The organism is Halorubrum rutilum, assembly GCF_024494565.1.
In genome coordinates this window covers 55,882-109,984 of sequence record NZ_JANHDN010000005.1, presented here as the reverse complement: position 1 = coordinate 109,984, position 54,103 = coordinate 55,882, and the positions used below count along the sequence as shown (strand labels likewise).

The window sequence follows — 54,103 nt, the reverse complement described above, 5'->3', positions numbered from 1 at the left end:
CCCGTCGGCGCCGAGATCGCGGCCGCCGACCACTGATCGCGAGCGACCGTTCCAATGACATCCACTACCGACGACCACGACCACGACGAGACCGCCGAACCGATCACCGACCGGGTCCACGACAACTCCTGGTCGGCGAACTTGGAGGAGCCGAAGTACGCCGACGACCCGGAGCTGGCGGTCCGCGACGCGCTGGCGGCGGTCGACCACACGGCCTCCGGGAACCACGTCAACCTCGTCACCCACGGCGACCTCGGTCACCCAAAGGAGTTCCTCTACGACGCGCTCCGCGAGGAGCGCGACGGCCTCGACCCGGAGTACGTCGAGCGGTGCGGGTGCGGCGGTCACGTTACCCGCGTGGACGTGCCCTGAGAGGGTGGCACCCGGCGTCCGCCGCCACTCTTAATCCGCCCGCCGCGTAGGTGCGCGTGTGCCTCCCGAACCGACCCTGCCGTTCGCGGACGGTCGGGGGGCGATCGGGGACCTCGCCGACCCGGTGCTCGCGGACCCGTCGCCGCCGCTGTTGACGGCGGTGATCGAGGCGTACCGCGAGGCGGCGCCGGCGGTCGTCGAGCCGGACCTCTCGACGCTGCGCGGGCTGACGTCGACCGAGGGCGCTCCGGGACCGTCGCCGGACTCGCCCGTCTCGGAGCTCCCGACGCTCACCGTCCTCGCGACCGACCGCGCGATCGACGCCGTCGTCGACGAGTTCCGCCGCGCGAGCCGGCTCGCGGCGCTCGCGGAGGCGGGCGTTCTCGACCTCCGAACGCTGTCGGAGCCGCAGCCGAACCCGGCGCTCGTCGGCCGAGAGACGGGTCACGTGCTCGTCGCGGTCGGGGGCCGGGAAGACGGCGACGCGACCGCGACGTGGTGCCGCGTCGGCGACGACCCCGCGCTCCGAGAGCGCTACGTCCCGCTCGTCGAGGCGGCCGAGGGGCGCCGCCCGCGGGCGCCGAGCCGCCGCCGCGTGTACGAGTCGGTCCGGGAGCGCTGCGGCGTCGCCGTCGCGGACGACGTCGTGCGGGCCTTCGACGCCGGAGTCGTCGAGGGTCCCGGCGGCGACGCGGTCGGGGGCGACCCCCTCGACCTGGCCGGGGCGCGGCGTCGGGCGTACGTCGCCGGCGCCCGCCGCGGCGCGCTCGACCGCGACCTGCGCCGCGCCTTCGAGGACGCGGGGCTCGGGAGCTCGGCGACGTTCACGCGGGTGAAGCGGAAGCTCCGAGAGTCGGGGCTGCTCGGCACGGAGTCGGTCCCCCAGCCGGTCGGGCGGCCGCGGGAGCGGCTCGTCGCCCGCGGCGCGCTCGCCGAGGCGGACGGGCCGGGAGAAGCGGTCGCGGCGGCCGCGACCGCGGTCGAGCGATAGACGATCGAGCGATAGACGGTCGAACGGCGGGACGGTCGGAGCGCCCCGACGCCGACCGCCCTCAGTCGTCCCTCGTCTTGATGTCGGCCGAGAGCCCCTGCGCCATCTCGATCTCCGTCGAGTTGTTCAGGGTCCACGCGGTGCGGTCGGTGACGGCCTCGATGGCCTCCCGGGCCGAGGGGTAGCCGTTGCCGGACTTCTTCACGCCGCCGAAGGGGAGCTGGACCTCGGCGCCGATACAGGGGAGGTTCCCGTACGCCAGCCCGAGCTCCGCGCGGTCGCGGTAGTAGTTGATCTGCCGGTAGTCCTCGGAGATGACCGCGCCGGCGAGGCCGTACTCGGTGTCGTTCTGGATCTCGACCGCGCGCTCGATGCCGCCCTCGTACTCCAAGAGCGCGACGTGCGGCCCGAACACCTCCTCGTGGGTGCACCGCAGGTCCGCGTCGGGGTCGGCCTCGTAGACGAACGGGCCGATCCAGTGGCCGTCCGCGTGGCCGTCGGGGACCTCGTCGGCGTCGAGGTCGGTGCGGTCGACGAGGACGTTCACGCCCTCCTCGCGGGCGAGCGCGTTGTACTCGGCGACCTTCTCGTGGTGCTCCGCCTCGATGAGCGGGCCCATGAACGTCTCCTCGTCGAGCGGGTCGCCGACCGCGACGGACTCCGCGATCTCCACGAACCGCTCTTTGAACTCGTCGTACACGTCGGCGTGGACGATCAGGCGCTCGGACGAGACGCAGCGCTGGCCGGTCGTCTTGAACGAGGACATGACGGCCGAGTGGACCGCGACGTCGAGATCCGCCTCTTCCGTGATCACGATCGCGTTCTTGCCGCCCATCTCGCAGGCGGCGCGCTTGCCGGCGACGCCGCCGAGCTTGTCCTGAATGTGGTGGCCGACCTCGGCCGAGCCGGTGAACAGGACCGTCTCGACGTCGTCGTGCTCGACGATCGCGTTGCCGGCGTCGCCGAACCCCTGTACCATGTTGAAGACGCCGTCGGGGATCCCGGCGTCGTCGAACATCTCCGCGATGATCTGCGCGCACCACGGCGTCTGCTCGGCCGGCTTGAACACGACGGTGTTGCCCTCGACCAGCGCGATGGCCATGTGCCAGTACGGGATGGCGACCGGGAAGTTCCACGGGGTGATACAGCCGGTGACGCCGCGGGGCTTCCGGCGCATGTACGCGTCCTTCGACGGGATCTCCGAGGGGACGATGTCGCCCTTCGGGTGTCGGGCGTCGCCCGCGGCCCACTCGACCATGTGCGCGGCCTCGACCACGTCGGCCTTCCCCTCGCTGATCTCCTTCCCGCACTCCTTCGTGACGACCTCCCCGAGCTCGTCGGTGCGCTCGCGGAGCTCGTGGTACACGTCCCAGAGGTACTCCGCGCGCTGGATCCGGGAGAGCTCGCGCCACTCGTCGAACGCCTCGTCGGCGGCGTCGACCGCGCGCTCGACGTCCGCGGGGGTCCCCCGACGGAACTCGCCGAGCGACTCCCCGGTCGCCGGGTTCTCGCTCTCGAAGGTCTCGGAGCCCGCGCCCGAGACCCACTCGCCGTCGACGTAGTGTTGGTACGGCTGCGACATAGGCGGTGCTTGCCCTCGCTCCGTCCAAATATCCCACCCGACCATGGTCGGCAGAGTCTTTGTGATCCGCTGCCAAGGAGGCGACAACGATGGCAACGACCGACGCGGCCGGGGCGGGCGAGTGGTCCGGGACCCGGCTCACTCTCGACCTGTGGCACCCGAACTGCTGGGCGATCGAGGCGACGAGCAGGACCGACGGCGGCGTGCTCGCGCACGCCATCTACAACTCGCCGCGGACCGACGCCGACGCGCCGAACTCGGTGAACGGCCTGTTCACGGCGTTCGCCGACACCAACGAGGAGGTCGAGGCGCTGCTCGACGCGATCCGCGACTCCGACCGCGCGGGGAACCTGCTCGAACTGCAGGAGCGGTTCGGACGCGCGAGGGACGCCCCGGGCAACGTCGTCCGCGAGTTCTTCCTGGAGTACGACCCGGCCGACATGGTGTGTCCGACGCTGCTGGAGCACGGGTTCGTCCACAGCGCGCCGGTCCGGATCGAGGACGGGCGCGAGGAGTGGCAGGTGTGCTTCGTCGGCGAGCGCACCGACATCCGGGAGGCGCTCGACGCGGTGCAGGCGGACTCTGGCGCCGAGGTGACCGTGGAGTCGATGTCGTCGTCGGGCCACGCGGGCCGGACCCCGCGCGAGCAACGGCTCGACACGCTGACGCCCACGCAGCGGGACGTGTACGAGCACGCCCGCGAGGCGGGGTACTACGAGTGGCCGCGTCAGGCGTCGACGCGCGAGCTCGCCGACGACATGGGCGTCTCGAAGACGACGCTGCTCGAACACCTCCGGAAGGCGGAGTCGAAGCTGCTGGACCCGTAGTTCGAAGTCGACGATTCCCTACCCCGTCGCGACCTCTGATAGGCGATATCCTTCGAATCCCGTGCGGCCAGTAGAGACAGAGCGGCGATCGATACAGACAGAGCGGCGATCGATAGCGGGAGTAGGTGTCGTAGGTCGTGAGCGAGGCCGTTTATCAGTCGAATCGCGGTGTTGCTGTCGGTTGTTTATAACTGATCGGCGCTACCGCGGTGGGCACCTCCAAAGCCCCAGCCGCTCGGTTATAATCGATCGCGAGGAGATCTGCGGTGAACTCCTCCAAAGCCCCAGCCGTGAGGACAGCGCACGCTCGCTGTCGTTCGAAAGGCGCTCCGCGCCTTTCGTGATGACGAGAGAGCGAAGCTCTCTCGAACCACGCGCTTCGGTCGCTCACTTCGTTCGCTCCCTCCAGTGCTTGCGTCGCCTGCGCTGTCCTCGCGGCTGCCCCTTTGAGTCCCGCCTCGCCCCGCACAGCACCACGCCTCCCCAGCCTCGTCGCTCACGCCCTGCGGGCGTTCGCGACTCCCTCGCGCGGCGCACCTCGCGGCCGCCACCGGCGGCCGCTCGGAGGCGCGCGCCACCGCATCCGTCATTCATAAGCGATCGTCACCGTCGCTCACGGCTATTTAAATACGGTTACGCAGACACCGATCTGCAGTACTCACTCCCGCGTTCAATCGCAAGTACGGTTCGACGGAGTCCGACGATCGACGCCCGAGCGCGATTCTCGGTCGAACCCGCTCAGCTCCCGACGACCGCCCGCAGCGCGAACAGCGCGTTCGACTTGCGCTCCCGGATCCGCCGGTAGAAGTAGGAGAACCACTTGGAGCCGTACGGGATGTACTGGTACACCGCCACGTCGTCCTCGGCCGCGAGCTCGAACTGCGCCGACTCCCGGACGCCGGTCAGCATCTGCACCTCGTAGGGGGTGCCGTGCTCGGCGTGCAGCTCCTTCGCGTAATCGATCATCGCCGGGTCGTGACTCCCGACCGCGACCCCGTCGTCGAACGCCTCGAACATGTACGCGAGGCAGTCGCGGTAGGACTCGTCGACGCGGGCCTTCTTTTTATACGACAGCTCGGCGGGTTCGTCGTAGGCGCCCTTGACGAGCCGGACCTTCCCCGGGAGGTCGGCGAGCCGTTCGAGGTCGTCGCGGGTCCGCTTCAGGTTCGCCTGGACGCAGACGCCGACGTTGCCGTCGGTCGCGACCGCGTGGCGCTCGAACGCGTCGAGCGTCACGTCGGTGGTCTCGTGGTCCTCCATGTCGATCCAGACGAACGTGCCGCGGCCGTCGGATCCGGTCGCCGCGGGCGAGTTGGCCGCCTCGACGATCCGCGCGAGGTTCTCCTCGAAGACGGCGTCGCCGACGTCGAGCCCGATCTGGCTGGACTTCACGGAGACGCAGGCGTCGACGCCGCGCTCCGCGATCGCCTCGACGAGGTCGACGTACGCGTCGGCGTCGGCGTCGGCGGGCGGACGCTCCTCGTAGTGCTCGCCGAGCAGGTTCAGGATGCCGGCCACGCCGCGGTCGTTGAGCCCCTCGACGTGGGCGAGCGCCGCCTCCGGCGTCTCCCCGGCGACGAAGTTGCTCGCGATGGGCGGGATCATACGATCACCGCGGATCCCCATCGGTATATATGGGCACCCGACCAATTATTTCATTACAGTTTGAAGTGAATAAATACTCGTCACGACCGTCGCGCCGGACGAAAAGAACATATGGGATCGACCCGACCATGGACGGGCCGGGGTTGAGATACCCGGCTGTCCACGGAGATATCAGGTCACATATGTCACGAGATACCACGGATGTGGCGGACCGGCGAACCCTGCTGAAACTGACCGGCGGTGCGGGACTCGTCGCCCTGTCGGGCTGTCTGAGCACGACGGACGACGGCGACGGAAGCGACGGGGACGGCGGCGACGGCGGCGACGACGGAACGGACGGTGAGGACGGCGGCGACGGCTCCGACGGCGACGACGGGGGGTCGGCCGGCCCGTACGAGATCGGGATGGTCGACTCGCAGACCGGGTCGCTGTCGGCGTTCGGCGAGCGGAATCAGCGCGGCGTCAACCTCGCCTTACAGCGCGTCAACGAGGTCGGCATCGACGGCCGGGAGCTCGACCTGATCGTCGAGGACTCCGAGAGCGAGAACCAGGGCGGGATCGCGGCCGCCCAGAAGCTCGTCAACCAGGACGGCGTGCCGTTCCTCATCGGCGCTGTCGGCTCCGGCGTCTCGCTGGCCATCTACGAGAGCGTCGTCGAGGGGACCGACGTCGTCCAGCTGAGCCAGAACTCCACCGGGCTCAACCTCACCGACTTCCCGGGGCTGCTCCGGATGTCGCCGTCGGGCCGCAGCCAGTCGCTCGCGCTCTCGAACCTCATCGCCGACGACGGCTACGACGAGGTGGCGGTCACCTACGTCAACAACGACTACGGCCAGAGCCTCACCGACGCGTTCGTCGACGCGTACGACGGCGAGGTCGTCTACAACACGCCCCACGACCAGGAGCAGCAGTCCTACTCCAGCGTCGTCTCGGAGATGAACGGCTCCGGCGCGGACGCGTGGCTGTTCATCACCTACCAGGCGGAGTTCACGACGATGGTCAACGAGGTGTTCTCGTCGGGGTACGAGGCGCAGTTCTACGGCGCCGACTCCGTCTCGGGCGACAACGTGCTGGAGAACACCCCCGAGGGGAGCATCGACGGGATGAAGATCGTCGTCCCCTCCGCGCCGATCGAGGAGGAGAACTACCAGTCGTTCGCCGACGCCTTCGAGTCGGAGTACGACCGGCAGCCGACCTCGTGGGCGGCGTACGCGTACGACTGCGTGATCAACGCCGCGCTCGCGATCCAGGCCGCCGACGAGTTCACCGGCGCGGCGCTTCAGGAGACGGTGCGACGGGTCTCCGGCCCGGAAGGCGAGGAGGTGACGTCGTTCGAGGCCGCGAGCGAGATCCTCGCCGACGGCGGCGGCCCGGACGACGTCGACTACCAGGGGGTCAGCGGTCCCATCGACTTCGACGAGAACGGGGATCCGGTCGGCTTCCTCCAGGTCCTGGAGGTCCAGGACCACGCGTACGAGGGCATCGACTTCATCGAAGGCTGATAGCACCGATGACCGTCCTCGGATACCTGGCCAACGGGCTGGTCTTCAGCAGCATCATCGTCCTCGGGAGCATCGGGCTGTCGCTCGTGTACAGCATCGCGGACTTCGCGAACTTCGCGCACGGCGACACGATGACGATCGGCGCGTACGCGGCGCTCGTGACCTTCGGCGCCGTCGGCGGGCTCGGGGGGGCCGTGCTGGGGCTCCCGTACGGCTTCTTCGTCGCCCTGGTCGCCGGCATCGCCGTCGCGGCGGTCGTCGCGGTCGGCACCGAGAAGCTCATCTACGAGCCGCTCGACGTCGACTCGATCGGCCTGCTGATCACGTCGATCGGGATCGCGTTCATCTACCGGGCGCTGATCCAGATCCGGTTCGGCTCCGACTTCACCCGGTTCGACCTGCGGCCGCTGCGACCGATCGAGTCGCTGGTGCCGTACGGCGTCCGGATAACGCTCCACGACGTCGCGATCGTCGGCTCCGCGGTGGTGCTCGTCGTCGGGCTCCACGTCCTGTTACAGTACACCGACCTGGGCCGGAAGATGCGCGCGATGGCGGACAACCCGGACCTCGCCCGCGTCAGCGGTATCCGAACGAAGCGCGTGAAGCTGTGGACGTGGGTCATCGGCGCCGGGCTCGCGGGCGCGGGCGGCGTCTTCCTCGGCCTGTTCAACCAGCTCTCGCCGCGGATGGGGTTCAACCTCCTGCTGGTGATCTTCGCGGCGGTGATCCTCGGCGGGATCGGCTCCGTCTACGGCGCGATGGCGGGCGGCTTCCTCATCGGCATGATAAACCAGCTCACACCGTTCTTCTCCGACGTGATCGAGGCGTTACCGATCTGGCCGGGGTGGCTCGCGACCGCCCTGGAGAACCTGGTCACCATCGAGTACGCGAACGCGATCGCGTTCCTGATCATGGTCGCGGTGCTGCTCGTCCGGCCGAACGGGATCGCCGGGGAGGGGGCGACGTGAGCCTCCTCGACGGTCCGCGGGGGGCGGTCGACGACCTGACCCGCCCGGAGGGGTGGGTGCTCGGCGTCAGCGCCGCGTTCCTGCTGTTCCTGCTCGCCGCGCTGCTCACCGGCGCGCTCGGCCCGACGTACTTCCTGTTCCTCGTCGGACTGGCGGGGATGTACGCCCTGCTGTCGCTCGGGCTGAACGCCCAGTGGGGGTTCACCGGCCTGATCAACTTCAGCGTCGCCGCCTTCTTCGGGATCGGCGCGTACGGCTCCGCGCTGATGACCGCGAGCGGGTCGCCGGTCGCGGGCGGGTTCAACCCCCTCGTCGGGCTCGTCGTCGCGCTCGCCGCCGCGTTCGCGCTGGCGCTTTTGATCGGAGTCCCGACGCTCCGGCTCCGGGCGGACTACCTCGCCATCGCGTCGCTCGGGCTCGCGGAGGTCGTGCGGCTGGTCGTGCTCAACGAGCGCTGGCTCACGAACGGCAGCGCTGGGGTCCGCGGTATCCCCGGCTTCTTCGCCGGGTGGCCGGTGCTCTCGACGTTCCCGGAGGTGATGCCCGGGCTCCGGGTGGAGGTGATCCCCGGGTCGCCGGTGATCCTGGAGACCGCGTTCTGGCAGGCGTCGCTGAACGTCCTGCTGGTGCTCGCGTTCGCGGGGGGCGCGTACTTCGTCCTCCGGCGCGCGCACCGGTCGCCGTGGGGGCGGGTGCTGCGCACGATCCGCTCCGACGAGGACCTCGCCCGGGCGCTCGGCAAGGACACCTACTCGTTCAAGATGCAGTCGTTCGTCATCGGGAGCCTGATCATGGCGCTTGCCGGCGTCTTCTACACGCACCTGAACCTCTACGTCGGGCCGGGCGACCTCGACCCGATCACGACGTTCTACGCGTGGGTCGCCGTGATCTTGGGCGGCAGCGGCTCCAACCGCGGGGCGCTGTTCGGCGGCATCGTCATCGTCACCATCCGCGAGGGGACCCGATTCTTGAACGACGTGGCGCTGCCGATCGACCCCGCGCCGCTGCGGCTGCTGCTGATTGGGGTCGTGATCGTCGCCGTGATGCGCTACCGGCCGCAGGGAATCCTCCCGCCGCAGCGCGAGCTGATCTGGCCGAGCGCGGTCGACGGTCGGGGGGCGCCCGAGACGCCCGACACCGGCGTCCGCGACCGGAAGGGAGGTGAGGGCGGTGAGTGAGGGCGCCCTCCCGAAGGACGACGCCGTCCTGCGCGTCGACGACCTCCAGAAGTCGTTCGGCGGGCTCGCGGCGACCGACCACGCGACGTTCGCGGTCGAGCGCGGCACCATCACCGGGCTCATCGGCCCGAACGGCGCCGGGAAGTCGACGCTGTTCAACCTCATCTCCGGCTTCTACGAGCCCGACGGGGGGACCGTGGAGGTGAACGGGACCGACGTGACGGGGATGGAGCCGTACGAGGTCGCCGAGCACGGGCTCGTTCGGACGTTCCAGACCCCGCGCAAGCTGGAGGGGATGACGGTCCGGGAGGCGATGCTGGTCGGGCCGCGGAACCAGCCCGGCGAGTCGTTCCTCAGGCTGTTCGCGTCGCCCGGGTCGGTCGGCGAGAGCGAGTCGGCGAACCTCGCCGAGGCGGAGCGGATCCTGGCGGAGTTCGAGATCGACCACCTCGCGACGCAGCCGGCGACCGACATCTCCGGCGGCCAGATGAAGCTCGTCGAGCTCGCGCGGGCGATGCTCGCCGAGCCGGAGATCCTCCTGCTCGACGAGCCGGTGGCGGGGGTGAACCCGACGCTCGCGAAGAAGCTGAAAGAACAGATCCGGCGGCTCAACGAGCAGGGGACGACGTTCCTGCTCATCGAGCACGACATGGAGTTCGTGATGGACGTAGCGGACCCGATCGTCGTCCTCGATCAGGGGCACGTCCTGACCGAGGGGACGCCGGAGGGGGTCCGCAGCGACGACCGCGTCGTCGACGCGTACCTCGGAGGCGGCACATGAGCGACGAGGCGACCGGCCCCGCGAACGGGGGTCACGACGGGACCGATCCCGTGCTCTCGCTGTCGAACGTCGACGGCGGGTACGGCGAGGTACAGGTGCTCGACGACTGCTCGATCCGGCTCGATCCGGGCGAGATCGTCTGTCTCGTGGGCCCGAACGGCGCCGGGAAGTCGACGGTGCTCAAGACGGCGTTCGGGATGTTGACCCCGTGGACGGGGACCGTCGAGTACCACGGCCGCGAGATCGGCGGGATGCCGCCCGAGGAGATCGTCCGCGAGGGGATCGGCTACGTCCCCCAGACCGACAACGTGTTCGGCTCGCTGACGATCGACGAGAACCTGCGGATGGGGGGCGTGGCCCGCGAGGGCGGCCTCGACGAGGTGATCGAGACCCTCTACGACCGGTTCCCGATCATCGACGAGAAGCGCGGCTCGAAGGCGCGGACGCTCTCCGGCGGTCAGCGCCAGGTGCTGGCGTTCGCGCGGGCCCTGGTGATGGAGCCCGACGTGCTCCTCATCGACGAGCCGTCCGCGGGGCTCGCGCCCAACACCGCGGACGACGTGTTCGAGGACGTTCAGGAGGTCAACGACATGGACACGGCGATCCTCATGGTCGAGCAGAACGTGACGAAGGGGCTCGGCATCTCCGACCGCGGCTACGTCCTCGACCAGGGGACCGTCCGGTTCGAGGGCACCCCGGAGGAGCTGTTGAACGACGAGGAGGTCTCCCAGCTGTACCTGGGCGGCTGAGCCTCCGTCCGCGGCGATCGACTCCTCGCCGGCTCCGATCCGTATCGCCGTCTTCAACACCCGACGCCGACCTTCCGCGAACGGACCGCGACTCGGCCGCTCGCCCCACGCCATGACGACCACGCTCGGACGGTACGCGTTCGCGCTCGCCCCGCTCGCAGCCGCGGCGCTGTGGGGCGGGATGTACGTCGTCAGCAAGTGGGGGTTCGCGCTGATCCCGCCCGTGACGCTCGGGTTCCTCCGGGTCGCGCTGGGTGCCGCGGCGCTCTGGCTCGTCGTCGCCGGCCGGGGCGGGGTCGCGCCGCCGCGCGACGAGTGGGCGACGTTCGCGGCGCTCGGCGGGTGGGTGACCCTGACGGTCGCGACCCAGTTCGTCGGCACCGAGCTGACGAACGCCAGCCAGGGGTCGCTGCTGACGGTGTTGACGCCCGTGTTCACCGTCGCGCTCGGCGCGCTCGTGCTCGGCGAGCGCGTCACGGCGACGAAGGCGGCCGGGATGGCGCTCGCGGGCGTCGGCACCGCGGTCGTCCTCGCCGGGCGGTACGAGCTCGCGTCGGTCGCCGCCGGCAACCTCCTCGGGGTGGGGCTGCTGCTCGTCGCGAGCGCGGCGTGGGCCGGCTACACCGTCTGGGGGCTCCGGGCGGTCAGGCGCCACGGGGCGCTCCGCGCGGCGACGTACTCCTCGCTGGCGAGCGTCCCGATGCTGGGGGTTCTCGCCGGCGGCGAGCTGTGGTACCTCGGCCGTTCGCCCGCCGACCTCCCGCTGACCGTCGAGTCGGCCGGCGCCGTGCTGTACCTCGGCGTCGCGTCGACGGCGGCGGCGTGGTTCCTCTGGTACAAGGGCCTGGAGTACGTCTCCGCCGGGACCGTCGCCGCGTTCTTCTTCGCGCAGCCCGTCGTCGGGGCGGCGCTCGGCGCGGCGCTGCTGGGCGAGGCGCTCGGTCCGGGGTTCCTCGCCGGCGGCGCGCTGATGGCCGTCGGCATCTGGATCGTCAGCCGGGAGCGCGCCGAGCCGCCCGACGAGTCGCCGGACCCGACCGCGGGGTGAGCCGGGAGTCGCGGCCGCGGGACCCCCGACTGCGGACGCCGACGGGTCCCCGACCCCTACGCCGTCCGCTTCTCCAACTCCCCCTTCAGCTCCGCGGCCTCGAAGTCGTGGTCGGGGCGGATCGCGACGAAGTCGAGGAACCGCCGGGCCGCGAGCAGCTCGTCGGTCGAGTAGCCGCCGAGCGCGGCGCCGATCGCGTCGGGCGCGCCGATCAGGGGTTCCAGCGCCGCGAGCGCGCTCGCGAGGTCGTACGACCGCGCCGACTCGCGGCCCGCCTCGCTCACGCTCGTCGCGTCGATGACGTACAGCTCGCCGTCCCGCACGAGGACGTTCTCCGCCCGGAGGTCGCCGTGGGCGAGCCCGGCGTCGTGGATGGTCCGGAGCGTCGCGAACAGCGCGGGCGCCAGCTCGGCGACCGCCGCCCGGTCGAGCTCGTCGAGCGTCCGGAACTCGGGGAGGTACTCCAAGACGACGACGCCGAGGTCGCCGACCTCCAGCGCCTCGATCGGCTCCGGCGCGTTGACGCCGAGCCCCCTCACCCTGCGAGTCGCCTCCAGCTCGTGGCGGGCCATCTCGTAGGGCGTCTCGTAGCGCTCGAAGAAGCCCTCGGTGCCGGCGGAGACGGCCCCGAGGTTCCGCCCGGTGGTGAACAGCGTGTGGACGAGCGTGTTCTGTCTCGTGATCACCTTCACGAACAGGTCGTCGTCGACGACCATCGGCGTCGACAGCCAGTTGTCGGCGTCGAGGAACCGCACCCGCATCCCGTCGCGGTCGTACCGGTCCGCCAGCTCCCGGACGACCCGCTCGATGTCGGGCCAGTCCACGCGACCGCGCACGAGCCGGCGGAGCTCCATGTGGAGACCGAACGCGGCGACGGGACATAAGTGGCGTCCCCGGTCGGCGCCCGGAGGCGCGGTTGGGGGCCGAGACGGGCTCGCGACCGAGAGGTGAGGCGGGCGCGCGACCGGGAGGCGGGGGCGAGCGCGTAGAATCGATCACGGTCGTTCGCATCGTTTATGCCGGCGGGTCGCAATTCTTGCCCATGGACTTCGAGCTACCCGCGGAACACCGGATGATACGCGACACCGTCCGGGAGTTCTGCGAGGAGGAGATCCGGCCGATCGCTCAGGAGATCGAGGACGAGCACCGGTTCCCCGACGAGGTCTTCGCCGACCTGAACGACCTCGATATGATGGGCGTCCCCGTGAGCGAGGAGTACGGCGGGCTCGGCGGCGACCAGCTCATGTACGCCCTCGTCACCGAGGAGCTCGGCCGCGTCTCGGGCGGGATCGGCCTCTCGTACGCCGCCCACACCTCCCTCGGCGCGAAGCCGATCGAGCTGTTCGGGACCCACGAGCAGAAGGAGGAATGGCTCCGACCCCTCGCCGAGGGCGGCGAGATCGGCGCGTGGGCGCTCACCGAGCCCGGCAGCGGCTCCGACGCCTCCGACATGGACACGACCGCCGAGTTCGACGCCGACGCCGGCGAGTACGTGCTGAACGGGACGAAGCAGTTCATCACGAACGCGAACGTCGCCAACAGCGTGCTGGTGAAGGCCGTCACCGACCCGGACGCCGGCTACGACGGGATCTCGACGTTCATCGTCGACCCCGACGACGACGGGTTCGAGATCGCGACCGTCTGGGACAAGATGGGGCTCAACTCCTCGCCGACCTGCGAGATCAGGCTGGACGACGTGCGGATCCCGGCGGACCGGCTGCTCGGCGAGGAGGGCGAGGGGTGGACGCAGACGATGAAGACGCTGGACGGCGGCCGGATCTCCATCGCGGCGCTGTCGGTCGGGCTCGCGCAGGGGGCGTACGAAGCGGCCAAGGAGTACGCCGGCGAGCGCGAGCAGTTCGGGAAGCCGATCGCGAAGTTCGACACGATCCGCGACAAGGTCGTCCACATGCACCGGCAGACGGAGCGCGCGCGGCTGCTCACGCATAAGGCGGCGACGAGGTACGACGCCGGCGAGTCGGTGACGAGGGAGTCGTCGCTGGCGAAGCTCGACGCCAGCGAGGCGGCCCGCGAGGTGGCCGAGGAGGCGGTCCAGACGCTCGGCGGCTACGGCTACACCACGGACTTCGCGCCGCAGCGCTTCTACCGCGACGCGAAGCTGATGGAGATCGGCGAGGGGACGAGCGAGATCCAGCACGTGGTGCTCGGCCGGGAGCTCGGGCTGTAGCCTCCGAGCCGCTTCCGCGACCGCCGAGCGGTCGCGCCCTCACTTCCGCGCGACGATCCGGAGCACGTCCTCGTCGGCCAGCTCGTGGCCCTTCCCGACCTGCTGGTCGTCGTGTTTCGCGCTCGGGCCGGAGACGCGCGCGAACTTGAACCGCTCGTCGAACTCCCCGCCGATCTTCGCGCAGGCGTCGCCGACCGTGTCGCCCTCGAAGAGGATGAGCGGCTCCTCGTAGTCGACGCCGCGGCCGGGCTTGTCCATGTAGATCCGGATGACGCCGAGCTCCTCCCAGAGGCGCTCCTTGAGCCCGTCGAGCCCGAGCTCCTTCTCGGCGGAGATGAAGAGCACGTCGTCGGGGTCGAGGTCGCGCTCGCGGAGCTCCTCCTTGACGGTCGGGAGGTAGCTCCTGTCGATGAGGTCGGCCTTGTTCACCGTGACCATCGACGGGAGGTACTCCCGGTTGTCCATCACGGCGTCGACGAGCTCGTCGATCGTGAGGTCGTGGGGGATCGTCACCTTCGCGTTGACGTACCCGTACTCGCGGAGCACCTGCTTGACCGTCTCCTCGTCGAGGCTCACCTCGTCGCTCATCGTCACGCCGAGCCCGTCCTTGTGCGTCTTCCGGATGTTGATGTTCGGCGGCTCCGTGTCGAGGCGGATGTTGGTCGCGTACAGCTCCTCGCGGAGCCGGTCGTACTGCTCGATCTCGAAGACGGAGAGCATGAACACCACGAGGTCTGCGGTCCGGACGACCGAGAGCACCTCCTTCCCGCCGCCGCGGCCGCCCGCGGCGCCCTCGATCAGCCCCGGCACGTCGAGGATCTGGATGTTCGCGCCGCGGTACTTCAGCATGCCGGGGTTGACGTCGAGCGTCGTGAACTCGTAGGAGCCGACCTCGCTGTCGGCGTTGGTGAGGGCGTTGATGAGGGTGGACTTGCCCACGCTCGGGAACCCGACCAAGGCGACCGTGGCGTCGCCGTGCTTCTCGACCGCATAGCCGTGGCCGCCGCCGGCGGAGGACTGGTTCTCCAGCTTCTCCTTCTTCTCCGCGAGCTTCGCCTTCAGGCGCCCGATGTGGGCCTCCGTGGCCTTGTTGTAGGGCGTCTCGGCGATCTCCTCGCGGAGGTCCTCGATCTCCTCTTCCAGTCCCATTGGCGTACTGTCGGCCGTTCGCCTCGTTAAAGGTGTTCCTTCGGTCCGTCGGAGGGTTCGCAGACCGGTCGGGGACCGGCCGCCGCGGTCCGCGAGAGCCCTCCGGGATCCGCCCGCTGCGGCGGTCCGTGCGACTCTCGCGGCGGTCCGTTCGAGTCCGTCTCGACGGTCCGTGCGAGTCGGCCGCGATCGTGTCGATACTTCGATACGGTTATTATCCGCCACGCGCGACCCACACGCACGTCGAATGCCCGATCCGTCGAGCCTCCGTGACAGCACGCAGATCGTCCTCCCGTGTCGCGCCCTCGACGGCATCGGCGGGCGGTTCCGGGAGCGGTTCACCGTGACGGTCGTGGAGGCCGACGGCTACTGTCGGATCATCGGCAGCCCGGTCGAGATCAAGGCCGCGAGCGACTTCCTCGCGCGGAACGGCGTCGCGGTCGCGTAGGGAGGTCGGCGCGGTCCGGGAAGGGAGTCGCGGTCGCCGGGTCGCGGTTTCTTCGCCGACCGTTCGCCGAGGAGATCTGAGACGCTGACCGGGACGCGGTCGTCTCGCGGGGCGCGACGGGAACGGATCGACGGGACCGCACTCAGCCGATGACGCCGACGAGGAGCTGGACCGCGATGAGGACGAGGAAGACGAGCCCCGCGGCGAACGAGCCCGCCGCGACGCCGTGCGCGTTCCCGAGCCCGCGCCCCCGGGCGCTGAAGTAGGCGCCGAGGAAGACGAAGCCGGTCACGAGCAGCCCGACCGCGGCGTAGGTGACGCCGAGGAGGCTGCCGGAAAGCCCCTCCGGGAGCCCGAAGCTGCCGACCGCGAGCAGCGCGACAGCGCCGATGCCGACCGTGACGACGACGAAGGTGACGGCCCACACGACCGGCCGGCGGACGAAGTCGCGGAGCGCGCCGACGACGACGGCGTATCTGTCGTGCGACGCGTCCGTCCCGGGCGCCGTCCGCCGCGCGCCGACCTTCGCGACGGCGAGGAAGGTGGCCGCGGCGAGCAGCCCCATTAGTGCCGTGCTCAAGAGCGTGAGTGAGACCATGGTGGGGTTCGTTGTTAGGCGGTCCGTTCGCGTGTACAAATAGCCTTCGTATACGCGTTCGGATCGGCTCTTCGTCCCCGTCGGAGAGGCGTCGGATCGGGGGGCGGACACGGGGTTTCCGGTCGCGCTACACAAGAGCTAAGTGTGCCATCGCCAAGTGTGAGTCAAGAGCTGATAGAGGAACATGATAGATCCAATTATCCTGCAACCCGGGGGCGACTGGCGCGCGCAGGCGGAGGTGTTCGAGGAGATATTCTTCGTCTTCCTCGCGCTCGGGACGCTCGTCGGGACGATCGTCGTCGCATACACGCTGTGGAACGTGTACAAGTACCGCGACGACGGAGGCGAACCGAAAGAGAGCTTCGACGCGCCGACGGTCGGCGAACTCCCGACGGGACAGGGCGGTCCGAAGGCGAAGAAGCTGTTCCTGTCGTTCGGGCTGAGCGCGATCGTCGTCATCAGTCTCGTCGTGTACGCGTACGGCATCCTCCTCTACGTCGAGGAGGGCCCCGACACGGGTGACGAGGGCGATATCGAGATCCTCGTCGAGGGGTATCAGTTCGGCTGGGAGTACGAGTATCCGAACGGTCACACCACGACCGGCGAGATGGTCGTGCCGGCCGACCAGCGCATCGACATCGAGGTGACCTCACGCGACGTCTGGCACAACTTCGGCTCGTCGGAGTTGCGGATAAAATCCGACGCTATCCCCGGAGAGACCAACTCCAACTGGTTCTCCGTGAGTTCCGAGGAGGTCGAGGCGCAGGGCGGTGAGGCGACGTACAGGGTCGAGTGCTTCGAGCTGTGCGGACAGGGGCACTCGGCGATGAAAGGGCAGATCACGGTCCTCCCGCAGGACGAGTGGCGGGAGTGGTACGAGGAGACGGGCGGCGACGCCGCGGAGGGTAACTCCTCCAGCGCGAGCGTGAGCGCCGCCGTTGGGGGTGTTCCCGCGTGAGCGAGCTCCCGCCGACGACCTCCGTCAAGCGCTGGCTCGTGACGACGAACCACAAGGACGTCGGCATCCTCTACACGATCACCGCGCTGTTCTTCCTGCTGTTCGGCGGCGTGCTGGCGCTGCTGATCCGCGTTCAGCTCTGGGACCCCGCGAACCAGGTGCTCTCCGGACTCGCGTACAACGAAGCGGTGACGGCCCACGGGCTGATAATGGTGTTCTGGTTCCTCTCGCCGTTCGCCTTCGGCTTCGCGAACTACTTCGTCCCGCTCCAGATCGGTGCCGACGACTTGGCCTTCCCGCGGCTGAACGCGCTCTCGTACTGGATGTACCTGTTCTCCGGCGTACTGCTGGGAGTCAGCTTCTTCCAGGGCGGCACGCTGAGCGCCGGCTGGACGATGTACGCCCCGCTCAACATCCCGATGTACACGCCGAGCATCGGGTCGACGGGGGCAGTCCTCGCGCTCGCGGTGTTCATCATCGGAGTCACCGCCTCGTCGGTGAACTTCCTCGTGTCGATCCACCACTCGCGCGCCGAGGGGATGGGGATCATGGACATGCCGATGTTCACGTGGAGCATCCTCGCGACCGTGTGGATGATGCTGTTCGCGTTCGCCGCGATGCTCGCCGCGGGGCTTATCCTCGCCGCCGACCGCGTGCTCGGCTCGGTGTACTTCTCGGCGACTGAGGGCGGCTCCCTCCTGTGGGGGCACCTGTTCTGGTTCTTCGGTCACCCGGAGGTGTACATCGTCTTCTTCCCGGCGCTCGGCGTCATGTTGGAGCTGTTCCAGACGTTCTCCGGCCGCCGGCTCGTCGGCCGGAAGTGGGTCATCATCTCCATCTGTCTCATCTCCGTCCAGTCGTTCCTCGTGTGGATGCACCACATGTTCCTCACGACGATCAACCTGGAGATCAAGACGCTGATGATGGCGACAACCATCGGCATCTCGCTCCCCTTCGACCTCGTCGTCTTCTCGCTGATCTACACGCTGATCAAGGGGCGGATCCAGTTCACGACGCCGTTCCTCTTCGCGTTCGGCGCGCTCCTGCTGTTCATTCTCGGGGGCATCACCGGGGTGTTCCTCGGCGCCATCGTCCTCGACTACGAGTTCCGCGGCACCTACTGGGTGGTCGCGCACTTCCACTACGTGATGTTCGGGGGGGCGACGGCGCTGTTCGGCGGGGCCTACTACTGGTTCCCGAAGATCACGGGGAAGATGTACGACGAGCTGCTGGGGAAGCTCCACTTCGTGATCTTCTTCGTCAGCTTCAACATGGTGTACTTCTCCATGTTCCTCGCCTGGGAGACCCCGCGCCGCGTCTTCGAGTACAACCCCGAGTTCCAGTCGTTCCACCAGATCGGGACGATCGGGGCGTTCATCCTCGGGTTCTCCTTCTTTATCATGTTCTACAACTTCGCGAAGTCGTACGTCTCCGGCCCCGAGGCGGGCGACAACCCGTGGGACTACTCGCGGACCGCCGAGTGGGCGGTCTCCTCGCCGCCGCCGCTCGAAAACTGGCCGAACCGGCCGTCGTACGCGTCCGGGAAGCTCGAGTTCGTGAAGGACTTCGTCCCCGACGGCGGGCCCGCGGTGAAGACCGACGGCGACGGGAACGCCGCGACCGACGGCGGCGACACGCACTCGGACCACATCAAGGAGTACCCGTACTGGGACAAACACCCGAGCCACGCGAGCATCTGGCCGTTCGCCCTCTCGCTGATGACCGCGTTCTTCATGTTCGGGCTCTCCGGGTTCGCCGACTCGGTCACGTTCATCGTCGGCGAGTCGCTCGCGTCGACGAGCGTCGAGATTTCGAGCTTCCTCTACCCGACGTTCATCCTCGTCGGCTTCGTCGGGCTGGTCGCGTCCGGCGTGATGTGGGGGTTAGAGGACTTCTACGCGCCACCGAGCGAGTTCGCCGAGCGGTGGCCGTTCAACGGCGTCGAGAAGGTGAAGCTGGGGATGTGGTTCTTCCTAGCGTCCGACGTCATCGTCTTCGGGGCGTTCCTCTCGGCGGCCATCTTCGTCCGGTACAACGCCGGCTGGATGACGTGGGAGCCGCTGACGGAGTCACTCCCGGGGCTCATCAACACGTTCGTGCTGATCACCTCCTCGTTCACGGTGATCCTGGCGCTCGTCGCGGCCCACCGAGAGAGCCGGAAGGGGCTGTTGGCCTCGCTCGGCGCGACGATCCTGCTCGGGTTCACCTTCCTGGCGATCAAGATGTGGGAGTGGCACCACGAGATATACGACGTGGGCGTCCTCATCGCGCAGAACCCGTACGGCGACCCGGTGCAGGCGTCGATCTACTACGTCACCACGGGACTTCACGGCATCCACGTCGTCGGGGGACTCCTGATCGCCTGCTACCTGTTCGTCCGGGCCTACCAGGGCCACTACATGGACGACGAGCGGCCGGTGGAGTACTTCGGCCTCTACTGGCACTTCGTCGACATCGTCTGGGTGTTCATCTTCCCGCTGTTCTACCTCTTCTGAGGCGGCGGTCGCGGTCCCGTTTCCGACGGTTCTTTTCTAGGCCGACCGCGTTCCGATAGCTCGCGCGTCGCTCTCTCGGTCGACCTCACTCGTCGATCGGCTCGGCGCACCACTGACAGAAGTCGAAGGACGGATCGGTCTCGCGGCCGCAGTGCGGACACGGGGCCGCGTCCGCGTCGGGCGTCTCGTCGGACGCCGGCGGGTCCCGAGGCTCGGTCGTTGCGCTCGTTCCCGACGCGGCGTCCATCCGCTCCGCCGACGCCTCCCGATCGGCCGGCTCCGACGCCGTCCGCCGTTCGCGTTCGTACTCGCGGTTCTGTCGGTGCGCCGTGACGTACGCGTCGATCACGCTGGCGGCGACGACGAGCACGGCCGGCGCGACGTCGGCGAGCGGCGGCACGTCGCCGGCGATCAGTCCGTCGACCGCCGCGTCGGGAACGAGCGCGACGACCGCCGCGGTGACCGCGACGTACCAGCCGAGCGCGCGAGCCCAGCGGCGGAGGTAGGCGTGCCCGAGCCCGGAGACGACGAGCGCCAGCAGCGCGGCGAGCCACGGCCGACGGCGGCTGCGGTCTGTCATGGGGCGGGATACGACCTTCGGGACCGTGTAACTGCCCCTCGCTCGGAGCGTTTATGTTGCCGAGACGCCGAGTCGAGATATGCTCGGATTCCCGGCCGGCGACTTCCTGATCGGGATCGGATACGCGGTGTTCGGGGTCGGGACGTGGTTCCTCGGGCTCGGGATAGCGTACCTCCTCTACCGGCGCTGGCGCGGCGACGGACCGCGGTCGAAGTACGGCGACTGAGTCGTCGGCCTCCCGGCTGCGCGACCCGTTTCGGTTCGGTCACGCTTTTGAGTGCGTCGGACCCAGATCCCGTATGACCGACACGGCGCTCGTCGTCGGCGGCACCCGGTTCATCGGGCGACACACCGTCTCCGACCTGCTCGCGAACGGCTACGACGTGGCGATGCTCAACCGCGGCAACCGCGAGGACCCCTTCGCCGACGACGACCGCGTGACGCACGTCGAGGGCGACCGGACGAGCGAGCGCGCCCTGCGCACGGCGAAGCTCTCCGCGGAGCCCGACGTCGTGATCGACTGCGTCGCCTACCGCCCCGACGACGTGGCGACTGCGGTCGACGTCTTCGCCGACGTCGACGGTTACGTGTACGTCTCGTCGGGGTCGAGCTACGCCGCCGAGGAGATCCCCAAGCGCGAGGGAGAGACGCCGCTAGAGCCGTGTACCGACGAACAGGCGACCGACGAGAGCGACGAGACGTACGGGAACCGGAAGGCCGAGGGCGACCGGATCGTGTTCGAGGCCGCCGAGGAGGGCGTCAGCGCGACCGCGGTCCGGCCCTGCGTCGTCTACGGGCCGTACGACTACACGGAGCGGCTCGACTACTGGATCGACCGCGTGCTCTCGCACGACCGCGTCGTCGTCCCCGGCGACGGCCAGAACCTCTGGCACCGCGCGTACGTCGAGGACGTGGCGAGCGCGCTCCGAATCGCCGCCGAGCGCGGCGACCCCGGCGCCGCCTACAACGTCGGCGACCGGCGGGCGTTCACCCTCGAAGAGACGCTGGACGCGATCGCCGAGGCCGCCGGGGCCGATCCCGAGGTCGTGCCGGCGAGCGCCGACGCGCTCGCGGCCGGCGGGCTCGAACCCGACGACTTCCCGCTCTACCGGGAGTACCCCCACCTGCTCGACACGTGCGCGCTCGCCGACCTCGGCTGGGAGTCGACCCCGGTCGACGAGGCGATGGCGCGGACCGTCGCCGAGCACCGGGAGGCCGAGCGCGACGGGAGCGAGTGGGACCCCGGACGCGAGGCTGAGGAGCGGGTGCTTGGCGTGAAGGAGACGCTGTAGCGGGGATCGCTACGGGTCGAGGCGGTGCGACGCGCGCGGCTCAGTAGGCGGCGTCCCAGCGCGACGGCTTCCGCCGGTTCCCGCAGTCGCCGCACTCCATGCGGTCCATCGTGTCGATGGCGACGTCGGTCCCCTCGCAGTTCCCGCAGAAGTAGCCGTAGCGCCGCTCTCGGTCGGGGTCGGCGTAGGCGACGTAGAAGGGACCGTCGGAGCCGCGCTCGCTCTCGTCGAAGGCGACGTAGACGGTGTCGCCGGCGGCCGTCTCGACGGTGCCCTCAGAGATGCCCGTCAGGCGGCTGACCTGTTTGCGGTACTCGCGCTCGTCGAACGTCTCCTCGCCGATCTCCACGCGCCGCTCGCCGACCAGCTCGTACCCCTCGCCCTCGTAGAACGCGGTCCCGACCTCGTTGGCGACGAGGACCCGCGCCTCGATGCGGTCGACGTCGGCGTCCCGGAGCTCCGCCTCGACGCGTTCGAGGAGCGCGGAGCCGATGCCGGAGCCCCGGTGGTCCGGGTGGACGTGGAGCCAGTCGATCTCGCCGACCCGCTCGCGCCGCCCGACCACGTAGCTCTCGGCGAACCCGACCACGGCGTCGTCGACGACGGCGACGGGACACACCGTCGTCCCGTCGTCGATGTCCGCGACGAGGTCGTCCCGGTCGTACCACTCGTCGACCGCCTCGGCGAGCAGCGCCTCGTCGACCGCGTGACCGTAGGAGGCGATCAGCGATTCGCGGGCGACTTCTCGGATCGCGTCGACGTCGTCTGCGGTGGCGTCGCGGAGTTCCATACGATACCCTTCGCGCACGGGCACAAAAAACACGTCCGAACGTGTCAGAACTACCGGATCGATCGGGGGCGTCTGGAGACGGAGGAGGTCGGAAGACGGAGCGGGCCGGAGAACGGAGGCGACTGCGCTACGAGATGGAGTAGGTCGCGGCGGCCATCAGTAGCATCGTGAGCGCGAGCGCGAGCGCCATCACGTAGGTGAGCGAGCGGTTCTCCCACCGGAGGTGCTGGAAGTAGGCGACGATGAGCAGCGTCTTGACCGTCGCGATCACCAGCGTCCCGCCGAGCGCCTGGGCGTACGTGAACTCGATGAACGTGGCCTCGAAGAGAATGAAGTTCAGCGTCGCCGCGATCAGGAGCGCGACGTATATCGCTGTGTAGAGTTTGAGCGAGTCGTCCGACATTGCTTGCCACCACCTTCGTCCGTGCGCTTAAAGAATTAACCATCCGGTCCCCGTTCCGCGATCGCTCGGTCCTTCGCTTCCGCGATCGCTCGGTCCTTCGCTTCCGCGATCGCTCGGCCCTCGTTTCGGTGGTCGCTCGGCCTTTCGCTTCGGCGCGCGCTCGTGCCCCGGGAGCCCCCGAAACGCCTATGTCGTCGACGCGCCGAACTGGCGGTGACACCTCCGACCGAGGACTCACCGTGGACCCGCTCGAACCGACGGACGACCTGCTCGAATCGCTGTACGTCGTCAACAAGGTCGCGAAGCGGTTCGCCGACGAGGCGACCGCGGCCTACGACCGCGGCGACGTCACCGAGAGCAACGTCCGTTCGGCCCGCAAGGACGCCCTCTACCGGACGAAGACCGCGGTCCTGTCGCGGATCGTCGCCCACGAGGGATCGCGCGTCACCGGGGAGTACCACGCGATCAACGGCGACGTCTGGCTGTTCCTCACGGTCCGCGGCTGGCACTTCCACCAGCCGCCGCGCGCGATCGGCGCCGCCCTCGCGGACGAGGTCGACGTCGCGAACGCGCCCGACGAGCCGATCGACGCGCCGTACGAGCGCGACGCCGCGGTCGAGCGATCGGACCGGTCGCTCGAAGACGCCCTCGCGCGGCTGGCGGAGGCGGGAGTCAACGCGAACGACCACCTCGCGCGGCCGACCGTGACGACCGAGCACGACCGGATCGTCGACGTGCGCTGGTCGTTCCTCCCGTAGTCGGGGCCGGACCCGCGGCCGTCCGGCTCGGCGTCGGTGTCGGCGCCGTCGGAAAAATCGGGAACCGCTGCGAGATCGGCCCGGCGTCAGGCCTCGACGACCTCGATGGCGCCGAGCATCCCGTTCGCCTGGTGCGGCGTGCACTGGTAGAGCTGGATCCCGGTGTTGTCGAACGACTGCTCGAAGGTCGTTCCCTCCTCGGCGACCGCGTTACCGCTGTTGAAGTCGGACTCGGACGCCTCCACGGAGGCGACGTTGTGAGCGCCGCCCTGGCCGGTCCACTCCCAGACGACGGTCGTGCTGGAGTCGATTCGGATCGCCGGGGGATCGAACGCGTAGCCGATGTCGCCGGCGCCGACGGCGACGGTGACCTCGTCCTGACCGGTGTAGTCGGCGATGGTGCCTTCGTACATCCGGGCGTCCGCGAGGTAGTCGTCGATCTCGCTCGGGACGTCGTCGAGGGCCTCCCCCGCGCCGCCCGAGCCGCCGTCGGAACCGTCCGACCCGTCACCGCCGTCACCGCCGCCCCCGCCGCCGGAACAGCCGGCGAGCGTTCCCAGGGCGAGCGCGGCTCCGGTTCCGGCGACGTACCGCCGTCTACTCAGTCTGTCAGACATCGTCGGAGGTAGGGGTTCGACCCTTACATACCTCTTGCTACGCCCCGGATCGTCGGAACGGTCAGAGGGGTTAAGTGGTTCCTCGGAGCGAGGGACCGCGGCCGCGCCGTCGGCGCCTTTATTCGCCGGCGGCACCGAGGTCGCGACGTATGCGGGAGGACGAGCTGGCGACGCGCGTCGTCGACCACTACGCGGCCGCCCGCGACGACCCCGAGGTGCGGCTGGAGGAGCCGTACGACGCCGACGGGCGGCGCGGGGTCGTCGACGCCTACGTCCGGCTGCGGACGCCCGAGCGCGTCGACCACGTGATCGAGCTCAAGGCCGACGCGGCCGTGCGCCGCGCGACCGGCGCGAACGAGGTCCTGCGCCAGTACCGGCGGATGGAGCGGTACTTCCACGCCGACGACCGGCACGCGCTCCGGCCGAAGCTGGGCCGCACCGAGCCGGGCGCGCGCTACCTGCTCCTGTTCGCGCCGACGCCGACCTGCGTCCACCACGTGGCCACGCACCGGTCGCTGTACGGCTCCGTCGACGTCGCGGCCCGCGTGGAGGACGTTCCGGCGGTCCGCACCGTCGCGTTCCTCACGGGGCTCGACGGCGATCCCGCCGACCTCGGGATGGCGTCGGTCAACGGGGACGCCCCGTTCGGCTCCGAGGCGTTCCTCGACGCCGTGCCGCCGGAGTCGCGGCTGGCGGAGAGCCTCCGGGGCGTCGACGACGACCTCGTCGAGTTCCCGTGACCGGTCGGCCGGGGCGCCGGCATGGAGACCGTCGACCGCGGCCCGCCCGACCGAAAGGCGCTTTCCGCCGCGCCGCGACCCACGACCATGATCACGGTCGCGTTGGCGGGGAAGCCGAACGCCGGGAAGTCCACCTTCTACACGGCCGCGACGATGGCCGACGTCGACGTCGCGAACTACCCGTTCACGACGATCGACGCGAACCGCGGGGTCACCCACGTCCGGACCGAGTGCCCCTGTCTCGACCGCGAGGAGCGCTGCGGCAACGAGAACTGCCGCGACGGGAAGCGGTACGTCCCGGTCGAGCTCCTCGACGTGGCCGGGCTCGTGCCGGGCGCCCACGAGGGGAAGGGGCTCGGCAACCGGTTCCTCGACGAGCTGACGAACGCCGACGTCGTCCTGAACGTCGTCGACGCCTCCGGGGCGACGAACGCCGAGGGCGAGCCGGTCGAGGTCGGCGCGCACGACCCGCTCGACGACGTGGACTTCGTCGAGGAGGAGATGGACCTGTGGCTCGCGGGCATCGTCGACCGCAACTGGGAGGGCGTCGAGCGCAAGTCGCGCTCGCCCGACTTCGACCTGGAGGCGTCGATCGCGGAGCTGCTGACCGGGTTCGGCGCGACGGAACGCGACGTGACGGCCGTCCTCCGCGGGCTGGAGTACCCCGACGACCCGAAGGCGTGGAGCGACGGCGACCGCGAGGCGCTCGCGCGGGCGACGCGCCGGCGCACCAAGCCGATCGTCGTCGTCGCCAACAAGGTCGACGCCGCGCCGGAGGGCGCGCTCGACCGGATCCGCGAGGGGACCGACAAGCCCGTGGTCCCGGCGACCGCCGACGGCGAACTGGGGCTGCGCCGGGCGGCCGAGGCGGGCGTCGTCGACTACGACCCCGGCGACGGCGACTTCGAGGTCCGCGGCGACATCTCCGAGGAGCAGCGCAGGGGGCTCGACGCGATCCGCGACGCGATGGCCGAACACGGCGGGACCGGCGTCCAGGCCGCGCTGAACGCCGCCGTCTACGACCTGCTCGACCGGATCACGGTCTACCCGGTACAGGACGCCTCGAAGTGGACGGACGGGACGGGCGACGTCCTCCCCGACGCCTTCCTCCTCCCGTCGGGGGCCACCCCGCCGGACCTGGCGTACGCGGTTCACACCGACATCGGCGAGGGGTACCTGCACGCGGTCGACGCGCGCTCCGCGCGGCGGATCGGGGAGGGCCACGAGCTGAGCGAGGGCGACGTGGTGAAGATCGTCTCGACCGCGGGGCCGTGAGCGGCGCGGGGAGGAGGGGCCGTCGCCGACGGCGTCCCGACTCCCCGCTCACTCCAGCGGCCGCGCGTACGTCACCTGCTTGGGTTCGAACCCCGCGTCCCGGTAGAACCGTCGCGCGTCGTCGTTGCCCCACTCGCACGAGACGGTGAGGTAGTCGCGCTCCTCGTCGCGAGCCAGCTCCGTCACCCGTTCCACGACCGCCGTGCCGTACCCCTGACTCCGACGCTCTTCGTCGATTTCGAGGTTCACGATCTCGAGGTACCGACCCCGCTGTCGGGAGGGTCGCTCGCCCGTTTCGAGCGTAACGAACCCGACGGTCTCGTCGCCGTCGACGACGAGGTAGTCGGTCACCGACGGATCGTTCAGGTGCGCGCGGAAGCCGTCGTCTGGGACCGCCGCCGCGTCCGCGTAGGCGACCTCGTTCAGTTCGGAGTACCGTTCCATCGACGTCGCGAGGTCGAACCATCTGTCGACGAGAGCGCCGAGGTCGTCCTCGGTCGCTTCGACGAGTTCCATGTCCGGACGGGGACGCGGTCGCCCTTCGGCCTTCGCTCGGCGTGGGTCGCCGGCGCGCTCGGGGGAGCCGAGTCGGCCCGGCGCGCGTGAGACCGACAGGCACATGCGGATCCCCCGAGAGGGGCCGGTAGATGCTCGGGCTGGAACACGACTTCCGGATCATCGACACCCGCGCGACGCTCGACCCGGACGAGTCCTCGGTCGCCACCCACGGCCGGGACATCTCCCCCGAGCGGCTAGAGCGCGAGATGCACCAGGCGGGCGTCGTGCGCGCGGTCGCGAGCCCCGGCCGCCGCGCGTCCGGACGGAGCTACCTCCGCGCGAACAACGCGGTCGCGCGCCTCTCGATCGACCGGCCGTTCGTCGCGTTCGCCCGGCTCAACGGCCCCCGCGATCCGGGCGACGGCCCCGTCGCCGCGGTGCGGAACCTGCGCGCCGAGCGGGACGACCACCACGCCCGGCCCGACGACGTCGAGCAGTACTCCTACGACGACCGCTTCCACGGGTTCACGCTCGTCCCGCACGTCGACGGGCTCCCGAACGAGGACGTGCTCGCCCGGCTGGAGGCGGCCGACCTCCCCCTCATCGTCCACGCCGGCAGGAAATTCCCGCCCGACGCCGTCGAGCGCGAGCTGCTCGACTACGACCTCCCCGTGGTGCTCGCGAGCTTCGGCGGCTACCCGCTCGACGCCGACCTGATGAACGAGACGCTCGACCTGCTCGACGAGTACGACCGGCTCTACGTCGAGACGAGCGCGGTCCGCTACCGGGAAGTGCTCGAACGCGGCGTCTTGGAGCACCCGGACCGCGTCCTCTTCGGCTCCGGCGCGCCCGACGTCCACCCGAACGTCGGGGTGATGGAGGTGCTCACCCTCGACGTCTCTGAGGACCTGATGCGCCGGGTGTTCGCCAAGAACCCCGCCCGGCTGATCCCCGCGCTCGCCGAGGGCGCGGACATCTGAAGCGACGCCCGCCCGAGCCGAGACGGCAGCCACTTGTCGCGCCGGCGCCGACCCGACGAGCATGAGCGACGCAGACGCGGGGACTGACGACGCGAACGGTGAAGCGGACGACCGCCTCGTCGAGGTCGTCCGCGCGACCGGCCACGAGCACGTCACCGCCGAGCACGCGAGCACCGTCGAACTCACGACCGACGACTGGCTCACCCCCGCGGGCGACTGCATCGTCGGCGTCGGTGCCGACCGCGCGCCCCGCGACTTCTCCCCCGAGTTCCGCGAGGCGTGTCGGGACGCGGCCGCGACGATCACGGCGACGTTCGCGGTCGGAGAGCCGGGGGCGGACGCCGCGGACCTCGCGGACCCCGCGCACGTCGACGAGATCGTCGGGCGGGGCGACCCCGGGCTCGCGCTGCTCGACGACCGCTCGATGGTCGGCCGGACGAGCGAGTACACGGACGACGAGCGCACGGTCTTCGTCGCGGGCGACGGCGCGGCCGCCGACCTCGACCGCGACCTCGTGGCCGCGCTCGCCGAGGGCGCGCCCGTGACGCTGCGGCTGGCGGTCGAACCGAGCGCGTGACGGTCGCCGTCCCCGGGCCGCGTCCGGTCCGGTCAGAGCCGGTCGGCGGCGTCGATGAGTTCGGTGACGGGGAACGGCTCGGTCCGGTCGAACGACGCGAAGACGGCCTCGTAGCGCGCCGAGGGCGACACGAGCACGACGACGTTCTCGAAGAACAGGGCCTGGGCCTCGAACGCCTCGTCGATGAGGTCCTTGAACTCGTCGCCGGTGACCTGATTCGCCATGATCAGCCGGTAGGCGGATTCGAGGTCTCCCCCCGAGTACCGCGACTCGACGTCTTCCCGGATGTACTCGACCTCGAAGTCGAGGGAGCCGAGGGAGGCGATCACGCGCGCCTCGGCGCCGTCGACGCCGCGGAGCGTCTCGACGAGTTCCGACACACCGGCGTCTTTTGCTGCTACCTGGTAAACCTGGCTATCCGGGACCGGTCCGGCCTCAGATCGGGAGCTCGGCGTCGGCCCCGACCACCCGGTCGACCTCCTCGGGCGCGCGCCAGTCGGTCGTGCGCTCCAGCAGCTGGACGACCATCCGACCCGTCACGCCCCAGACGGTGTAGCCGCCGACGTGGAAGTAGTGGACCCGGTGGTCGCCGTACTCCGGGTGCCCGAGGCGGCGCTCGGACTCGTAGTTCGCGGGGTCGGTCAGCTCGGCGACGGGGAGGACCGCCACCGCCGCGACCTCCGACTCGTCGGGGACGTACTCGCGGTCGGGCGCGACGCCGACGAAGGGACGGATCCGGTACGCGGAGGAGGTGCGCGTGTCGTCGAGCCGCCCGACGACGTCGACCTCGTCCGGGCGCATCCCGACCTCCTCGTCGGCCTCGCGGAGCGCGGTGTCGGTGAGGGTCCGGTCGACGGGCTCGCGGCCGCCGCCGGGGAAGCTCATCTGTCCGGGGTGCTCGCCGAGGTGGGCCGCGCGCTTCGTGAACAGCAGGTGGGCCTCGCCGCCGCGCTCGATGACGGGCGCGAGCACGGCCGCCTCGCGGCGCGCCCGAGTCACCTCCTCGGGCGCGTGCCGACGCAGCCCCGTCAGGTCCATATCGACCGTAGGCGTCCGGACGGGGTTAACGTTTCTCCGCGTTCCGGCGATCTGAAGAGGGGCCCGAGGGCGACGCGCTCGTCGCGACCCCGGACGGGGCGCGGCTCCGGGCGAGTGGCGTGTCGCGGCCGGGGACCCGCCCGCGCGGCTTCGGACGTTTTAAGCCCGCGACCGACCCTTCACACGACAATGAGCGACGACGACCAGGAGCTCGGGATCACCGAGTCCAAGTCACACAACACCGGCGAGTGGTACGCCGAGGTCGTGCGGAAGGCGGGGCTGGCCGACTACGGCCCCGACGGGATGAGCGGGTTCATCGTCACCCGGCCGCGGGCGTACGCCGTCTGGGAGCGCCTCCAGGGGTTCCTCGACGCGAAGTTCAAGGACACCGGCGTGCAGAACGCCTACTTCCCCCTCTTCATCCCCGAGTCCTACCTCGAACGCGAGAAGGACATCGTCGAGGGGTTCGACCCCGAGGTGGCGTGGGTGACCGAGGCGGGCAACAAGGAGCTCGAAGAGCGGCTCGCGGTCCGGCCCACCTCCGAGTCGATCATCACGCCGTACATCAGCCAGTGGGTCCGGAGCCACCGCGACCTCCCGCTGCGCGTGAACCAGTGGTGCTCGGTCGTGCGCTGGGAGGCGACGGAGACGAAGCCGTTCTTCCGCACGAAGGAGTTCCTCTGGCAGGAGGGCCACACGGCGCACGCGACGAGCGAGGGCGCCTGGGACGAGACCCTGACGCGGCTCGACCAGTACGAGTCCGTCTACGAGGACCTGCTGGCGATCCCGGTCCTGAAGGGGCAGAAGCCCGACCACGACAAGTTCCCCGGCGCGGACACGACGACGACCGTCGAGGCGCTGATGCCCGACGGGAAGTCGGTGCAGGCCGGCACCTCGCATCACCTCGGGCAGTCGTTCGCCGAGGCGTTCGACATCACCTTCTCCGACGAGGACGAGGCGGAGCGGCTCGCGCACACGACCTCGTGGGGGCTCTCGTGGCGCGCGCTCGGCGCGCTGATCATGACCCACTCCGACGAGCAGGGGCTCGTGCTCCCGCCGGGCGTCGCCCCCGAGCAGGTCGTCGTCGTCCCGATCTGGCAGGAGGAGACGAAGGAAGACGTGCTGGAGTACGCCGAGGGCGTCGCCGACGACCTCGACGAGGCCGGCGTCCGCGTCGAGCTCGACGACCGCGACGAGCGCAACCCCGGCTTCAAGTTCAACGAGCACGAGCTCAACGGGATCCCGCTCCGGATCGAGATCGGTCCCCACGAGGTCGAGGACGGCGAGCTCACGCTCGTCCATCGCCCCGACGGCGAGAGCGTCGTCGAGGATCGGGAGGCGGTCGCCGAGACGGTCCGCGACCACCTCGACGAGGTCTACGCGAAGCTGTACGCGAGCGCCGAGGCGACGCTCGACGGCGAGGTCCGCGAGGCCGACGACCGCGCCGAGATCCTCGGGACGCTCGGGCAGCACGGCGGCTACGTGAAGACGCCGTGGTGCGGCGACGAGGCGTGCGAGGAGCCGATCAAGGAGCCGATGGCCGCCGAGATCGTGATGGTCCCGTTCGAGGACGAAGACCCCCTCGTCGACGGCGACGGCGACGAGACCTGCGCGATCTGCGGCGAGGACGCCGAGCGGACCGCCTACTTCGCGAAGTCGTACTGAGTCGGCATCGACCGCCGGGGGCGATCCGGGGGTCGGGGATACCCCGTCGCAGTCCCGCGTTTAATCCGCGTTGATCCGGCTTAACGGAGATCGGTTTATATGTGGATACGCCGCGTACCGTCGGGTGATGAACCGACGGATCGCGCTCGTCGCCGCCGCGGTCGTACTGATCGGTGCCGCCGGGATCGCCGCGGCCGGCCCCGTCGGAGCGACCGTCGGCCAGGCCGACCCGGTGGCGACGAACGAGACGGGGGAGAGCGGCGAGGCGGCGAACGTGACCGACGAGGGCGACATCAGCCCCGGTGAGCGCCTCTCCGGCGTGATCGGGGTCCAACGGGCCGAGATAGCCGGCGAGATCGACTCGCGGGCGTTCGAGGTCGGGCTCAACCGGACGGAGGCGCCCGAGGAGCGGGCCGAGCTGGTCGCGGAGCGGCTGAACCGGACGGAGGAGCGGCTGAGCGAGATCGAGCGGCGCCAGCGGGAGCTCCGCGAGCGCTTCGCCGCCGGCGAGCTGACTCCCGGCGAGTTCGCCGCGCGGATGGCGGAGCTCGGCGCCCGGGCCGAGACGATCGAGCGGGAGGCGAACCGGAGCGCCGAGGTCGCCCGCGACCTCCCCGAGTCGGCCAGGGCGGACCGCGGTCTGAACGAGACGCGCCTCGACCGGCTGCGCGAGCGGGCGGGGAACGCCAGCGGCCCCGAGGTCGCCGCGATCGCTCGCGGAATCGCCGGCAACGGCGTCGGACGCCCGCTGGCGTCCGAGGCCCGCGGACCGCCGCCGAACGCGGGGCCGGGGCCAGGTGACGGACCGGGCGCCGGAGACGGACCGGGTGCCGGAGACGGACCGGGTGCCGGAGACGGACCGGGCGACGGCGGCCCCGGCCGCGGCGACGGGAACGACTCCGACGGTAACGGGACCGACGACGCGACGAACGCGGTCGGCGGTCCGGGGAACGGACCCGCCAACGCGAGCGACGGCGGAGGCGGCCGAGGGGCTCCCAACGGATCGAGCGGCGGCGACGGCGGAAACGGCGGGGATGGAGGAGCCTCTGATCGGTCGGACGGCGGCGATCAGGGGGCCCCTGACGGATCAGATGGTAGCGATCAAGGGGCCTCCGACGGACCTGACGGCAGCGATCGAGGAGCCTCCGACGGATCAGACGGCAGCGATCGAGGGGCCTCCGACGAATCCGACGGCGGCGACGGTGAGGGTTCGACGCCCCCGACGGATGAGCCGTCCTCACCCGCCGGTGGCGACCGCGGCGGGGGCGGAAACGGGTCCGCTACGGGGGCCGCGAACGCCGTCGACGCGGTCGCGGAGCGTCTCGCCCGGCCGCTGACCGACGGCGCCGGTCTTCTGCGGGAGATCGTCGGCGACGTCGATGGGTAGATCGTTCCGAGGGGGGCCGCGGTCAGAGGGGGCCTCGATCGGGTCGGACCGGTCCGATCTCACTCCGGAGATGGGAAGCAATTTATCCGAGCCTCGTAACGGGTAGTCCGTGCAGCGAACGGTGCTCCTTCTCGTCGTCGCCGCGGTCGTCGCCGGCGCCGGCCTCGCGCCGGCCGGGGCCGCACAGAGCGGTGCCGGCCTCCCGGAGGGCGGCTTCGGCCAGATGGACGTCGCGCCGGACGACATCCTGATCGAGGTCGGGGTCGAGCCCGACGGCGACGCGGTCTGGGAGACGCAGTACCGGGTCCGCCTCGCGAGCGACGACGAGGAGCGGGCCTTCGAGGAGCTCCGCGCGGACGTGGCGTCGAACCCGGACGCGTACACGGGGCGGTTCGGCGAGCGGATGCGCGCGACGGCGGACGCGGCCGAGAACGCGACGGGCCGCGAGATGAACGTCACGAACGTCAGCGTGACCGCCGAGCGGCGCGAGCTCCCGCAGTCGTACGGCGTCCTCACCTACCGGTTCGAGTGGCGCAACTTCGCGGCCGTGGACGGCGATCGGCTCCGCGTCGGCGACGCGATCGACGCGCTGTTCCTCGACGAGGCCTCGTCGCTCATCGTCTCGTGGCCCGACGGTTACCGGCTCGGCGAGGCGTCCCCGTCGCCCACGGAGACCCGCGAGGACGCCGTCGTCTGGGAGGGGCCGGTGGACTTCACCGAGGGCGAGCCGCGGGTGACGATCGAGCCGGAGGGGCTCGCCGCCGGACCCCTCCCGTTCGTCGCCCTCGGACTGCTCGTGGCGGCCGTCGTCGCCGTCGGCTATCGCCGCCGACCGTGGAGGGAGTCGGCCCGGGACGGGGCGCCGGCGGCGACGAGCTCCGAGGCGGACGCGACCGCCGCGAGCGCGGGCGACGGCGACGCAGCCACCGGCGGCGGCGCAGCCGGGGCGAGCGCGGCGGCCGGCGACGGGTCGGATCCGGAACCCGGCGAACCGACCGGCGAATCCGGCGAACCGACCGGCGGATCCGGCGAACCGACCGACGAAGCCGGCGTTCCACCGGTCGACGACGAGCTGCTGAGCAACGAGGAACAGGTGCTCCGGCTCGTCGAGGCGAACGGCGGGCGGATGAAACAGAAGCGGGTCGCCGAGGAGCTCGACTGGACCGCCGCCAAGACGAGTCAGGTCGTGACCGGGCTCCGCGACGAGGGCGACCTCGACGGGTTCCGGCTCGGTCGCGAGAACGTGCTCTCGCTCCCCGAGTACGACGCGACTGTGGAAGGCGATGACGAGGAGACCGACGCCAAAGACGGAGACCGCGACGACGGGGATCGCGACAACGGAGACCGCGAAGACGGGTGACGGAAGCGGCCGTCGCGCGTCGACCGGTCCCTCGCGTGTGAAGCAGACCCGTCACGCACCGGCTCGCCTCAGAGGTCCCGCGATCGGCCGAGGTGCCTGAGCTCGCCGCCGCACTCGCACGTGCCGCCGGAGTCCGTCCGCGTCCCGCATTCGAAACACTCGTACAGTTCTCGTCCGTCGCTCTCGGATTTCGGTCGCATAATAAGTCATATGACACCGAGTCACATAGCCTCGGCCCTATTATTCTTTATAGAATATAACACTCACACCGCGACAGGGTGGACGAACGATCGGATTCCGGACGGAACGGCCGGTACGGCCGGCACTGCGGCGGTGACGGGGGGAGCGAGGGTGACGGGGGTGGCGAGAGCGCCGGGGGCACGCCGGGTCGCCGGTCACGACGGAAGGGGGTCGGATCCGGCCGGAACCCGGCCCTTTTTCACCGGAATCGACGTACGGGAGGTATGGCAATCGGCTTCGATCTCGGGGCGAACGCGCCGACCGGCGTCTTCGTCCTCCACGCCGCGGTCGCCGCGTTCTTCCTGTACCTCGGCGCCGCGAACGCGGCCGCCGGCGAATCGCTCGGGCTCGCGTTGAACGGTCTCATCGGCGCCATGCTCGTCGCCGCCGGCGTCGTGGTCGCGCGGATCACCGAACGACGGAGCTGAGGAGCGTCGTCCGCGGTCGGAGACAGAGACGGGAAGCCGGAGGAGAGGCTGGAACCACGGTCGTTCCGCTACGCTTTACTCCCCGATTCAAATCCCTCTCGCCGCTCTTCGACTCCGCTTCGTTCCGTCAGAAGAGCCGGAGGAGGGATTTGAACCCTCGACCTATTCCTTACGAAGGAATCGCTCTGCCAGCTGAGCTACTCCGGCGCGCGTCTAACAATTCCCGAACGGCAAAATAAGGGTTCCGAAACGGTGACGGCGCGGGGGACCACCGCGGGGCCGTCCGTCGAAATCGCCGATCAGTCGCGGGATAGTCGCTTCTCGTCGTTCGTTTCATAGTTCCCGGCAAAGTAGCCGGATCCGTATGTTCTATCGATGAGAATCACAGGTGTATAAGGAAAAAGTATAAATACGTGTTCGGAATTCAATCGTAATGTGGTCGCACCGATCGCGTGCCGAGACGGCGGGGATCGACTCCCTCGACGGTGCGTGCCCGGTCGAAGCCCGTGCCGGGCGTCTGTAGTCCCGTCGGTCGCACCCCCCACGGCGACCCGACGTGGCGGTCACCACCATCAGCGATCCACCGCGGCCGTCGTCTGACCCACGTCTCCGACGTGCCAAGCGCGAAATCGCCTCTGGCCTCGACGGTCCGACGACCGCGGCCTCTTGTCATGTGACGGGCCGTGCCGTCCCAACCCGCGCGTTCCCGGGTGGGACGGCGGTCACGCTGTCGATACGTGCGCCTCGTTCCGTCGGCGGGTACCGGTAGGGGAACCAGTCGATGGGGGAAGGGAACCGATCGATGGGAGAAGAGAACCGGTCGACGGAGGCGGGGAACCGAGGCGGGGCGGCGCTCGTCCGGACGGGACACACCGATACCCTGATGCTTCGTCAGGCGAAGAGCCGTCGGGGCGCCCTCACGGCCGCCGAGAGGCCGCTCGCTCCGGCCGCCAGGGCGCCGGCGAGTCGGACCTCCGCCGGGGCGACGTCGAGCTCGCGGGACAGGAGGCCGGGCCGGGCGTCGCCGCCGACGACGGCGACCGTCCGACCGCGGACGCGCACCTCGGCGGTGAGGTCCGTCGCGGTCAGCAGCGCCGCCGGACCGGTAGCGTCGCCGTCGTTCGGCAGGCGTCGCGCGACGCGGACGGCGTCGCGGACGGTCGCCACCTCGACGAACAGGCGGTCGCCCGTCGACCGGACGTCGAGGTCGACGCCGTCGACGCTGAGCGTCAGGTCCTCCGTGACGACCGAGAGCGGCGCCTTCGCGTCAGTCCCGCTCACGGGTCGTGACCCGAACGGTGCCGTCGAGCCGCCAGTTGGCGTGCTCGACGTCGTCGCCGGTGCCGCTCGGGACGTCGACGGTCATCTCCTCGAACTCGTAGACGATCTCCGCGTTGCGACCGGTGAGCCTGTCGTAGAGGCCGATCGCGAGGTCGGGCCACGTCGTCGTCTCGTCGATGCGCTCCTCCGGATCCACTGTGTCGCTCATAGACGATAAACACCACGTGCCACAGTACCATAAAATTGGTACACCGCCGAGACCGCGGGCGACGGCGGAGCGGGTCGGTCGGCTCAGTTCCGCGTCAGCCTGACGTCGAGACAGACGTTGTACTCGTGGGGCGCGTACGACCTGACGACGCGCTCGGTCTCGACGGCGACGTCGTACTCCTCGCCGGCCGCCTCGCGGATCGCCCGCGTCCCGGGGCCGAACGGGTCGTCCTCGTGCTGGATGTCGTAGTAGTGGACCGCGCAGTCGTCGCCCGCCAGCCGGACCGCGGTGTCGAGGAACGCGCCGGCGGAGTGCGGGAGGTTCATCACGAGGCGGTCGGCCGCCCCGGCGCGCTCGTCCGCGACCTCCCGGACGTCGCCGGCGACCGCGGTCACGCGGTCGGCGACCCCGTTCCGGGCGGCGTTCTCGCGGAGGTAGTCGACGGCGCGCTCGTTGAGGTCGCAGGCGACCACGTCGGCGCCGCGGGACGCCAACGGGACCGCGTAGGGGCCGACGCCGGCGAACATGTCGATCGCGGTCTCGCCGGCGTCGGCCTGCTCGACCACGCGGTGGCGCTCGGTCGCGAGCCGCGGCGAGAAGTACACCTCGGCGACGTCGAGCAGGAACTCGTGGCCGTACTCGCGGTGGACCGTCTCCGTGCCGTTCCCGGCCAACACGTCCCACCGGCGGACGCGGAGCTCGCCCTCGATCGGCGAGGCGCGGTTGAGCACCGTCCCGCAGGGCACGTCGGAGGCCATCACCGCGTCGGCGATCTCCTGGGCGCGCTCGTCGTCGTCCTCGTCGACGATGACGATGTCGCCGAGGCGCTCCAGCGAGGGCTCGTAGCCCAGGATCTCCGCGGGCGTCCGCGGGCGGTCGCGCTCGGCGGCGTCGCGCTCGACGATCCGCGCGTCGAGGTCGGCGGGGACCGCCTCGGGGTCGACGACCGGGATGTAGATCGCGTCGCCGTCGGCCGCGATCTCGTGGTCGCCGTCGAGGGCGTCGGCCTCGGCGAGCCGCTCGCGGACGGCCTCGCCGCGCTCGCGCTCGACCGCGACGCAGGGAACGCTCATTGTCGAGGAAACGCGGAGCGAGCCATAAACGCTGACGCTTTCGGTCTTCGGAGCGGACCTCGGTCAGTCGTCTGCGGGCGCCTCCGGGCGGTACGCCTCGCTTATCCCCTTCCACTTCCCGGAGCGGAACCGCCAGTAGTTGATCGCGGCGGGGATCGTCGTCTCCGCGAGGAACGCCAGGTAGAGCCCCCACAGCCCGATCGCCGGGAGCGCGACCTCCGGGACCGTGAGCCCCGTCAGGGGCACGTCGATCGCGGGCGTCGCGTCGTTGGCGCCGACGTACGCGAGCGGGATCGAGACGCAGAACATCCCGAGGAACTGGCTCGCGAAGGGGACCTTCGTGTCGCCCGCCGCGTCGAGCGGTCCCGCCGCGCCGCCCGAGACCCCCTGGAACACGACGGCGACGCAGGCGGCGTACACGAGGCTCACGGCGATGGGGACCTCCGGGCTCTGCGGGCTCTCCGCGAACAGCGTCACGATGTCGGTCGCGAAGGCGGCCGTCAGCGCCGCGAACACCAAGTACGTCGCCACCGAGAAGCGGATGATGTCGCGGGCGTACGCCTCCGCCTCCGCGGGGTCCTCGTCGCCGAGCTCCTGCCCCACCAGGCTGGAGGAGGCGAGCCCGAACCCCCAGCCGGGCGCGTTCATGATCCCCCAGACGCGCCGGGCGATGACGAACGCGGCGACGGTGTTCTCGCCGAAGACGTCGAGGATGGCGAGCATCGGGAACTCCGCGGCCGTCCAGACGAGGTTGCGCGCGCCGACCGGGACGCCGATCGCGACGAGGTCCCGGAGCATCCCCGGGTTCAGGTACGAGCCGACCGGATCGATGGCGACCGGAAACTCGCCGACCAGGGGCGCGCGCCCGCGGACGAGCCCGACGGCGAAGCCGGCGACCGCGAGGACGTTCGAGAGCACGGTGCCGACCGCGGCGCCCTCGACCCCCCAGCCGAGGCCGAAGATGAACAGCGCGCTCAGCGCGACGTTCGCGACCGCGCCGCCCGCCCGCACCTGCATCGCGGTGTACGCGTCGTCGCAGCCGACGAGCACGCGGCTCCCGACGAGGTTGAGCGCGGCGAACGGGACGCCGAGCCCGACGACGCGGAGGTAGTCGGCCCCGAGCGCGATCGCCCGCCCGTTGCTGCTCAGCGCGTCGATGAACGCCGGCGCGTACAGCCAGAACGCCGCGCTGACGGGGAGGGTAACGGCGACGGCGAGGAGGACGCTCGACCGCACCGCGTCGCCGAGCTCGGCGCGCGCCTCGGCGCCGTACCGCTGCGAGACGAGGGCGATGGTGCCGCCGGCGACGCCGCCGCCGAGCGCGAACGCGAGCCCCCAGTACGGGCCGGCGAAGCCGACGCCGGCGACCGCGCTGGTGCCGACGGCGACGCCGACCATCGCGACGTCGACGGCGTTCTTCGACATCCGGGCGACCCCCGTGACGATCCGCGGCCACGCCAGGTCCGTCGTCCGGACCACCCGGTGGCGGTCGATCAGCCCGACCCGCGCGAGGGCGAGGCCGATGTACAAGATCAGCACGCGGAAGGGGTTGGGAAGGCGGTCCACGACGGGTCCGACTCTTCCCCGGTCGGCGCTAAATGGATTTCGTCACGCGGCGGGCGGTCTCAGAGGGGACGGCGGAGGCGACGAGGGCGACGGCGTCGGAGACGGCGGCCCTCAGGCCCCCGACACGAGGTACACGGACGCGGCGGCGAAGGCGATCCCGAGCGCCTTGCGGGCCGTGAACGACTCGCCGAGGAAGAGGAAGCCGATCACCGACGAGAAGACGAGGAACATCGCGAAGATGGGCGTCACGACGCTCACCGGCCCGAGCGCGAGCGAGCGGTACAGCGCCAGGATGCCGATCCCGAGGAACACGCCGGCGGCGAGCACGTGGAGGATCTTCGGCGAGGAGAGGTGGGTGACGAACCCCTGGCCCGTGTACGCCAGCACGCCGACGGCGATACAGATGAGCAGCGTGTTGGAGATCACGACGGCGACGTCGCTCGGGACCGCGTCCGGCCCCGTGGTCGCGACGCGCATCAGCGGCGAGACGAGCGCGTACGCGCCCATCGCGAGGAGCGCGTAGGGGAGGTATGTGGCGTCCATACCGGCCGGTCGGTCGGGGCGAACTAGTGCCTGCCGAACCGCGTCGACCGGGTAGTGCTCCCCGAGCCGGCGCCGCCCACCGGTCGCCGGCGGATCCGCGGCCCCTTCAGTACGCTTTTGAGGCGAGCGGCCGATCGCTCGCGTATGGACGGAACGTTCGATCACACGATGATCCGCGTCGAGGACTTAGAGGAGAGCCTCGACTGGTATCAGACGCACCTGAACTACGAGGAGAAGGGCCGCTGGGAGGCCGACACGTTCACCAACGTCTACCTCGGGCCCGAGGACGTTCACGAGGACGGCGCGCTGTTGGAGCTCACCTACAACCACGGCGACCACACCTACGAGATCGGCGACGCGTGGGGCCACATCGCCGTGCGCGTGCCCGAGGACGAGCTGCAGGCGTCGTACGACCAGCTGATGGACGAGGGCGTCGAGGACTACCGCGACCCCGAGTCGTGCGGGAACCGCTACGCGTTCGTGAAGGACCCCGACGGCCACGAGATCGAGATCGTCAAGCGCGACTTCGGCGAGAAGTGGAGCATCGACCACACGATGATCCGCGTCGAAGACGCCGACGAAGCGCTCGGCTACTGGACCCGCAAGTTCGAGTACACGGAGCAGCCGAGCGGCCGCTGGGAGGCTGACAGCTTCTCCAACTACTTCATGGCCCCCGAGGACGCCCCGAAGGAGGCGATGAAGCTGGAGCTCACCTACAACTACGACGGCCGCGAGTACACGATGGGCGACGGCTGGGGCCACCTCTGCGTCCGCGTCGACGACCTCGACGAGGCGTGGGAGACGCTGATGACCCGCGAGGCGCCGGACTATCGCGACCCCGCCTCCTGCGACTACAACTACGCGTTCACGAAGGACCAAGACGGCCACGAGGTCGAGCTGCTCGTCCGGGAGTGACGCGCGTCGCCGCGGTCGGGTCGCCGCCCTTCGCCCTGTGGCGACGCGTGCCGGCCGCGACGCCGCTTCTCGCTCCGCGGCGCCGCCTCTCGCGCCGCGACGCCGCCGTCCTCACTCGTCGGCCGGCGGCTCCGCGACGTCGACGCCGCTCACCTCGAACCGAGCGCCGCCCAGCTCCGGATCGTCCGTGACGCGGATCTCCCAGCCGTGGGCGGTCGCCACCTGTTCGACGATCCGGAGGCCGAACCCGGTCCCGTCCGCCGACGTCGAGTAGCCGGCGTCGAACGCGTCGGCGCGGTCGTCCGGCGGGATCCCGGGCCCGTCGTCGGCGACGAAGAACCCCTCGCCGTCGCCGAGCGTGCCGACCGCGACGGCGACGCCGTCGCCGCCGTGCTCGACCGCGTTACGCATCAGGTTCTCGATCAGCTGTTGCAGTCGGCTCGCGTCGGCGAGCAGCGTCAGGTCGGTCTCGACGGCGAGTGTCGCGTCCGCGGTGTCGACGTTCAGCCAGCAGGACTCGACGACCGCGGCGAGGTCGACCGGCTCCGTCTCGCTCACGCGCTCGCCCTGGCGAGCGAGCGCGAGCAGGTCGCTGATCAGGGTGTCCATCCGGTCGTGGGCCTTGGCGGCCGCGTCGAGGTGCACCGAGTCGCACTCCTCCCGGGCCAGTTCGACACGGCCCTGCGCCACGTTGAGGGGGTTGCGGAGGTCGTGGGAGACGACGCTGGCGAACTCCTCTAACCGCTCGTTCTGACGCTCCAGCTCGGCGCTCCGGCGGTGGAGCCGCTCGGTCCGGGCCTCGGAGTCGAACGCCGTCTCCGCCGCGGTCGCGAGGATGCGCGCGAGGAACTCGTCGGTGCCGTCGAAGACGCCCGGCTCGGTCTCGCCGATCGAGACCGTCCCGTGCTCGCCGGCGGGGAGGATCAGCAGGCTCCGGAGCCCCGTGCCCTGATCGACCGCGTCGACGGTCTCGATGTCGTCGTACAGGCGGACCTCGCCGGCCTCGTACGCCGCCCAGTTGAGGCTCCCGCCGTCGGGCGTGAACACCTCCCGCTCCGGGAGGACCCCCTTCACCGCCTCCGAGACGGCGACGGGGACCAGCCCGCCGGCGTCCTCGTCGTAGAGCCGGACGGTGGTCACGGAGAAGCCGAGCACCTCCGCGGCGGCCTCGATGACCCGTTCGGCGATCTCCTCCCTGGAGTCCGCGCGGATCAGGCTCCGCGTCGCGTCGTGGAGGCGTTCGAGGCGCGTCTCGCGGTCGACGCGGTCGAGGGCGGTCTCCAGGTGGTTCGCCAGGATCTCGGCGATGAGGACGTCGGTGTCGGTGAACGCCTCCGGCGTCGACGCGGAGATGACGAACAGCCCGCGGTCGCCGATCGGGTGGAGCACGAGGCTCTCCGCCGGGGACTCCTCGTCGAGGCGGTCCGAGGCCGACAGCTCGTCGATCGCCACGGGCTCGTCGCCCCGGTAGGCCTCCCACGCCAGCGCGGCGCGCGACCCCGGAGGCGCGTCCCGGTCGTACGACGGCCGCTCGTCGAAGAACGCCGGGACGGACTCGGCGAGCGCGACCGGTTCGAGCGCGGTCCCCGCGTCGTTCACCAGGTGGATCCCGCTCAGCTCCGCGCCGACGATGGCGTCGACGGCGTCGACCGTCAGCCGCGTCGTCTCCTCGACGGTCCGGGCGTAGTTGAGCTCCCGCGTCCACTCGCGGAGGCGGGCCAGCTTCTCCTCGCGCCGCTTCCGGTCGGAGACGTCCCGCGTGTTGACCACGTAGCCGCCGATCCCGCGCTCGTCGAGCCGGTCGCTGCCGACCGACTCAACCCACAGGTAGTCGCCGTCGGCGCGCCGCAACCGGTACTCGATCGTCGGGTTCTCGGTCTCCCCGGTGATCGACCGGCGGAACGCGTCGAGGACGCGCTCGCGGTCGTCCGGGTGGACGTACTCGAACGCGTTCTCGCCGAGGAGGTCGCCCGGCTCGTAGCCGACGATCGACTCGACGGACGGGCTCACGTACTGGAACGTCCCGTCCGCGTCGAGCGCGGCGACGACGTCGTTCGAGCGCTCGACGAACGCCCGGTGTCGCTCGCGCTCCGTCACGTCTCGAATGACCCCGACGAACCGCCGCTCGCCGTCCTCCTCGAACTCGCCGAAGGAGATCGACAGCGGCACCTCGCGGCCGTCGCGGTGCCGACCCGGGAACTCGACCGCCGACCAGTCCGTCGTCGCGTCGCCGCCCGCCAGGTAGCGGTCGACCGCCTCGTAGTGGTCGTCCACCTCGCGGTCCGGCATCAGCGTCGACAGCGGCTCCCCCTCCAGCTCGTCCGGCGCGTAGCCGAACAGCCGCTCGACGGCCGGGTTCGCGAACAGGATCGTGCTCTCGGCGTCGATCGTGACGATCGCGTCCATCGAGTTGTCGGTGATCGCCCGCAGGTGCGTGCGGGTCCGCTCGGCCTCGCGCTCGGCGCGGCGCTTCGACACGGCGTCGGCGATCCGGTTGGCGAGGATCTCGTACTGCTCGGTGCCGCCGCCCTTCTGGAGGTAGTCCGTCACGCCGGCCGAGATCGCCTCGCTGGCGACCGTCTCGGAGCCCTTCCCCGTGTACAGGATGAAGGGGAGGTCGGCGTCCCGCTCCCGGACGCGCTCTAAGAACTCGATCCCGTTCGGTCCGGGCATGTCGTGGTCGGAGACGACGCAGTCGATCCCGCCCTCGGCGAGCCGCTCCAGTCCGACCGTCGCGTTCGGAGCGCTCTCGACCGCGATCCGATCGTCCTCGCGTTCGAGGAACGACCCGGTCACCTCCGCGAGGTCGGGGTCGTCGTCGACGAGGAGGACGCGGATCCGGTCGGTCATTAGGGGCGATAGAGGTGACGGGCGTATAACCATTTGGTCGGGCGGTCGAGCCGGCGACGCGCGCCGGTCGGCCCTACGCGTCGTCGACCGGCCGGAAGGCGACCAGCGGCTCCCCGTCGGTCGCCCGCTCCTCCACGCCGACCGCGACCGATAGCCCGACGTCGACCGCGTCGCCCTCGGGATCGACGCCGCGCAGGACGCCGGTCGCTCGGACCGGGCCGAGGTCGACGACCGCGGTGACGTACGGGGCGTCGCCGGCGAACCGCGGCGAGGGGACGTGGACGACGCTGAACGTCTCGACCCGGCCGGCGTCGGCGAGCGGCTCCCGCGAGAGCGACGCCGACCCGCACTCCGGGCAGATCCGCCGCGGCGGGAGCGACCCGTGGCCGTCGGGGCAGACCAGGGCGTACCCCTCGCCCGCCGCGAGCGCGTCGAGCCACTCGCCGTGGTCGGCGTCGGTGATCGGGGTCGGCGCGCGCTCCGCGAGGTCGACGTCCCCCTCGTCGCCGTCCGCGTCCCCGTTTTCCGCGCCGTTCCCGCTTCCCGCGCCGTCGCCCGAGCCGTCGTCGCTCATTCGGCCACCTCCAGCACGTGGACGACCGCGCTGGCGACCGTCCCGCCGGCGTTGTGCGCGACGCCGACCTCGGCGTCGGCGACGTGCTCGCTGTTCGGGTGGTCGCCGCGGAGCAGCCGCGTCAGCTCGGCGATCTGCGAGCCCCCGGTCGCGCCGACCGGGTGGCCCTTCGCCTTCAGGCCGCCCGAGAGGTTCACCGGGAGGTCGCCGTCGGCGGTCGTGACGCCCTCGCGGGCGGCGTCGATCCCCTCGCCGACAGCGAAGAGCCCGAGCGACTCCGTCGCGAGCACCTCGGCGATGGTGAAGCAGTCGTGGACCTCGGCGACGTCGACGTCCTCGGGGCCCACGCCGGCGGCCGCGTAGGCGCCCTCGGCCGCGGCGTCGGCCGCCGGCGTGCGCGCGAGGTGCTCGCGGTCGGCGAGCGCCATGCGGTCGGTCCCCTGGCCGGTCCCCGTCACCGCGACGGGGGCGTCCACGTCGTGCTCGGCGGCGTACTCCGCGGAGACGATCACCAGCGCGCTCGCGCCGTCGGTGATCGGGCAGGCGTCGTAGAGGTGGAGCGGCTCGGCGACGGGCGGCGCGTCCATCGCCTCGTCGACGGACACCTCCCGGCGGTACTGGGCGTACTCGTTCGGGACCGCGTTCGCGTGGTTCTTCGAGGCGACGTGGGCGAGGTCCCGCCGCTCCCCGCCGTACGCCCCGAAGTAGGCGGTCGCCATCAGCGCGTACGCGCCGGGGAAGGTGACGCCGGACCGCACCTCGAACAGGTCGTCGGCGGCCATCGCGAGCCCCTCCGTCACCTCGTCGGTCGGGAGGTTCGTCATGCGCTCCATGCCGCCCGCGAGGACGACGTCGGCGTCGCCCGCGGCGACGGTCCGGACGGCCTCGCGCACCGCGACGCCCGCGGAGGCGCACGCCGACTCGTAGCGGGTCGCGGGGCAGGACACGCCGGCGGCCTCGGCCATCAGCGGCGCCTGGTGGCCCTGATGCTCGGCGAGCGCGCCCATGAAGTTCCCGTAGTTCAGCTCCTCGACGTCCCCCCGCGGGACGCCGGCGTCCTCGAACGCGCGCTCCGCGGCCGTCGCGAAGAGGTCGCGTCCCGCGCGGTCCGCGTGGCTCCCGAAGCGCGTGAGCCCCACTCCGGCGACGCGTGCGTCGGTCATACGGGGAGAATACTCGGGGGCCGGTTTATCGTTGCCGGAAGGAGTGGCGCTCGCGGGGGACCGCCGGGCCGCGGCCGGGACGCGGCTCGGGGCGACTCAGCCGATGTACCGCAGGTCGTCGTCGGGCACCGCCGGGCCGTCCTGCATCTCGCGGATCTTGCCGACGACCTCCTCCATCTCCTCGGCGCGGTCCTCTAAGCTCTCGTAGTCGACCTCGAAGTCGAGCACCGCTTCCAGCACCTCCAGCACCGCGCGGGCGCTCTTCGGGTCGACGAGGTAGCCGCTCGTCTCGCCCATCAGGCAGGCGGCGTCGACGCCGCGGCGCCCCCCGAGCCCGAGCACGAGCCCGGAGACGCCGACGATCCCGCCCGCGGGCTCGTCCGGCCGGAACTCGACGCCGGCGTCCTTCAGCCCGTCGACGAGGTCGCCGTCGGAGACCGCGCCGAGGACGGTGTACTCCTCGACGAGCTCGCCGGTCGGGACGCCGCCGAGCGCGTACGCGCGGTCGGCGCCGAACTCCTCGGCGATATCGAGGAACGTCGTCGTGAGCGTGTAGTGGCCCTCGTTCGAGCCGGCCTGGTGGTCGCCGGTCAACACGAGCAGGTCGGCGCCGTCGGTCTCGACGGCGTGGAACTCGGCGCAGGTCAGCGACGCGACCCCGTCGCCGTCGACGCTCACCTGCGGCGGGAACTCGGTGGTGTACACCCGGCGGACTAACTCGCCGTCGAACTCCTCTAACAGGTGTTCCGCCGCGAGCTTCCCCACGTGGCCGACGCCCGGCAGTCCCTCGATGAGCACCGGGTCGTCGAGCTCCGGCGTCGCCACCTCGTCGATCTCGATGTCGTCCATACCGGGTCCGTCGGGGCGGCGGTCACAAGAGGGTGGCTATTCCGGCGGCGCGGGCGTTCGGCCGGAGGGGTCGCGGATGCGCGGTCGGGGCGGTCGCGGGTCCGCTGCCGAAGCGCGGCGCGGACGAGAGACGCCCTACTCCGACTCCCGACGGCGACGCGCCCGGCGCCGGTACTCGCCGTACGGGTCCTCCGGACCGAACGGCGCGGGGGCGCTGTTGGCGGTCGGGCCGCCGCAGTCGGGACAGCTGTCGCCGAGCGTGTACACCGGGCGGTCGTGAACGGTCTCCCAGTTCGCGCAGACGCGGATGTCGGATTTCACGGGCGGAGCGAGATGGAAAAAGCGGGGCCGTCGGGCGGTTACTCGTCGTCCTCGCGGCGCTCGCGGTGGAACTCGCCGGCGCCGCCGGCGGCCTCGATGGCCTCGCGGGCGCGGGCCGCGGCGGCCTCCAGCTGGTCCTCGGCCGTCTTGTAGTCGGGCGCGCGGACCTTGATCCGGTACTCCGGCGAGCCGACGTAGCCGACTTCGAGGTCGACGCCGTCCGGGACCTCGCCGTTGCCCTCGGCGGCTTCGAGCGCCGCCTTCACGTCGTCGACGCCGTCGGGGGCCGCGGACTCGAGGTCGACGTAGCCGGTCACGTCGACGTACGGGACGGAGACGTTGTCGCGGGCGGCCTCGACGATCGACTCGCGGGCGTCGTCGTCGACGTCGACGCCGTCGAGCGCCTCCGCGCCGCTGATCGCGGCCGCCTCGAAGGCGTCGTAAAGCGAGTCGTACTCGGCGAGCAGCGCGTTGGCGACCGCGGTGTAGCGGTCGTCGTCGACGTCCTCGCCGAGCGCGATGAGCATCCAGTTGTCGGCCTTCTGCGAGTTCTTCCAGGCCTGTATCTTGTCCTTCCGCTGGTGCTCGTTGACGTCCTTGATCGAGAGGTCGATCTGGTTCGACGACTCGTCGACCTCCAACACCTTCGCGACGACCGTCTGCCCCTCGCGGACGTGGTCGCGGACGTTCTTGATCCAGCCGGAGGCGACCTCGCTGATGTGACAGAGGCCGCGCTTCTCCTCGTACTCGTCGAGGTCGACGAAGACGCCGAAGTCGGCGATCTCGTCGACGTCGCCGACCACCAGCTCGCCGGGTTCGGGCCAGCCGCTGTACTTCATACGGGGGTCAGAGGCGGTTACCGCGCCTCAACGGTTTCGACGATCTCGCCGCGGAGCTCGGCCTCCCCGCCGGTCGGGGTCGCGAGCGTCGTGCCGCAGACCGCGCACGACACCACGGAGGAGGCCTTGCCGAAGACGACCTGTTCGTTCTCGCAGTCGCCGCAGGCGACGCGGTGGAAGTCTCCCGCCATGCTTACTCCTGGAACGTGAGCCGGCCGGCGCGCCAGCCCTCGCGCATGTGGGCCTTGCCGCAGTCGCCGCAGCGGTACTTCAGGTGGGTCTTCTTCGTCGGCTTGTCACCGCCGGGCACCTTCGAGTACCCGCCGGCGTTGCCGATCGTCGCGAGGGCGCGGCGCTGCTGGCGCGCGTCCCGCTTCATTCCGGTCGCCCGACCCGATCGAACCTTCTCCACCTCGTGCTCCTGATGGGAGTCACAGTGCGGACAGTACGTGTTGAAACGACGTGGCATCTCCATGGATATCGACCTTGAATCGCGGTTCGTCGCCGACGCTTAAAACGGGTTTGGTCTGGCTCCCGGCCGGCGATCGGGACGCACGGCGTCCGCGCCGCCGCGCCGTCTCCTCACGCCTCCCGCCGCGCGCACGCCTCCCACTCCGCGACGGCCCGCACCGGCGACCCGTCTCCCTCCCGCAGGCGGAGCGGGAACGCGTACAGCCGGAACCGCGCCGGGAGCCCGTCGAGCCCGCGGAGGTTCCCGACGATCGGGAGGCCCTCGTTCAACAGGGCGTCGTGAGCGGGGGTCCCGTCGGGCTCGTCGCCCGCGGGCGCGGCGTCGGTCGCCGTCGGCCGCCCGCCTCCGCGGCCCGAACGTATTTGCGCCGGCCGCCGTTCGGTGCGCCCATGTCGGCACTCCCGCTCGACGCCTACTACGACCTGACGGAGGTCGGCGAGGTCGCCGTCTCCCCCGCCGGCGACCGCGTCGCCTTCACCGCCACCGAGTACGACCAGCGCGCGGACGAGGCCGTGACCTCGCTGTTCGTCGTCCCGACGGACGGCTCCCGCGACCCGCACCGCCTGACGAGCGCGTCGGGCGCCTCCGCGCCGGCGTGGGGGCCGGACGGCGACCGCCTCGCGTTCGTGGCCGCCCGCGACCGCGACGTCGAGCGACGCGTCGGGCGGCGGGACCGGGACGGCGACGAGGACGCCGAGACCGACGGTGACACCGGGGAGGGAGACGGAGACGCGCCCGCCGGCGACGACGAGCCGGAGCCGCAGGTGTGGCTGTTCGACCTCGCCCTGGGCGGCGACGCGAGACAGGTCACCGAGCGCGACGAGGGCGTCGCCGACTTCGACTGGTCGCCCGAGGGCGACCGGCTGGTGATCGAGTCGCGCGACCCGACCGACGGGGAGGCCGACTACCTCGATCGGGTGCGCGAGGAGGGCGGGCCGATCGAGATGACGCGGCTCCAGCACAAGCTGAACGGCGTCGGCTGGACCGACGAGGTGACGCCGTACCTCTTCGTCGTCGACCTCGACGACCCCGAGCGCGACCCGCGGCGGCTCGACGACGCGTACGGCGGCGGCGCCTTCCAGGACGTCGTCGGGATGGAGCCTCACTGGGGAGAGACCGGTCGGATCGCGTTCACCGCCTGTCGGCTCGACCGCCCCGACGACACCACCGTCCGCGATGTCTACGCGGTGTCGCCCGGGGGCGGCGACGCCGAGCGGCTCACCGGCGGCGACCTCGCCCACGGCGTCCCGACGTGGCGCCCGGGCGCCGACGAGCTGGTGACGGTCGCCGACGACCCGGACGATCCGCCCGCGCCGGCCGAGGTGTACCTCGTCGACGGCGGGGACGAGGGGAGCGCATACCGGGACGAGGGCGACGGCGGGGACGACGCCGGGACCGTCGCCTCGCTCACCGCCGACCTCGACCGGACGGTCACGCGCGGCGGCGAGCCGGTCTGGGTCGACGGCGCGGTCTACGTTCCGATCGGCGACGAGAGCCACACGCGGCTGGTCCGCGCCGAGGCCGACGGGACCGCCGAGCGCGTCTTCGCGGCGCAGGGGCGCGACCGCGCGCTGGCCGGGTTCGACGTCTCCGCGGACGGGTCGACGGCGGTGGCGGTCCTCTCGGACCCGACCGAGGGGACCGACCTGTACGCGGTCGACGTCGCCGCCCTCGACGACGGGGGTGACCTCGGCGACCCGCCCGCGGAGCCCGACTCCCTCCGGCGGCTCACCGCGGTCAACGAGCTGCTGATCGACGAGTTCGCGGCGCCGGAGGCGACCCGGGTGGAGTGGGAGTCCGACGGCTGGACGATCGACGGGATCGTCTACCACGACCCGGCCGTGGACCCCGCCGACGGGGACCACCCGCTCGTGGTGGGGATCCACGGCGGGCCGACGTCGTACGACGAGCCCGAGTTCGCCTTCGCGAACGCCGCGCTGACGAGCCGCGGGTACCTCGTCCTCCGGCCGAACTACCGCGGCGGCACCTCCCGCGGCCGCGAGTTCACCGCGGAGCTGACGGGCGCGTGGGGGACCGTCGAGGTCGACGACGTCGCGGCCGGCGTCGCGTCGCTCGCCGATCGCGGCTGGGTCGACCCCGACCGCGTCTTCGGCCACGGCTTCTCGTACGGCGGGATCGCGCAGGGGTTCCTCGTCACGCGGCGCCCCGACCTCTTCGCGGCGGCGGCGCCGGAGCACGGCATCTACGACCTCCGGTCGGCGTTCGGCACCGACGACACGCACACCTGGTTCGAGGCGGAGTACGGGCTCCCGTGGGAGGAGCCGGAGGCGTACGACGCGGCGACGGCGGTCCTCGACGCCGGGGAGATCGAGACGCCGCTGCTCGTGATGGCCGGCGGCGAGGACTGGCGCTGTCCGCCCTCCCAGTCCGAACAGCTGTACGTCGCGGCCCGGAAGCGGGGGGTCGACGCCGAGCTCGTCGTCTACCCGGACGAGCACCACGACGTCGGCGCCCCCGACCGCGCGATCCACCGGTTAGAGAAGATCCTCGGCTGGTACGAGGCGCACGACCCGGCGGTCGAGGAGGGGGACTGAGGCGCGGCGTCGGCCGCGCCCCGCGTCGCTGTGACGGCCCGCCGCCCTCAGTGCTCGACGAACTCGACGAGCACGCCCCCCGTCGACCGCGGGTGGAGGAAGGCGACCTCGTGGCCCCACGCGCCGGGGCGCGGCGCCTCGTCGACGAGGTCCACGCCGAGCCCGCGGGCGCGGTCGAGCGCCCCCCCGACGTCGTCGGTCGCGAGCGCGACGTGGTGGATCCCCGGTCCCTCCCGGTCGAGGTAGTCGGCGATCGCGCCGCCGTCGACGGGCTCCAGGAGTTCGAAGTAGCCGCCGTCGTCGAGTTCGAGGAAGACGACGGCCATCCCGTCGAACGTCTCCTCGTGGGCGACCGGGGCGTCGAGCAGGCCGTCGAACAGGTCGGCGAGGTCGGCGGCGTCGCGGGCGGCGACGCCGACGTGGTCGAAGCGCATGCGGGAGCGTCGCGACGCGGCCGTATAAACCGATCCACGCCGGACGCGGAGACGGGGAGGCACCGGCGGGGCTCGACGGGACGCCGGCGCGGGGTCGACGGCGTCGGTGCCGGGTCGGAACTCGGCCCGGGGCCGCGGCCGAGGTTCGCCGATGGAAAGGATTGGGTACCCCGAGCGATAAGGCGGAGTCGGGACTCCCGTGAGCGAACAAAAGGACACGGCGACCGCGCGGCGTCTGGACGCGGAATCGACACAGGAGACCGAGGCGTCGGGCGAGCAGAAGACGTCGCGGACGATCCTCGACTCCATCCTCGACAGCGCGCTCCACGAGATGAACCGCGAGCGGTCGGGGCTGTTCCTCTCCGGGCTCTCCGCGGGGCTCGACATCGGCTTCGGCCCGCTGTTGATGGCCGTGGTGCTGACGCTCTCGCCCGGCGGCTACGGCGACCTCCGGACCGAGCTGCTGCTCGCGAGCGTCTACTCCGTCGGCTTCATCTTCGTCATCCTCGGCCGCTCGGAGCTGTTCACCGAACACACGATGCTCGCCGTGATCCCCGTGTTGGACCGGCAGGCCTCGCTCGGCCAGCTGGGTCGCCTCTGGGGACTGGTGTACGTCGGCAACCTCCTCGGGGGGCTCTGTTTCACCCTGCTCGCCGTCCTCTTGACTCCAGGACTCGGCGTCGTCGAGGCGATCGCGTTCGAGGAGATCGCGCTCAAGCTCGTGGGCCACGACCTGGGGTGGCTGTTCGTCGGCGGGGTGTTCGCCGGGTGGCTGATGGGGCTGCTGGCGTGGCTCGTCACGGCCGCTCAAGAGACGACCGGCCGGCTGCTCATGGTGCTGATCGTGACCGGCACCATCGGGATGCTCCACCTGCCGCACTCGATCGCGGGCAACGTCGAGGTCCTGTTCGGGCTGTTCGTCTCGCCCGCGATCACCGTGACCGACTACCTGTCCTTCCTCGCGCTCGCGACCGTCGGCAACGCCGTCGGCGGCGGGATCTTCGTCGCGGCGCTGAAGTACGAGCACGTGGTCCGCGGCGCGGACTGACCCTCCGATCGGGGACCGACCGGCCGTCTCGGCGGCCCTCGAAGCGGCCTCAGCGACCCGGCTTGTACTCGCCGAACTCGTCGCGGAGCACGTCCGAGACCTCCTGGACCGTCGCGTACGCCTTCACGGCGTCGACGATGTGGGGCATCACGTTCTCGAAGCCGCGGGCGGCCTCGCGCAGCGACGCGAGCGCGTCGTCGACCGCGTCGCCGTCGCGGTCTGCCTTCACCGCCTCCAGGCGCTCGCGCTGGTTCCGCTCCTGCTCCGGGTCGACCTCTTCGAGGTCCATCTCCGGCTCCTCGTCGACCTCGAACTCGTTGACGCCGACGATGATCCGCTCGCCCTCCTCGATCTCGCGCTGGCGCTCGAAGGCGACGTCCTGGATCTGCCGCTGGACCCACTGGCTCTCGACCGCCTCCAGCATGCCGCCGCGGCGGTCGACCTCCTCCAGGATCTCGAACGCCTCCTCCTCGATCCCGTCGGTGAGGCTCTCAACGTAGTACGACCCCGCGAGCGGGTCGATCGTGTCGGCCGCCCCCGACTCGTGCGCGAGGATCTGCTGGGTGCGCAGCGCGGTGCGGACCGACTTCTCTGTCGGGAGCGCGAGCGCCTCGTCCTTCCCGTTGGTGTGGAGGCTCTGGGTCCCACCGAGGACGGCCGCGAGCGCCTGATAGGCGACGCGGACGACGTTGTTCTCGATCTGCTGGGCGGTGAGGGTGGAGCCGCCGGTCTGGGTGTGGAACTTCAGCTGTTTCGACTTCGGGTTCTGCGCGTCGAAGCGCTCGTCCATGATCTGCGCCCACATCCGCCGAGCGGCGCGGAACTTCGCGGCCTCCTCGAAGACGTTGTTGTGCGCGTTGAAGAAGAAAGAGAGCTGCGGGGCGAACTCGTCGACGTCGAGCCCGGCGTCGATCGCGGCCTGCACGTACTCGATCCCGTTGCCGAGCGTGAACGCGACCTCTTGGGCCGCCGTCGAGCCCGCCTCGCGGATGTGGTACCCCGAGATGGAGATCGTGTTGAAGTTGGGCGTCTCGGCGGCGCAGAACTCGAAGATGTCCGTGATCAGCCGCATCGACTGCTTGGGGGGGTAGATGTAGAGGTTCCGCGCGATGTACTCCTTCATGATGTCGTTCTGGATCGTCCCGCGGAGCTGCTCGCGCGGGACGCCCTGCTCGTCGCCCATCGCGACGTACATCGCGAGGAGGACAGCGGCGGGGGCGTTGATCGTCATCGACGTCGACACCTCGTCTAAGGGGATCCCGTCGAAGACGGTCTCGAAGTCGTCGAGGGTGTCGATGGCGACGCCCGACCGGCCCACCTCGCCCTCGGCCATCGCGGCGTCGGAGTCGTACCCCATCTGCGTCGGGAGGTCGAACGCCATCGAGAGCCCGGACGAGCCCTCCTCGATGAGGTAGTTGAACCGCTCGTTCGTCTCCGCGGCGGTCCCCATCCCCGCGTACTGGCGCATCGTCCAGAGCCGCCCGCGGTGCATCGTCGAGTAGACGCCGCGCGTGTACGGCTCCTCGCCCGGGTTCCCCAGGTCCTCACGGTAGTCGTGGTCGGGGACGTCGGCGGGAGTGTACAGCGGGTCGACCGCCTGCCCGCCCGTGTCGGTGGTGAACTCTTCCTTGCGCTCCCCGAACCGGTCGACCGTCTCGCCGTAGGTCCCCTCCTCCCACGACTCCTTCGCCTCCCGGATCGCGGCCAGTTCCTCAGGGTCGTACATTACCGAAACGGTCGACCGAGCGGGACTTAACAGTTTTCAGAGTCGGCGTCGCGGAGGGCGCCCGACCGGTCTCGGCGACCGGTTTCAAGTGCCGTGCGGTCCATTCGCACGCATGGACGTCCTCTCAGACCCGGCCGAGCGCTTCCTCGCCGCGACGGCGCCGGCACACACCGAGACGCAGGCGGCGATGACCGAGTTGGCCGACGACTGGGGGTTCCCGATCATCGGGCCGGAGGCCGGCGCGGTGCTCCGGCTGCTCGCCCGCCTGACCGACGCCCGGCGCGTCTTCGAGTTCGGCTCCGGCTTCGGCTACTCCGCGACGTGGTTCCTGCGCGGCGGCGCCGAGGCGGTGATCTGCACGGAGTTCGACGAGGACGAGGCCGAGCGCGGCGTCCGGTTCGCCGCCGACGGCGGGTACGCCGACAGCGTCACCTTCGAGGTGGGCGACGCGATGGAGACGGTCGAGCGCTACGACGGCCCGTTCGACGTCGTCCTCATCGACCACCAGAAGGGCCGGTACGCCGAGGCCTACCGCACCGTCCTCCCGAAGGTCCGGACCGGGGGCGTGATCGTCGCCGACAACGTCACGAGGGGACCGATCGACCTCGGTGACCTCGTGGCGCACTTCGAGGACGGCGTGCCGCTGCCGGACCCCGAGGTCGACGAGGAGACCCGCGGGATCGGCGAGTACGTCGGCACCGTGCGCTCGGACGACGCGGTCGAGACCGCGGTCCTCCCGGTCGGCAACGGGATCGCGGTGTCGACGAAGGTGGCGTGAGGGGACGGCGACGCGGACGGTTTATAACCGAATCTGCGGTCGGCGCGTGCCTGCGAGCGGCCGCCCTCGGCGGCCGCGAGTCGCACGCGCGAGGGAGTCGCCCGGTCGGAGCGAAGCGGAGACCGGGCGATGAGGCTGGGGAGGTGCGAGGCGCGGTTGCGGTGCTGTACGGGTGGGACTCGAAGGGGCGGCCGTTCTCGGCGAACCCCAGCGACGCAAGGACCGCAGGGAGCGTAGCGACCGAGGACCGCAGCGAGCTGTGGGAGCCGAGAACGGCTGGGGCTTCGGAGGTGTTCGCCGTCGGTCTGCGGTCCACTACCCGAATTTATACCCAATCGACAGCTTCGACACTCTCACGCTCACCCCCGCACGACACGACGTATCGGCCGAAGCTATTCGGGCGTCGCCCTCCAACCCCGATCCGATGAAGGTGGGGCTCATCTCGGACGTCCACGCGAACCTCCCGGCGCTCGACGCCGTCCTCGACGACATGCCCGCGGTCGACCGGATCGTCTGCGCCGGCGACGTGATCGGGTACAACCCGTGGCCGGCCGAGTGCGTCGAGCGCGTGCGCGAGGTCGCCGCGAAGACGGTCCGGGGCAACCACGACCGAACCGTCGAGACCCCCGAGCGCTACCGCGCCAACCGCATGGCGGAGGCCGGGCTCGAACACGCGAAGGCGACGCTCTCAGCGGACCAGCTCGCGTGGCTCGGCGGGCTCCCGCGGGCCGAGACGTTCGCGGGCGGGCGGTACCTGCTGGTGCACTCGCACCCCGCGGCCGAGCGCGAGGACGCCTACGTCTACCCCGAGGAGTTCCCGACGCTGGACCGACACATGGAC

58 protein-coding genes, 1 tRNA gene and 1 pseudogene (2 of these 60 running past the window's edge) are annotated in these 54,103 nt (G+C 70.8%); 30 read left to right on the top strand and 30 right to left on the bottom strand.

Going from position 1 to position 54,103, the window contains the following annotated elements:
* The 3 genes in view from NO900_RS11570 to NO900_RS11560 are tightly spaced (at most 58 nt apart) and all read left to right on the top strand, a layout consistent with a single transcriptional unit that may run on beyond the window.
* Positions 1–36: the final stretch of a helix-turn-helix domain-containing protein gene (locus NO900_RS11570; RefSeq protein ID WP_256409380.1), read on the top strand. Its footprint begins 633 nt before the window's first position; 36 of the gene's 669 nt are visible here — the last part of the coding sequence; the start codon falls outside the window, past its left edge; the stop codon is at positions 34–36.
* A gap of 18 nt (positions 37–54) precedes the next feature.
* Complete coding sequence (locus tag NO900_RS11565; RefSeq protein WP_256409379.1) at positions 55–372, top strand: CGCGG family putative rSAM-modified RiPP protein; 318 nt, start codon at positions 55–57, stop codon at positions 370–372.
* A 58-nt stretch (positions 373–430) separates the two neighbouring features.
* Positions 431–1,363, top strand: coding sequence for a transcriptional regulator TbsP domain-containing protein (locus tag NO900_RS11560; protein WP_256409378.1), 933 nt, complete (start codon positions 431–433; stop codon positions 1,361–1,363).
* Between the two features lie 61 nt (positions 1,364–1,424).
* Here the strand turns inward: NO900_RS11560 and NO900_RS11555 are convergent, their stop codons facing one another.
* A complete protein-coding gene (locus NO900_RS11555) occupies positions 1,425–2,945 on the bottom strand; it encodes an aldehyde dehydrogenase family protein (RefSeq protein WP_256409377.1) in 1,521 nt (506 codons plus the stop codon).
* Positions 2,946–3,034: 89 nt separating this feature from the next.
* On the opposite strand from NO900_RS11555, the gene NO900_RS11550 reads away from it, so the two are divergent.
* On the top strand, positions 3,035–3,772 hold the full coding sequence (locus NO900_RS11550; protein ID WP_256409376.1) for a helix-turn-helix domain-containing protein: 738 nt from the start codon (positions 3,035–3,037) through the stop codon (positions 3,770–3,772).
* A 738-nt stretch (positions 3,773–4,510) separates the two neighbouring features.
* On the opposite strand, the gene NO900_RS11545 is transcribed toward NO900_RS11550, so the two are convergent.
* A complete protein-coding gene (locus NO900_RS11545) occupies positions 4,511–5,377 on the bottom strand; it encodes a proline dehydrogenase family protein (protein ID WP_256409375.1) in 867 nt (288 codons plus the stop codon).
* Between the two features lie 182 nt (positions 5,378–5,559).
* On the opposite strand from NO900_RS11545, the gene NO900_RS11540 reads away from it, so the two are divergent.
* From NO900_RS11540 to NO900_RS11515, 6 genes are all read left to right on the top strand, one after another.
* Entirely contained in the window at positions 5,560–6,879 is a 1,320-nt protein-coding gene (locus NO900_RS11540; protein WP_256409374.1) for an ABC transporter substrate-binding protein, read from the top strand.
* Between the two features lie 8 nt (positions 6,880–6,887).
* Positions 6,888–7,847: a branched-chain amino acid ABC transporter permease gene (locus NO900_RS11535; RefSeq protein ID WP_256409373.1), complete on the top strand. Its 960-nt coding sequence runs from the start codon at positions 6,888–6,890 to the stop codon at positions 7,845–7,847.
* A complete protein-coding gene (locus tag NO900_RS11530; protein ID WP_256409372.1) occupies positions 7,844–9,025 on the top strand; it encodes a branched-chain amino acid ABC transporter permease in 1,182 nt (393 codons plus the stop codon). The genes NO900_RS11535 and NO900_RS11530 overlap by 4 nt, the downstream gene beginning before the upstream one ends.
* Entirely contained in the window at positions 9,018–9,806 is a 789-nt protein-coding gene (locus NO900_RS11525) for an ABC transporter ATP-binding protein (RefSeq protein ID WP_256409371.1), read from the top strand. The genes NO900_RS11530 and NO900_RS11525 overlap by 8 nt, the downstream gene beginning before the upstream one ends.
* Positions 9,803–10,555, top strand: a complete 753-nt coding sequence (locus NO900_RS11520; RefSeq protein ID WP_256409370.1) for an ABC transporter ATP-binding protein — start codon at positions 9,803–9,805, stop codon at positions 10,553–10,555. Before NO900_RS11525 ends, NO900_RS11520 begins: the two co-directional genes overlap by 4 nt.
* A gap of 112 nt (positions 10,556–10,667) precedes the next feature.
* Entirely contained in the window at positions 10,668–11,603 is a 936-nt protein-coding gene (locus tag NO900_RS11515; RefSeq protein WP_256409369.1) for a DMT family transporter, read from the top strand.
* 56 nt (positions 11,604–11,659) lie between these two features.
* On the opposite strand, the gene NO900_RS11510 is transcribed toward NO900_RS11515, so the two are convergent.
* Entirely contained in the window at positions 11,660–12,457 is a 798-nt protein-coding gene (locus NO900_RS11510; RefSeq protein WP_256409368.1) for an RIO1 family regulatory kinase/ATPase domain-containing protein, read from the bottom strand.
* 188 nt (positions 12,458–12,645) lie between these two features.
* Here NO900_RS11510 and NO900_RS11505 point away from each other — a divergent pair, with 188 nt between their 5' ends.
* Complete coding sequence (locus NO900_RS11505; protein ID WP_256409367.1) at positions 12,646–13,791, top strand: acyl-CoA dehydrogenase family protein; 1,146 nt, start codon at positions 12,646–12,648, stop codon at positions 13,789–13,791.
* Between the two features lie 39 nt (positions 13,792–13,830).
* Here the strand turns inward: NO900_RS11505 and NO900_RS11500 are convergent, their stop codons facing one another.
* The gene (locus tag NO900_RS11500) at positions 13,831–14,940 is read right to left on the bottom strand and encodes an OBG GTPase family GTP-binding protein (RefSeq protein ID WP_256409366.1); all 1,110 of its coding nucleotides are present in this window, start codon (positions 14,938–14,940) and stop codon (positions 13,831–13,833) included.
* 247 nt (positions 14,941–15,187) lie between these two features.
* Between NO900_RS11500 and NO900_RS11495 the strand changes: the two genes are divergently transcribed.
* Positions 15,188–15,388: a VNG_1110C family protein gene (locus NO900_RS11495; RefSeq protein WP_256409365.1), complete on the top strand. Its 201-nt coding sequence runs from the start codon at positions 15,188–15,190 to the stop codon at positions 15,386–15,388.
* Positions 15,389–15,530: 142 nt separating this feature from the next.
* Here the strand turns inward: NO900_RS11495 and NO900_RS11490 are convergent, their stop codons facing one another.
* Positions 15,531–15,986, bottom strand: a complete 456-nt coding sequence (locus tag NO900_RS11490; protein WP_256409364.1) for a hypothetical protein — start codon at positions 15,984–15,986, stop codon at positions 15,531–15,533.
* Between the two features lie 184 nt (positions 15,987–16,170).
* Between NO900_RS11490 and coxB the strand changes: the two genes are divergently transcribed.
* Together coxB and NO900_RS11480 are read left to right on the top strand one after the other, a co-directional pair.
* On the top strand, positions 16,171–16,944 hold the full coding sequence (coxB, locus tag NO900_RS11485; protein ID WP_256409363.1) for a cytochrome c oxidase subunit II: 774 nt from the start codon (positions 16,171–16,173) through the stop codon (positions 16,942–16,944).
* The gene (locus NO900_RS11480) at positions 16,941–19,439 is read left to right on the top strand and encodes a cbb3-type cytochrome c oxidase subunit I (protein WP_256409362.1); all 2,499 of its coding nucleotides are present in this window, start codon (positions 16,941–16,943) and stop codon (positions 19,437–19,439) included. The genes coxB and NO900_RS11480 overlap by 4 nt, the downstream gene beginning before the upstream one ends.
* Before the next feature lie 85 nt (positions 19,440–19,524).
* Here NO900_RS11480 and NO900_RS11475 read toward each other — a convergent pair whose 3' ends face one another.
* Positions 19,525–20,019, bottom strand: a complete 495-nt coding sequence (locus NO900_RS11475) for a zinc ribbon domain-containing protein (RefSeq protein WP_256409361.1) — start codon at positions 20,017–20,019, stop codon at positions 19,525–19,527.
* Between the two features lie 79 nt (positions 20,020–20,098).
* Between NO900_RS11475 and NO900_RS11470 the strand changes: the two genes are divergently transcribed.
* Complete coding sequence (locus tag NO900_RS11470) at positions 20,099–20,245, top strand: hypothetical protein (RefSeq protein WP_256409360.1); 147 nt, start codon at positions 20,099–20,101, stop codon at positions 20,243–20,245.
* Positions 20,246–20,318: 73 nt separating this feature from the next.
* A complete protein-coding gene (locus tag NO900_RS11465) occupies positions 20,319–21,311 on the top strand; it encodes an NAD-dependent epimerase/dehydratase family protein (protein WP_256409359.1) in 993 nt (330 codons plus the stop codon).
* A gap of 40 nt (positions 21,312–21,351) precedes the next feature.
* Here the strand turns inward: NO900_RS11465 and NO900_RS11460 are convergent, their stop codons facing one another.
* Together NO900_RS11460 and NO900_RS11455 are read right to left on the bottom strand one after the other, a co-directional pair.
* Entirely contained in the window at positions 21,352–22,101 is a 750-nt protein-coding gene (locus NO900_RS11460) for a GNAT family N-acetyltransferase (protein WP_256409358.1), read from the bottom strand.
* A 127-nt stretch (positions 22,102–22,228) separates the two neighbouring features.
* Positions 22,229–22,504 carry a cytochrome C oxidase subunit IV family protein gene (locus tag NO900_RS11455; protein ID WP_256409357.1) on the bottom strand — a complete coding sequence of 92 codons (276 nt, stop codon included), beginning with the start codon at positions 22,502–22,504 and terminating at the stop codon, positions 22,229–22,231.
* A gap of 239 nt (positions 22,505–22,743) precedes the next feature.
* Between NO900_RS11455 and NO900_RS11450 the strand changes: the two genes are divergently transcribed.
* On the top strand, positions 22,744–23,262 hold the full coding sequence (locus tag NO900_RS11450; RefSeq protein WP_256409356.1) for a hypothetical protein: 519 nt from the start codon (positions 22,744–22,746) through the stop codon (positions 23,260–23,262).
* An 86-nt stretch (positions 23,263–23,348) separates the two neighbouring features.
* Here NO900_RS11450 and NO900_RS11445 read toward each other — a convergent pair whose 3' ends face one another.
* Positions 23,349–23,879, bottom strand: coding sequence for a halocyanin domain-containing protein (locus NO900_RS11445; RefSeq protein ID WP_256409355.1), 531 nt, complete (start codon positions 23,877–23,879; stop codon positions 23,349–23,351).
* A 149-nt stretch (positions 23,880–24,028) separates the two neighbouring features.
* On the opposite strand from NO900_RS11445, the gene NO900_RS11440 reads away from it, so the two are divergent.
* Both NO900_RS11440 and NO900_RS11435 read left to right on the top strand, forming a co-directional pair.
* Complete coding sequence (locus NO900_RS11440; protein WP_256409354.1) at positions 24,029–24,619, top strand: hypothetical protein; 591 nt, start codon at positions 24,029–24,031, stop codon at positions 24,617–24,619.
* Positions 24,620–24,706: 87 nt separating this feature from the next.
* Entirely contained in the window at positions 24,707–25,894 is a 1,188-nt protein-coding gene (locus NO900_RS11435) for a redox-regulated ATPase YchF (RefSeq protein WP_256409353.1), read from the top strand.
* Between the two features lie 48 nt (positions 25,895–25,942).
* Here the strand turns inward: NO900_RS11435 and NO900_RS11430 are convergent, their stop codons facing one another.
* Entirely contained in the window at positions 25,943–26,410 is a 468-nt protein-coding gene (locus tag NO900_RS11430; protein WP_256409352.1) for a GNAT family N-acetyltransferase, read from the bottom strand.
* A gap of 131 nt (positions 26,411–26,541) precedes the next feature.
* Here NO900_RS11430 and NO900_RS11425 point away from each other — a divergent pair, with 131 nt between their 5' ends.
* Positions 26,542–27,372: an amidohydrolase family protein gene (locus tag NO900_RS11425; RefSeq protein ID WP_256409351.1), complete on the top strand. Its 831-nt coding sequence runs from the start codon at positions 26,542–26,544 to the stop codon at positions 27,370–27,372.
* A 61-nt stretch (positions 27,373–27,433) separates the two neighbouring features.
* On the top strand, positions 27,434–27,949 hold the full coding sequence (locus NO900_RS11420) for a DUF371 domain-containing protein (protein ID WP_256409350.1): 516 nt from the start codon (positions 27,434–27,436) through the stop codon (positions 27,947–27,949).
* A 32-nt stretch (positions 27,950–27,981) separates the two neighbouring features.
* Here the strand turns inward: NO900_RS11420 and NO900_RS11415 are convergent, their stop codons facing one another.
* Both NO900_RS11415 and NO900_RS11410 read right to left on the bottom strand, forming a co-directional pair.
* Positions 27,982–28,329: a DUF7522 family protein gene (locus NO900_RS11415; RefSeq protein WP_256409349.1), complete on the bottom strand. Its 348-nt coding sequence runs from the start codon at positions 28,327–28,329 to the stop codon at positions 27,982–27,984.
* A 55-nt stretch (positions 28,330–28,384) separates the two neighbouring features.
* A complete protein-coding gene (locus NO900_RS11410; RefSeq protein WP_256409348.1) occupies positions 28,385–28,987 on the bottom strand; it encodes an NUDIX hydrolase in 603 nt (200 codons plus the stop codon).
* Between the two features lie 189 nt (positions 28,988–29,176).
* Between NO900_RS11410 and proS the strand changes: the two genes are divergently transcribed.
* The 3 genes from proS to NO900_RS11395 all read left to right on the top strand — a co-directional run bounded on the left by proS (position 29,177) and on the right by NO900_RS11395 (position 33,399).
* Positions 29,177–30,652, top strand: a complete 1,476-nt coding sequence (gene proS / locus NO900_RS11405; protein WP_256409347.1) for a proline--tRNA ligase — start codon at positions 29,177–29,179, stop codon at positions 30,650–30,652.
* 127 nt (positions 30,653–30,779) lie between these two features.
* Positions 30,780–32,039, top strand: a complete 1,260-nt coding sequence (locus NO900_RS11400; RefSeq protein WP_256409346.1) for a DUF7096 domain-containing protein — start codon at positions 30,780–30,782, stop codon at positions 32,037–32,039.
* Positions 32,040–32,148: 109 nt separating this feature from the next.
* Positions 32,149–33,399: a helix-turn-helix transcriptional regulator gene (locus NO900_RS11395; RefSeq protein WP_256409345.1), complete on the top strand. Its 1,251-nt coding sequence runs from the start codon at positions 32,149–32,151 to the stop codon at positions 33,397–33,399.
* Positions 33,400–33,467: 68 nt separating this feature from the next.
* Here the strand turns inward: NO900_RS11395 and NO900_RS11390 are convergent, their stop codons facing one another.
* Positions 33,468–33,599: a rubrerythrin-like domain-containing protein gene (locus NO900_RS11390; RefSeq protein WP_256409344.1), complete on the bottom strand. Its 132-nt coding sequence runs from the start codon at positions 33,597–33,599 to the stop codon at positions 33,468–33,470.
* 264 nt (positions 33,600–33,863) lie between these two features.
* Between NO900_RS11390 and NO900_RS11385 the strand changes: the two genes are divergently transcribed.
* Positions 33,864–34,067 carry a hypothetical protein gene (locus tag NO900_RS11385; RefSeq protein WP_256409343.1) on the top strand — a complete coding sequence of 68 codons (204 nt, stop codon included), beginning with the start codon at positions 33,864–33,866 and terminating at the stop codon, positions 34,065–34,067.
* 134 nt (positions 34,068–34,201) lie between these two features.
* Here NO900_RS11385 and NO900_RS11380 read toward each other — a convergent pair.
* From NO900_RS11380 to NO900_RS11355, 6 genes are all read right to left on the bottom strand, one after another.
* Positions 34,202–34,274 (bottom strand) — tRNA-Thr (locus NO900_RS11380).
* A gap of 684 nt (positions 34,275–34,958) precedes the next feature.
* A complete protein-coding gene (locus NO900_RS11375; RefSeq protein WP_256409342.1) occupies positions 34,959–35,348 on the bottom strand; it encodes a peptide ABC transporter ATP-binding protein in 390 nt (129 codons plus the stop codon).
* Positions 35,335–35,556, bottom strand: coding sequence for a hypothetical protein (locus NO900_RS11370; protein WP_256409341.1), 222 nt, complete (start codon positions 35,554–35,556; stop codon positions 35,335–35,337). The genes NO900_RS11375 and NO900_RS11370 overlap by 14 nt, the downstream gene beginning before the upstream one ends.
* Before the next feature lie 83 nt (positions 35,557–35,639).
* Positions 35,640–36,629 (bottom strand): class I SAM-dependent methyltransferase, encoded by a 990-nt coding sequence (locus NO900_RS11365; RefSeq protein WP_256409340.1) that lies wholly within the window; start codon positions 36,627–36,629, stop codon positions 35,640–35,642.
* Between the two features lie 63 nt (positions 36,630–36,692).
* Positions 36,693–38,195 carry an MATE family efflux transporter gene (locus NO900_RS11360; protein WP_256409339.1) on the bottom strand — a complete coding sequence of 501 codons (1,503 nt, stop codon included), beginning with the start codon at positions 38,193–38,195 and terminating at the stop codon, positions 36,693–36,695.
* Positions 38,196–38,306: 111 nt separating this feature from the next.
* Entirely contained in the window at positions 38,307–38,738 is a 432-nt protein-coding gene (locus NO900_RS11355) for an EamA family transporter (protein ID WP_256409338.1), read from the bottom strand.
* A gap of 144 nt (positions 38,739–38,882) precedes the next feature.
* Between NO900_RS11355 and NO900_RS11350 the strand changes: the two genes are divergently transcribed.
* Positions 38,883–39,653 carry a VOC family protein gene (locus NO900_RS11350; protein ID WP_256409337.1) on the top strand — a complete coding sequence of 257 codons (771 nt, stop codon included), beginning with the start codon at positions 38,883–38,885 and terminating at the stop codon, positions 39,651–39,653.
* Between the two features lie 111 nt (positions 39,654–39,764).
* On the opposite strand, the gene NO900_RS11345 is transcribed toward NO900_RS11350, so the two are convergent.
* From NO900_RS11345 to NO900_RS11305, 9 genes and pseudogenes are all read right to left on the bottom strand, one after another.
* A complete protein-coding gene (locus tag NO900_RS11345) occupies positions 39,765–42,503 on the bottom strand; it encodes a hybrid sensor histidine kinase/response regulator (RefSeq protein ID WP_256409336.1) in 2,739 nt (912 codons plus the stop codon).
* A 73-nt stretch (positions 42,504–42,576) separates the two neighbouring features.
* Positions 42,577–43,077, bottom strand: a complete 501-nt coding sequence (locus NO900_RS11340) for a Zn-ribbon domain-containing OB-fold protein (RefSeq protein ID WP_256409335.1) — start codon at positions 43,075–43,077, stop codon at positions 42,577–42,579.
* Complete coding sequence (locus tag NO900_RS11335; protein WP_256409334.1) at positions 43,074–44,240, bottom strand: thiolase domain-containing protein; 1,167 nt, start codon at positions 44,238–44,240, stop codon at positions 43,074–43,076. The genes NO900_RS11340 and NO900_RS11335 overlap by 4 nt, the downstream gene beginning before the upstream one ends.
* A 96-nt stretch (positions 44,241–44,336) precedes the next feature.
* The gene (locus NO900_RS11330; protein ID WP_256409333.1) at positions 44,337–45,089 is read right to left on the bottom strand and encodes a proteasome assembly chaperone family protein; all 753 of its coding nucleotides are present in this window, start codon (positions 45,087–45,089) and stop codon (positions 44,337–44,339) included.
* A 135-nt stretch (positions 45,090–45,224) separates the two neighbouring features.
* Positions 45,225–45,410, bottom strand: coding sequence for an RNA-protein complex protein Nop10 (locus NO900_RS11325; RefSeq protein ID WP_256409332.1), 186 nt, complete (start codon positions 45,408–45,410; stop codon positions 45,225–45,227).
* Positions 45,411–45,448: 38 nt separating this feature from the next.
* Positions 45,449–46,249 (bottom strand): translation initiation factor IF-2 subunit alpha, encoded by an 801-nt coding sequence (locus NO900_RS11320; protein ID WP_256409331.1) that lies wholly within the window; start codon positions 46,247–46,249, stop codon positions 45,449–45,451.
* A 17-nt stretch (positions 46,250–46,266) separates the two neighbouring features.
* Complete coding sequence (locus NO900_RS11315; protein WP_256409330.1) at positions 46,267–46,440, bottom strand: 30S ribosomal protein S27e; 174 nt, start codon at positions 46,438–46,440, stop codon at positions 46,267–46,269.
* A 2-nt stretch (positions 46,441–46,442) separates the two neighbouring features.
* The gene (locus tag NO900_RS11310; protein ID WP_004050353.1) at positions 46,443–46,724 is read right to left on the bottom strand and encodes a 50S ribosomal protein L44e; all 282 of its coding nucleotides are present in this window, start codon (positions 46,722–46,724) and stop codon (positions 46,443–46,445) included.
* Between the two features lie 107 nt (positions 46,725–46,831).
* A pseudogene (locus NO900_RS11305) lies at positions 46,832–47,029 on the bottom strand (hypothetical protein); the annotation flags it as partial.
* Between the two features lie 81 nt (positions 47,030–47,110).
* Here NO900_RS11305 and NO900_RS11300 point away from each other — a divergent pair.
* Positions 47,111–49,276, top strand: coding sequence for a S9 family peptidase (locus tag NO900_RS11300; RefSeq protein ID WP_256409329.1), 2,166 nt, complete (start codon positions 47,111–47,113; stop codon positions 49,274–49,276).
* Positions 49,277–49,323: 47 nt separating this feature from the next.
* Here the strand turns inward: NO900_RS11300 and mce are convergent, their stop codons facing one another.
* A complete protein-coding gene (gene mce / locus NO900_RS11295; protein WP_256409328.1) occupies positions 49,324–49,710 on the bottom strand; it encodes a methylmalonyl-CoA epimerase in 387 nt (128 codons plus the stop codon).
* A gap of 331 nt (positions 49,711–50,041) precedes the next feature.
* Here mce and NO900_RS11290 point away from each other — a divergent pair, with 331 nt between their 5' ends.
* Complete coding sequence (locus NO900_RS11290) at positions 50,042–50,758, top strand: formate/nitrite transporter family protein (protein WP_379791858.1); 717 nt, start codon at positions 50,042–50,044, stop codon at positions 50,756–50,758.
* 49 nt (positions 50,759–50,807) lie between these two features.
* On the opposite strand, the gene NO900_RS11285 is transcribed toward NO900_RS11290, so the two are convergent.
* Complete coding sequence (locus NO900_RS11285) at positions 50,808–52,484, bottom strand: acyl-CoA mutase large subunit family protein (RefSeq protein ID WP_256409327.1); 1,677 nt, start codon at positions 52,482–52,484, stop codon at positions 50,808–50,810.
* A 112-nt stretch (positions 52,485–52,596) separates the two neighbouring features.
* Here NO900_RS11285 and NO900_RS11280 point away from each other — a divergent pair, with 112 nt between their 5' ends.
* Together NO900_RS11280 and NO900_RS11275 are read left to right on the top strand one after the other, a co-directional pair.
* Positions 52,597–53,262 carry an O-methyltransferase gene (locus NO900_RS11280; protein ID WP_256409326.1) on the top strand — a complete coding sequence of 222 codons (666 nt, stop codon included), beginning with the start codon at positions 52,597–52,599 and terminating at the stop codon, positions 53,260–53,262.
* 424 nt (positions 53,263–53,686) lie between these two features.
* Positions 53,687–54,103, top strand: partial view of a metallophosphoesterase family protein gene (locus NO900_RS11275; protein WP_256409325.1) — the 5' portion only. 255 nt of this gene lie beyond the right edge of the window; the window shows 417 of its 672 coding nt (coding positions 1–417); the start codon lies at positions 53,687–53,689; its stop codon lies beyond the right edge, outside the window.

What these genes read in the sequence shown, in the direction of transcription:
- NO900_RS11565 (WP_256409379.1), top strand. Translation starts at nt 55, where the DNA reads ATGACATCCACTACCGACGACCACGACCACGACGAGACCGCCGAACCG.
- NO900_RS11555 (WP_256409377.1), bottom strand. Translation starts at nt 2,945, where the DNA reads ATGTCGCAGCCGTACCAACACTACGTCGACGGCGAGTGGGTCTCGGGC.
- NO900_RS11550 (WP_256409376.1), top strand. Translation starts at nt 3,035, where the DNA reads ATGGCAACGACCGACGCGGCCGGGGCGGGCGAGTGGTCCGGGACCCGG.
- NO900_RS11545 (WP_256409375.1), bottom strand. Translation starts at nt 5,377, where the DNA reads ATGATCCCGCCCATCGCGAGCAACTTCGTCGCCGGGGAGACGCCGGAG.
- NO900_RS11540 (WP_256409374.1), top strand. Translation starts at nt 5,560, where the DNA reads ATGTCACGAGATACCACGGATGTGGCGGACCGGCGAACCCTGCTGAAA.
- NO900_RS11535 (WP_256409373.1), top strand. Translation starts at nt 6,888, where the DNA reads ATGACCGTCCTCGGATACCTGGCCAACGGGCTGGTCTTCAGCAGCATC.
- NO900_RS11520 (WP_256409370.1), top strand. Translation starts at nt 9,803, where the DNA reads ATGAGCGACGAGGCGACCGGCCCCGCGAACGGGGGTCACGACGGGACC.
- NO900_RS11515 (WP_256409369.1), top strand. Translation starts at nt 10,668, where the DNA reads ATGACGACCACGCTCGGACGGTACGCGTTCGCGCTCGCCCCGCTCGCA.
- NO900_RS11510 (WP_256409368.1), bottom strand. Translation starts at nt 12,457, where the DNA reads ATGGAGCTCCGCCGGCTCGTGCGCGGTCGCGTGGACTGGCCCGACATC.
- NO900_RS11505 (WP_256409367.1), top strand. Translation starts at nt 12,646, where the DNA reads ATGGACTTCGAGCTACCCGCGGAACACCGGATGATACGCGACACCGTC.
- NO900_RS11500 (WP_256409366.1), bottom strand. Translation starts at nt 14,940, where the DNA reads ATGGGACTGGAAGAGGAGATCGAGGACCTCCGCGAGGAGATCGCCGAG.
- NO900_RS11495 (WP_256409365.1), top strand. Translation starts at nt 15,188, where the DNA reads ATGCCCGATCCGTCGAGCCTCCGTGACAGCACGCAGATCGTCCTCCCG.
- NO900_RS11490 (WP_256409364.1), bottom strand. Translation starts at nt 15,986, where the DNA reads ATGGTCTCACTCACGCTCTTGAGCACGGCACTAATGGGGCTGCTCGCC.
- coxB (WP_256409363.1), top strand. Translation starts at nt 16,171, where the DNA reads ATGATAGATCCAATTATCCTGCAACCCGGGGGCGACTGGCGCGCGCAG.
- NO900_RS11475 (WP_256409361.1), bottom strand. Translation starts at nt 20,019, where the DNA reads ATGACAGACCGCAGCCGCCGTCGGCCGTGGCTCGCCGCGCTGCTGGCG.
- NO900_RS11470 (WP_256409360.1), top strand. Translation starts at nt 20,099, where the DNA reads ATGCTCGGATTCCCGGCCGGCGACTTCCTGATCGGGATCGGATACGCG.
- NO900_RS11465 (WP_256409359.1), top strand. Translation starts at nt 20,319, where the DNA reads ATGACCGACACGGCGCTCGTCGTCGGCGGCACCCGGTTCATCGGGCGA.
- NO900_RS11460 (WP_256409358.1), bottom strand. Translation starts at nt 22,101, where the DNA reads ATGGAACTCCGCGACGCCACCGCAGACGACGTCGACGCGATCCGAGAA.
- NO900_RS11455 (WP_256409357.1), bottom strand. Translation starts at nt 22,504, where the DNA reads ATGTCGGACGACTCGCTCAAACTCTACACAGCGATATACGTCGCGCTC.
- NO900_RS11445 (WP_256409355.1), bottom strand. Translation starts at nt 23,879, where the DNA reads ATGTCTGACAGACTGAGTAGACGGCGGTACGTCGCCGGAACCGGAGCC.
- NO900_RS11440 (WP_256409354.1), top strand. Translation starts at nt 24,029, where the DNA reads ATGCGGGAGGACGAGCTGGCGACGCGCGTCGTCGACCACTACGCGGCC.
- NO900_RS11435 (WP_256409353.1), top strand. Translation starts at nt 24,707, where the DNA reads ATGATCACGGTCGCGTTGGCGGGGAAGCCGAACGCCGGGAAGTCCACC.
- NO900_RS11430 (WP_256409352.1), bottom strand. Translation starts at nt 26,410, where the DNA reads ATGGAACTCGTCGAAGCGACCGAGGACGACCTCGGCGCTCTCGTCGAC.
- NO900_RS11425 (WP_256409351.1), top strand. Translation starts at nt 26,542, where the DNA reads ATGCTCGGGCTGGAACACGACTTCCGGATCATCGACACCCGCGCGACG.
- NO900_RS11420 (WP_256409350.1), top strand. Translation starts at nt 27,434, where the DNA reads ATGAGCGACGCAGACGCGGGGACTGACGACGCGAACGGTGAAGCGGAC.
- NO900_RS11410 (WP_256409348.1), bottom strand. Translation starts at nt 28,987, where the DNA reads ATGGACCTGACGGGGCTGCGTCGGCACGCGCCCGAGGAGGTGACTCGG.
- proS (WP_256409347.1), top strand. Translation starts at nt 29,177, where the DNA reads ATGAGCGACGACGACCAGGAGCTCGGGATCACCGAGTCCAAGTCACAC.
- NO900_RS11400 (WP_256409346.1), top strand. Translation starts at nt 30,780, where the DNA reads ATGAACCGACGGATCGCGCTCGTCGCCGCCGCGGTCGTACTGATCGGT.
- NO900_RS11390 (WP_256409344.1), bottom strand. Translation starts at nt 33,599, where the DNA reads ATGCGACCGAAATCCGAGAGCGACGGACGAGAACTGTACGAGTGTTTC.
- NO900_RS11385 (WP_256409343.1), top strand. Translation starts at nt 33,864, where the DNA reads ATGGCAATCGGCTTCGATCTCGGGGCGAACGCGCCGACCGGCGTCTTC.
- NO900_RS11370 (WP_256409341.1), bottom strand. Translation starts at nt 35,556, where the DNA reads ATGAGCGACACAGTGGATCCGGAGGAGCGCATCGACGAGACGACGACG.
- NO900_RS11365 (WP_256409340.1), bottom strand. Translation starts at nt 36,629, where the DNA reads ATGAGCGTTCCCTGCGTCGCGGTCGAGCGCGAGCGCGGCGAGGCCGTC.
- NO900_RS11355 (WP_256409338.1), bottom strand. Translation starts at nt 38,738, where the DNA reads ATGGACGCCACATACCTCCCCTACGCGCTCCTCGCGATGGGCGCGTAC.
- NO900_RS11350 (WP_256409337.1), top strand. Translation starts at nt 38,883, where the DNA reads ATGGACGGAACGTTCGATCACACGATGATCCGCGTCGAGGACTTAGAG.
- NO900_RS11345 (WP_256409336.1), bottom strand. Translation starts at nt 42,503, where the DNA reads ATGACCGACCGGATCCGCGTCCTCCTCGTCGACGACGACCCCGACCTC.
- NO900_RS11340 (WP_256409335.1), bottom strand. Translation starts at nt 43,077, where the DNA reads ATGAGCGACGACGGCTCGGGCGACGGCGCGGGAAGCGGGAACGGCGCG.
- NO900_RS11335 (WP_256409334.1), bottom strand. Translation starts at nt 44,240, where the DNA reads ATGACCGACGCACGCGTCGCCGGAGTGGGGCTCACGCGCTTCGGGAGC.
- NO900_RS11330 (WP_256409333.1), bottom strand. Translation starts at nt 45,089, where the DNA reads ATGGACGACATCGAGATCGACGAGGTGGCGACGCCGGAGCTCGACGAC.
- NO900_RS11320 (WP_256409331.1), bottom strand. Translation starts at nt 46,249, where the DNA reads ATGAAGTACAGCGGCTGGCCCGAACCCGGCGAGCTGGTGGTCGGCGAC.
- NO900_RS11315 (WP_256409330.1), bottom strand. Translation starts at nt 46,440, where the DNA reads ATGGCGGGAGACTTCCACCGCGTCGCCTGCGGCGACTGCGAGAACGAA.
- NO900_RS11310 (WP_004050353.1), bottom strand. Translation starts at nt 46,724, where the DNA reads ATGGAGATGCCACGTCGTTTCAACACGTACTGTCCGCACTGTGACTCC.
- NO900_RS11300 (WP_256409329.1), top strand. Translation starts at nt 47,111, where the DNA reads ATGTCGGCACTCCCGCTCGACGCCTACTACGACCTGACGGAGGTCGGC.
- mce (WP_256409328.1), bottom strand. Translation starts at nt 49,710, where the DNA reads ATGCGCTTCGACCACGTCGGCGTCGCCGCCCGCGACGCCGCCGACCTC.
- NO900_RS11290 (WP_379791858.1), top strand. Translation starts at nt 50,042, where the DNA reads ATGAACCGCGAGCGGTCGGGGCTGTTCCTCTCCGGGCTCTCCGCGGGG.
- NO900_RS11285 (WP_256409327.1), bottom strand. Translation starts at nt 52,484, where the DNA reads ATGTACGACCCTGAGGAACTGGCCGCGATCCGGGAGGCGAAGGAGTCG.
- NO900_RS11280 (WP_256409326.1), top strand. Translation starts at nt 52,597, where the DNA reads ATGGACGTCCTCTCAGACCCGGCCGAGCGCTTCCTCGCCGCGACGGCG.